47 protein-coding genes, 1 tRNA gene and 1 pseudogene are annotated in these 49,459 nt (G+C 67.5%); 21 read left to right on the plus strand and 28 right to left on the minus strand.

Going from position 1 to position 49,459, the window contains the following annotated elements:
- Positions 1-132: 132 nt before the first annotated feature.
- The 3 genes from AC5RV3_RS17385 to AC5RV3_RS17395 are packed head-to-tail and all read left to right on the plus strand — an operon-like array spanning position 133 to position 2,744.
- Positions 133-618: an SRPBCC domain-containing protein gene (locus tag AC5RV3_RS17385; RefSeq protein ID WP_494123152.1), complete on the plus strand. Its 486-nt coding sequence runs from the start codon at positions 133-135 to the stop codon at positions 616-618.
- Positions 615-2,051, plus strand: coding sequence for an FAD-binding oxidoreductase (locus AC5RV3_RS17390; protein ID WP_494123153.1), 1,437 nt, complete (start codon positions 615-617; stop codon positions 2,049-2,051). The genes AC5RV3_RS17385 and AC5RV3_RS17390 overlap by 4 nt, the downstream gene beginning before the upstream one ends.
- Before the next feature lie 60 nt (positions 2,052-2,111).
- A complete protein-coding gene (locus tag AC5RV3_RS17395) occupies positions 2,112-2,744 on the plus strand; it encodes a class I SAM-dependent methyltransferase (protein ID WP_494123154.1) in 633 nt (210 codons plus the stop codon).
- A 6-nt stretch (positions 2,745-2,750) separates the two neighbouring features.
- Here AC5RV3_RS17395 and AC5RV3_RS17400 read toward each other — a convergent pair whose 3' ends face one another.
- The 4 genes from AC5RV3_RS17400 to otsA form a co-directional block, all read right to left on the minus strand.
- Positions 2,751-4,085, minus strand: a complete 1,335-nt coding sequence (locus tag AC5RV3_RS17400) for a DUF4032 domain-containing protein (RefSeq protein ID WP_494123155.1) — start codon at positions 4,083-4,085, stop codon at positions 2,751-2,753.
- Between the two features lie 26 nt (positions 4,086-4,111).
- The gene (locus AC5RV3_RS17405) at positions 4,112-5,266 is read right to left on the minus strand and encodes an ABC transporter ATP-binding protein (RefSeq protein ID WP_494123156.1); all 1,155 of its coding nucleotides are present in this window, start codon (positions 5,264-5,266) and stop codon (positions 4,112-4,114) included.
- A 155-nt stretch (positions 5,267-5,421) separates the two neighbouring features.
- A complete protein-coding gene (otsB, locus tag AC5RV3_RS17410; protein WP_494123157.1) occupies positions 5,422-6,318 on the minus strand; it encodes a trehalose-phosphatase in 897 nt (298 codons plus the stop codon).
- Entirely contained in the window at positions 6,311-7,753 is a 1,443-nt protein-coding gene (gene otsA / locus AC5RV3_RS17415) for an alpha,alpha-trehalose-phosphate synthase (UDP-forming) (protein ID WP_494123188.1), read from the minus strand. The genes otsB and otsA overlap by 8 nt, the downstream gene beginning before the upstream one ends.
- A 209-nt stretch (positions 7,754-7,962) precedes the next feature.
- On the opposite strand from otsA, the gene AC5RV3_RS17420 reads away from it, so the two are divergent.
- Entirely contained in the window at positions 7,963-8,835 is an 873-nt protein-coding gene (locus AC5RV3_RS17420) for a DsbA family protein (RefSeq protein WP_494108375.1), read from the plus strand.
- A gap of 125 nt (positions 8,836-8,960) precedes the next feature.
- A tRNA-Thr gene (locus AC5RV3_RS17425) sits at positions 8,961-9,034 on the plus strand.
- Between the two features lie 461 nt (positions 9,035-9,495).
- On the opposite strand, the gene AC5RV3_RS17430 is transcribed toward AC5RV3_RS17425, so the two are convergent.
- Together AC5RV3_RS17430 and AC5RV3_RS17435 are read right to left on the minus strand one after the other, a co-directional pair.
- Positions 9,496-9,720, minus strand: coding sequence for a hypothetical protein (locus tag AC5RV3_RS17430; RefSeq protein ID WP_494123158.1), 225 nt, complete (start codon positions 9,718-9,720; stop codon positions 9,496-9,498).
- The gene (locus tag AC5RV3_RS17435; protein ID WP_494123159.1) at positions 9,717-11,408 is read right to left on the minus strand and encodes a glycosyltransferase family 2 protein; all 1,692 of its coding nucleotides are present in this window, start codon (positions 11,406-11,408) and stop codon (positions 9,717-9,719) included. Before AC5RV3_RS17435 ends, AC5RV3_RS17430 begins: the two co-directional genes overlap by 4 nt.
- Before the next feature lie 277 nt (positions 11,409-11,685).
- Between AC5RV3_RS17435 and AC5RV3_RS17440 the strand changes: the two genes are divergently transcribed.
- Positions 11,686-12,024, plus strand: a complete 339-nt coding sequence (locus tag AC5RV3_RS17440; RefSeq protein ID WP_494123160.1) for a lytic transglycosylase domain-containing protein — start codon at positions 11,686-11,688, stop codon at positions 12,022-12,024.
- Between the two features lie 400 nt (positions 12,025-12,424).
- Here the strand turns inward: AC5RV3_RS17440 and AC5RV3_RS17445 are convergent, their stop codons facing one another.
- The 3 genes from AC5RV3_RS17445 to AC5RV3_RS17455 all read right to left on the minus strand — a co-directional run bounded on the left by AC5RV3_RS17445 (position 12,425) and on the right by AC5RV3_RS17455 (position 14,261).
- On the minus strand, positions 12,425-12,964 hold the full coding sequence (locus tag AC5RV3_RS17445; RefSeq protein WP_494123161.1) for a hypothetical protein: 540 nt from the start codon (positions 12,962-12,964) through the stop codon (positions 12,425-12,427).
- 247 nt (positions 12,965-13,211) lie between these two features.
- Positions 13,212-13,448 (minus strand): hypothetical protein, encoded by a 237-nt coding sequence (locus AC5RV3_RS17450; RefSeq protein WP_494123162.1) that lies wholly within the window; start codon positions 13,446-13,448, stop codon positions 13,212-13,214.
- 177 nt (positions 13,449-13,625) lie between these two features.
- Positions 13,626-14,261, minus strand: a complete 636-nt coding sequence (locus tag AC5RV3_RS17455) for a nucleoside/nucleotide kinase family protein (RefSeq protein ID WP_494123163.1) — start codon at positions 14,259-14,261, stop codon at positions 13,626-13,628.
- A gap of 399 nt (positions 14,262-14,660) precedes the next feature.
- On the opposite strand from AC5RV3_RS17455, the gene AC5RV3_RS17460 reads away from it, so the two are divergent.
- The gene (locus AC5RV3_RS17460; RefSeq protein ID WP_494123164.1) at positions 14,661-14,966 is read left to right on the plus strand and encodes a hypothetical protein; all 306 of its coding nucleotides are present in this window, start codon (positions 14,661-14,663) and stop codon (positions 14,964-14,966) included.
- Positions 14,967-15,053: 87 nt separating this feature from the next.
- On the opposite strand, the gene AC5RV3_RS17465 is transcribed toward AC5RV3_RS17460, so the two are convergent.
- Entirely contained in the window at positions 15,054-15,242 is a 189-nt protein-coding gene (locus AC5RV3_RS17465; protein ID WP_494112883.1) for a hypothetical protein, read from the minus strand.
- Between the two features lie 850 nt (positions 15,243-16,092).
- Between AC5RV3_RS17465 and AC5RV3_RS17470 the strand changes: the two genes are divergently transcribed.
- Positions 16,093-17,118, plus strand: a complete 1,026-nt coding sequence (locus tag AC5RV3_RS17470) for a GmrSD restriction endonuclease domain-containing protein (RefSeq protein ID WP_494123165.1) — start codon at positions 16,093-16,095, stop codon at positions 17,116-17,118.
- 51 nt (positions 17,119-17,169) lie between these two features.
- Here AC5RV3_RS17470 and AC5RV3_RS17475 read toward each other — a convergent pair whose 3' ends face one another.
- Positions 17,170-18,774 carry a phospholipase D family protein gene (locus AC5RV3_RS17475; protein ID WP_494123166.1) on the minus strand — a complete coding sequence of 535 codons (1,605 nt, stop codon included), beginning with the start codon at positions 18,772-18,774 and terminating at the stop codon, positions 17,170-17,172.
- Between the two features lie 181 nt (positions 18,775-18,955).
- Entirely contained in the window at positions 18,956-19,558 is a 603-nt protein-coding gene (locus tag AC5RV3_RS17480) for an NADPH-dependent FMN reductase (protein ID WP_494123167.1), read from the minus strand.
- 315 nt (positions 19,559-19,873) lie between these two features.
- Between AC5RV3_RS17480 and AC5RV3_RS17485 the strand changes: the two genes are divergently transcribed.
- Both AC5RV3_RS17485 and AC5RV3_RS17490 read left to right on the plus strand, forming a co-directional pair.
- A complete protein-coding gene (locus AC5RV3_RS17485) occupies positions 19,874-20,392 on the plus strand; it encodes a hemerythrin domain-containing protein (RefSeq protein ID WP_494123168.1) in 519 nt (172 codons plus the stop codon).
- A 40-nt stretch (positions 20,393-20,432) separates the two neighbouring features.
- Positions 20,433-20,597, plus strand: a complete 165-nt coding sequence (locus AC5RV3_RS17490) for a hypothetical protein (protein ID WP_494123169.1) — start codon at positions 20,433-20,435, stop codon at positions 20,595-20,597.
- Between the two features lie 81 nt (positions 20,598-20,678).
- On the opposite strand, the gene AC5RV3_RS17495 is transcribed toward AC5RV3_RS17490, so the two are convergent.
- The 5 genes from AC5RV3_RS17495 to AC5RV3_RS17515 all read right to left on the minus strand — a co-directional run bounded on the left by AC5RV3_RS17495 (position 20,679) and on the right by AC5RV3_RS17515 (position 26,311).
- A complete protein-coding gene (locus tag AC5RV3_RS17495) occupies positions 20,679-21,956 on the minus strand; it encodes a CAP domain-containing protein (RefSeq protein WP_494123170.1) in 1,278 nt (425 codons plus the stop codon).
- A gap of 191 nt (positions 21,957-22,147) precedes the next feature.
- Positions 22,148-23,185 carry an LLM class flavin-dependent oxidoreductase gene (locus tag AC5RV3_RS17500; RefSeq protein ID WP_494123171.1) on the minus strand — a complete coding sequence of 346 codons (1,038 nt, stop codon included), beginning with the start codon at positions 23,183-23,185 and terminating at the stop codon, positions 22,148-22,150.
- Between the two features lie 82 nt (positions 23,186-23,267).
- Positions 23,268-24,686 carry a lipase maturation factor family protein gene (locus AC5RV3_RS17505; protein WP_494123172.1) on the minus strand — a complete coding sequence of 473 codons (1,419 nt, stop codon included), beginning with the start codon at positions 24,684-24,686 and terminating at the stop codon, positions 23,268-23,270.
- 121 nt (positions 24,687-24,807) lie between these two features.
- On the minus strand, positions 24,808-24,909 hold the full coding sequence (locus AC5RV3_RS17510) for an MFS transporter small subunit (RefSeq protein ID WP_493968694.1): 102 nt from the start codon (positions 24,907-24,909) through the stop codon (positions 24,808-24,810).
- A gap of 1 nt (position 24,910) precedes the next feature.
- Positions 24,911-26,311, minus strand: coding sequence for an OFA family MFS transporter (locus AC5RV3_RS17515; RefSeq protein WP_494108363.1), 1,401 nt, complete (start codon positions 26,309-26,311; stop codon positions 24,911-24,913).
- A gap of 158 nt (positions 26,312-26,469) precedes the next feature.
- On the opposite strand from AC5RV3_RS17515, the gene AC5RV3_RS17520 reads away from it, so the two are divergent.
- On the plus strand, positions 26,470-27,999 hold the full coding sequence (locus AC5RV3_RS17520) for a sialidase family protein (protein WP_494123173.1): 1,530 nt from the start codon (positions 26,470-26,472) through the stop codon (positions 27,997-27,999).
- Between the two features lie 139 nt (positions 28,000-28,138).
- The gene (locus AC5RV3_RS17525) at positions 28,139-29,752 is read left to right on the plus strand and encodes a threonine/serine exporter family protein (RefSeq protein ID WP_494123174.1); all 1,614 of its coding nucleotides are present in this window, start codon (positions 28,139-28,141) and stop codon (positions 29,750-29,752) included.
- Positions 29,753-29,859: 107 nt separating this feature from the next.
- Here AC5RV3_RS17525 and AC5RV3_RS17530 read toward each other — a convergent pair whose 3' ends face one another.
- Both AC5RV3_RS17530 and AC5RV3_RS17535 read right to left on the minus strand, forming a co-directional pair.
- Positions 29,860-30,747 carry a siderophore-interacting protein gene (locus AC5RV3_RS17530; protein WP_494123175.1) on the minus strand — a complete coding sequence of 296 codons (888 nt, stop codon included), beginning with the start codon at positions 30,745-30,747 and terminating at the stop codon, positions 29,860-29,862.
- Between the two features lie 316 nt (positions 30,748-31,063).
- On the minus strand, positions 31,064-31,819 hold the full coding sequence (locus AC5RV3_RS17535; protein WP_494112896.1) for a uracil-DNA glycosylase: 756 nt from the start codon (positions 31,817-31,819) through the stop codon (positions 31,064-31,066).
- Between the two features lie 295 nt (positions 31,820-32,114).
- Here AC5RV3_RS17535 and AC5RV3_RS17540 point away from each other — a divergent pair, with 295 nt between their 5' ends.
- The 3 genes from AC5RV3_RS17540 to AC5RV3_RS17550 all read left to right on the plus strand — a co-directional run bounded on the left by AC5RV3_RS17540 (position 32,115) and on the right by AC5RV3_RS17550 (position 33,598).
- Entirely contained in the window at positions 32,115-32,423 is a 309-nt protein-coding gene (locus AC5RV3_RS17540; RefSeq protein WP_127515197.1) for a DUF3263 domain-containing protein, read from the plus strand.
- A 60-nt stretch (positions 32,424-32,483) separates the two neighbouring features.
- Positions 32,484-33,134 carry a LytR C-terminal domain-containing protein gene (locus tag AC5RV3_RS17545; RefSeq protein WP_494123176.1) on the plus strand — a complete coding sequence of 217 codons (651 nt, stop codon included), beginning with the start codon at positions 32,484-32,486 and terminating at the stop codon, positions 33,132-33,134.
- Positions 33,135-33,391: 257 nt separating this feature from the next.
- The gene (locus AC5RV3_RS17550; protein WP_127515201.1) at positions 33,392-33,598 is read left to right on the plus strand and encodes a cold-shock protein; all 207 of its coding nucleotides are present in this window, start codon (positions 33,392-33,394) and stop codon (positions 33,596-33,598) included.
- 69 nt (positions 33,599-33,667) lie between these two features.
- Here the strand turns inward: AC5RV3_RS17550 and AC5RV3_RS17555 are convergent, their stop codons facing one another.
- The gene (locus tag AC5RV3_RS17555) at positions 33,668-34,195 is read right to left on the minus strand and encodes a TM2 domain-containing protein (protein WP_494123177.1); all 528 of its coding nucleotides are present in this window, start codon (positions 34,193-34,195) and stop codon (positions 33,668-33,670) included.
- 395 nt (positions 34,196-34,590) lie between these two features.
- Here AC5RV3_RS17555 and groL point away from each other — a divergent pair, with 395 nt between their 5' ends.
- Positions 34,591-36,219 (plus strand): chaperonin GroEL, encoded by a 1,629-nt coding sequence (gene groL, locus AC5RV3_RS17560; RefSeq protein WP_493987608.1) that lies wholly within the window; start codon positions 34,591-34,593, stop codon positions 36,217-36,219.
- 126 nt (positions 36,220-36,345) lie between these two features.
- On the opposite strand, the gene AC5RV3_RS17565 is transcribed toward groL, so the two are convergent.
- Positions 36,346-37,269 (minus strand): DUF4031 domain-containing protein, encoded by a 924-nt coding sequence (locus AC5RV3_RS17565; protein ID WP_494123178.1) that lies wholly within the window; start codon positions 37,267-37,269, stop codon positions 36,346-36,348.
- An 83-nt stretch (positions 37,270-37,352) separates the two neighbouring features.
- On the opposite strand from AC5RV3_RS17565, the gene AC5RV3_RS17570 reads away from it, so the two are divergent.
- Complete coding sequence (locus AC5RV3_RS17570) at positions 37,353-38,360, plus strand: RNase H family protein (RefSeq protein WP_494123179.1); 1,008 nt, start codon at positions 37,353-37,355, stop codon at positions 38,358-38,360.
- Between the two features lie 187 nt (positions 38,361-38,547).
- Here AC5RV3_RS17570 and AC5RV3_RS17575 read toward each other — a convergent pair whose 3' ends face one another.
- From AC5RV3_RS17575 to AC5RV3_RS17585, 3 genes are all read right to left on the minus strand, one after another.
- Positions 38,548-38,838 carry a WXG100 family type VII secretion target gene (locus AC5RV3_RS17575; protein ID WP_494123180.1) on the minus strand — a complete coding sequence of 97 codons (291 nt, stop codon included), beginning with the start codon at positions 38,836-38,838 and terminating at the stop codon, positions 38,548-38,550.
- 117 nt (positions 38,839-38,955) lie between these two features.
- On the minus strand, positions 38,956-40,413 hold the full coding sequence (locus AC5RV3_RS17580) for a sensor histidine kinase (protein WP_494123181.1): 1,458 nt from the start codon (positions 40,411-40,413) through the stop codon (positions 38,956-38,958).
- Positions 40,414-40,416: 3 nt separating this feature from the next.
- Positions 40,417-41,127 carry a response regulator transcription factor gene (locus tag AC5RV3_RS17585; protein WP_493979402.1) on the minus strand — a complete coding sequence of 237 codons (711 nt, stop codon included), beginning with the start codon at positions 41,125-41,127 and terminating at the stop codon, positions 40,417-40,419.
- Between the two features lie 177 nt (positions 41,128-41,304).
- Between AC5RV3_RS17585 and AC5RV3_RS17590 the strand changes: the two genes are divergently transcribed.
- Positions 41,305-41,568: a hypothetical protein gene (locus AC5RV3_RS17590; RefSeq protein ID WP_494123182.1), complete on the plus strand. Its 264-nt coding sequence runs from the start codon at positions 41,305-41,307 to the stop codon at positions 41,566-41,568.
- Between the two features lie 181 nt (positions 41,569-41,749).
- Here the strand turns inward: AC5RV3_RS17590 and AC5RV3_RS17595 are convergent, their stop codons facing one another.
- The 3 genes from AC5RV3_RS17595 to AC5RV3_RS17605 form a co-directional block, all read right to left on the minus strand.
- Positions 41,750-43,405, minus strand: a complete 1,656-nt coding sequence (locus AC5RV3_RS17595; RefSeq protein WP_494123183.1) for a DNA repair helicase XPB — start codon at positions 43,403-43,405, stop codon at positions 41,750-41,752.
- Entirely contained in the window at positions 43,406-45,955 is a 2,550-nt protein-coding gene (locus AC5RV3_RS17600) for a helicase-associated domain-containing protein (RefSeq protein WP_494123184.1), read from the minus strand.
- An 84-nt stretch (positions 45,956-46,039) separates the two neighbouring features.
- Positions 46,040-46,294 carry a hypothetical protein gene (locus AC5RV3_RS17605; RefSeq protein WP_494123185.1) on the minus strand — a complete coding sequence of 85 codons (255 nt, stop codon included), beginning with the start codon at positions 46,292-46,294 and terminating at the stop codon, positions 46,040-46,042.
- A gap of 229 nt (positions 46,295-46,523) precedes the next feature.
- On the opposite strand from AC5RV3_RS17605, the gene AC5RV3_RS17610 reads away from it, so the two are divergent.
- From AC5RV3_RS17610 to AC5RV3_RS17620, 3 genes are read left to right on the plus strand one after another with little or no spacing between them, the layout of a single operon-like run.
- Positions 46,524-46,907: a cold-shock protein gene (locus tag AC5RV3_RS17610; protein WP_493988228.1), complete on the plus strand. Its 384-nt coding sequence runs from the start codon at positions 46,524-46,526 to the stop codon at positions 46,905-46,907.
- 9 nt (positions 46,908-46,916) lie between these two features.
- Positions 46,917-47,714, plus strand: coding sequence for a DUF3027 domain-containing protein (locus AC5RV3_RS17615; RefSeq protein ID WP_494123186.1), 798 nt, complete (start codon positions 46,917-46,919; stop codon positions 47,712-47,714).
- Positions 47,715-47,762: 48 nt separating this feature from the next.
- The gene (locus AC5RV3_RS17620) at positions 47,763-49,028 is read left to right on the plus strand and encodes an MFS transporter (RefSeq protein ID WP_494123187.1); all 1,266 of its coding nucleotides are present in this window, start codon (positions 47,763-47,765) and stop codon (positions 49,026-49,028) included.
- Positions 49,029-49,109: 81 nt separating this feature from the next.
- On the opposite strand, the pseudogene AC5RV3_RS17625 reads toward AC5RV3_RS17620, so the two are convergent.
- Positions 49,110-49,459 (minus strand): annotated as a pseudogene (locus tag AC5RV3_RS17625) (hypothetical protein); the annotation flags it as partial.

Here is a 49,459-nt window from a genome sequence, read left to right on the forward strand (position 1 = left end):
GCACTCGGGAGGGTGTGGGAGAGTAGGTCGCCGCCGGACATTCTTTGAACACGGGAAGGCCCCGCCAACGATGGCGGGGCCTTCCCGCGTTTAACCACCAACCACCCCACCCAACCGGACTAGGCTGGGGCTATGAATTCGTCCTTGTTCTCCCATGCGCCGCGCGAGCCGGAACCATCCAAGAGCGGGGAACCGGTCCACTGCCGCGTCACCGTTCCGCGGGACAGCCGGGAGGCCTTCAGCGGTTTCACGGATCTCATTCATTTGTGGTGGCCGGTAGACAGCCAAAGCGTGGCCGGTGAGGGCAGCCACGTGGAGTTCGAAGACCACGTGCTGACAGAAACGACGCTGGACGATGAGGTCCATGTCTGGGGCGAGATTGTGGAATGGGCTCCCGGCAGCCACTTGCGCTGTACCTGGCACCCGGGCACGGGTCCCGGGTCCTCGGGCCTAGTCGACGTCGACTTCGTGGCCGCCGGCGATAACCGCACGGAGGTGCGGCTGACCCACTCCGGCTGGGAGGACATGCCCGAGCGCGGGCGGGAGCGGGCCGCCTATGCCGAGAGCTGGCCGCAGGTGCTCGGCCGCTACGTCCGGTTCATGGGAGGGACCGCGTGAGCAGCAAGCATCACGGAAGTGCCCCCGGCGGCATCGAGCGCGTGACTGACTCTTTTCTTGAGGACCTTCAGCGGGCGTTGCCCACAGGGTTGGTCAGCACGGAACCGGCGGATTTGGCTGCCTGTGCCACCGACCAAGGCCCGGTCCTCGACCATCAGCTGCCCATCGCCGTCGTCCGCGCGCAGAGCGTGGCGGACGTGCAGGCCGTGATGCGCGCCGCGCATGCGGCGGGAGTGCCGGTAGTGTGCCGCGGGGCCGGCACCGGGGTGTCCGGCGGCGCGCACGCGTCCAAAGGCTGCCTGGTGCTGAGCCTGGCGGCCATGAACCGGATCCTGGAGATCCATCCGGAGGACGAGATCGCCCGCGTGGAACCGGGCGTGATCAACGCCGACCTGAACGCCGCCGTCGCCGAGTATGGGCTGATGTACGCGCCGGACCCGGCCAGCTATCGCAGCTCGACGATTGGCGGGAACATTGCGACGAACGCCGGCGGGCTGCGCTGTGCCAAGTACGGGGTGACGCGCGAATCCGTGCTGGCGCTGGACGTTGTGCTCGCCGACGGGACGCTGATCCACACCGGCCACAGGACGTTCAAGGGCGTCGCCGGTTACGACCTGACCGGACTGTTCGTTGGCTCCGAGGGAACCTTGGGCGTGGTGGTCGGAGCGACGCTGCGGCTGCGCTATCTGCCTGCCGCCCTGGAGACGGTGGCAGCGTTCTTCCCCGACGTGGCAACTGCCGCGGCCGGGGTTTTGGCGGTGGGGCGGGCGCGGGTGCAGCCGGCGATCATGGAACTGGTGGACGGAAACACCCTGGCGCAGCTGGACCGGGAGCAAGGTTCCAACCTGCGCAGCCGCGGCGGGGCGCTGTTGCTGATCCAGACGGACGGCTATGCGGCCGAGGTGGAAGCCGGCATCATCCGCGGGGTCCTCACCGGGCTCGGCGGCGAGATCAAGGCGGCGGACACCGCCGAAGCGGTCCGGCTGATGGATCTGCGCCGGCACAGCCGCGGCGCCGAGGTGGACGATGATTACCGGGTGGGGGAGGACGTCGCGGTCCCCCGGTCCCAGCTGGTGCACTACATCAACGAACTGCAGAAAATCGCCGAGCGCCACCGCGTCGGACTCAAAGTGGTGGCACACGCCGGCGACGGCAACCTGCATCCGACCTTCTGGGTCGGACGCGGGGACGCGGCCAAGGTGGCAGCGCTCAACGAGGCGCTGGACGAATCCATCGACGTCGGGCTCGCGCTAGGCGGCACGATTACCGGCGAGCACGGCATCGGGCAGTTCAAGGTGCGGTGGCTGGGGCGGGAGCAGCGCGAAGAGGTGTTGGAACTGCAGCGCCGGCTGAGGGATGTGTTCGACCCGCGGGGGTTGCTCAATCCGGGCAAGGCGTTGCCGGCGCGGATCTCCGAGCCCACGTCGGCCTGAGCCGGTCCGGTCGCGCGACATGCGGGCCGGCCGCGCGCCCGCCACGCGTAGGCTGGTGGCATGAGGAAAGAGACGTTGTGGGAAGAAATGAAGCGCCGAAATCCGGGCCATTCGGCCTGGTACATCCAGCGCTTCGAGCAGATGCGCGCCGAAGGCACCGACCTGCACGGTGAGGCCCGGCTGGTGGACGCGATGGTGCCGCGCGGCAGCCGGATCCTCGACGCCGGCTGCGGACCGGGGCGGCTGGGCGGCGAACTGGCGCGCCGCGGACACACGGTGGTCGGCGTCGACATTGATCCCGAGCTGATCGAAGCGGCCCGCACGGACCATCCGGACTGCACCTGGCTGGTCGGCGACCTGGCGGAGCTGGACCTGCCCGCCCAGGGCATCGCCGAGCCGTTCGACGTGATTGTCAGCGCCGGCAACGTGCTGACCTTCCTCGCCCCGGGCACCTCGGGCGAGGTGCTGCGCAACCTGGCTGGCCACCTGGCTCCGGCGGGCCGGCTCGTGGCCGGGTTCGGCGCAGGCCGGGGTTACGACTTCGACGAGTTCTTCTCCGACGCCGCGGCGGCGGGCCTGACGGCCGACCTGCGGTTGACCACCTGGGACCTGCGGCCGTTCACCCCGTCGTCGGACTTCCTCGTGGCAATCTTCAGCAAGACCGGAGGGCAGCAGCAGCCCGGACCCGCCTGAGCGCAGTCAGCCTTCGTCGGTCTCGGCCGCGTCCAGGGCGGCGGCGGTTCGCGCATCCGGATTGAGCATGATGGCGGCCTCGTCGCGGCGGTGCCGCAGCACCGTATCGACGTACGACTGCACTGCCTCCGCCAGCGGCACGTTCCGGTCCTGCGCCTCGGAGATATACCAGCGGTGCTCAAGCACCTGGTGGACCACCTCGGCCGGTTCCAGCTTGCCCGCCAGCTCGCGCGGGATGGCCCGGACGATCGGTTCGAAGACATGACGGACCCAGCTGTGGGCGCTGATCTCCTCGCTCTGCTCCGGCTGGTTGTCCGCCCGGTAGGCATCCAGGTCGTTGAGCAGCCTGCGTGCCTGGTTCGCCTGCACATCGAGGCCCGTGAGCCGCAGCAGCCGGCGCTGGTGGTGTCCGGCGTCCACCACCTTGGGCTGGAGTTGGATGGTGGCTCCGTCGGCGGTGGTATTGATGGAGAACTCCTCCACATCGAACCCCAGGTCGTTTAGGCGGCGGATGCGGGCGTTAACCCGCCACCGCTCACCCAGGTCGAACGATTCCTGCGCCGTCAATTCCACCCACAGCTTGCGGTAGCTGTCCATGATCCGCTCGCTGGTCGCCACCGGATCCACTCTTTCCTCGAGCAGCCCGCCCTCGACGAGGTCCATCATCTCGCCGGCGATATTCACCCGGGCGATCTCGAGGTCGTGCTCGCGCTGGCCGTCCGAGAGCCGCTGGTGCAGTTCGCCGGTTTCGGCGTCCACCAGATAGGCAGCGAACGCTCCGGCATCCCGGCGGAAGAGCGTGTTGGACAGGGAGACATCGCCCCAGAAGAACCCCACCAGGTGAAGGCGCACCAGCAGCAGCGCCTGCGCGTCGATCAGGCGGGTCAGGGTCTCCCGCCGCAGCGTCTGGGAAAACAGGGCGCGGTACGGCAGCGAGAAACGAAGATGCCGGGTGACCAGCACCGGTTGCAGGGGAGTGCCGTCGGTGCGCAGCCGCCCGGTCATCACGGCCACCGGTTCCACACAGGGGATAGCCAGCCGCTGCAGCTTGCGCAGCATCTGGTATTCGTGCCGGGCGGCGTCTTCGCCGGTCTCCTTGATCGCCACCACGCCTGCGCCCAGCGGAGCGAACCGGACCACGTGCCGGGACAGCCCGCGGGGCAACGCGGCCAGGTTTTCCGGGGGCCAGTCTTCGAGGGCCATATGCCACGGCAGATCCAGCAGCCGCTCGTCGGTGGTAGCCGCGGTGATGCTCAGGGACGCTATCGACGCGGCCCCGCCGGACAGGGCCGTGTCCGCGGCCCCCTGGACGGGGCCGCCGGTGCCGGGATGGTCAGCCATGATGACTACATCCTAGGCTCGGAGACCTAGTCGGCCGTCTTGCCGGCTTCGATCGGAGTATTGAGGTCCGCCACCGACGCCGGCGGGGTGTCGGGGGCATGCTCGCCCAGCCGCAGCCCGTTCTGGGTGTCGAACAGGTGCACGTGACCCTCCTTGGGCCGCACATACGTGGTGCTGCCGGCCGGCGGCGGGGTGCGTCCGTCCACGCGGCCGGTGATGTCGTAGCGCTTTCCGTCCAGCTCGGTGTGCCCGTAGACGTATGCATCGGCGCCCAGTTCCTCGACGACGTCCACGAACACCGCGAGCCCCTGGCCGTCCTCGGCGCGCTCCAGGTCCTCCGGCCGGACTCCCAACGTCACGGTGTTTCCGTGCGCGGCGTCCAGCAGGTCGCGCGGCACCGGGTATGTCAGGCCGCCGAACTGCACACCGCCGTCGGTCACGGGAAGTTCGAGCAGGTTCATGGCCGGCGAGCCGATGAAGCCGGCCACGAAGACGTTTGCCGGCCGGTCGTAGAGGGCGCGCGGGGTGTCCACCTGCTGCAGGATGCCGTCCTTGAGCACCGCCACGCGGTCGCCCATGGTCATGGCTTCGACCTGGTCGTGGGTGACGTAGACGGTGGTGACGCCCAGCCGGCGGGTCAGCGAGGCGATCTGCGTGCGGGTCTGCACGCGCAGCTTGGCGTCCAGGTTGGACAGCGGTTCATCCATCAGGAACACCTGCGGGTTCCGCACGATCGCCCGGCCCATCGCCACGCGCTGGCGCTGGCCGCCGGAGAGCGCCTTGGGCTTGCGGTCCAGGTACTCCTCCAGGTCCAGCAGCTTGGCTGCCTCGCGGACCCGCTCGATGCGTTCTTCCTTGGACACGCCGGCGATCTTCAGGGCGAAACCCATGTTGTCGGCAACGGACATGTGCGGGTACAGCGCGTAGTTCTGGAACACCATGGCGATGTCGCGGTCTTTCGGCGGTACGTCGGTGACGTCGCGGTCGCCGATCAGGATCCGTCCCGAGTTGACGTCTTCCAGGCCGGCCAGCATCCGCAGCGAGGTGGACTTGCCGCAGCCCGACGGGCCTACGAGGACCAGGAACTCGCCGTCGGCGATCTCCAGCTTGAGGCTGTCCACCGCAGGCTTTTCGGTGCCCGGGTATAAGCGCGTGGCATTGTCGAACGTTACCGTTGCCATGTCGTTTCCCTTCACGGGCAGGTACGTGCCCGACGATCCGTAGTGATGGGTGCGTATTCAGTTTCCGAGCCCGCCGCACAACGGTGTGAGGCGGTTCACGCCCTCAGTATGCCACGGCTGTCAACGCGCCCCGGGCCGGCCGTGCGTACGCCGCGCTAGGCCGGCCGGGCAGCGGCCCGCAGCCCGGCCAGCAGGGCCAGCGCGGCGGCGAACGTCTGCGGCGAGTCCACCCGGTAGGCCGCGGCGGTGTCGCCTGGCCCCACCTTGACGCCGACGTCGGAGTCCCGCAGCACGGCGAAGGCGTGTTCGTCGGTGACGTCGTCGCCGGCGAAGAAGACCGCCGTCGCGCCGGTGAAAGAGCGCAGCAGTCCGAGGCCCTGGCCCTTGTCGGCACTCAGCACCGACGTCTCCAGCACGCGCTTGCCGTCGCTGATGTGCAGCCCGGGGACCTCCCGGAGCGCGGCGCGGGCCCGCTCCGTGGCCGCCGCCGCCACGTCGTCGGCGGCCGTGCGGGTATGGAGTACGACGCCGGCCGGCTTGGTTTCCAGCCGGGTGCCCGGGTGGGCGGCCACGACTTTTTCGACGACGGCGGTCGCCGCCGCCAGCGCCTGCTGCTGCACTTCGTCCAGCACCAGGGGAGGGCTGTCCGGTCCGGTGAAGACCTCCCCGCCGTGCGAGCCGATGAGCAGCGTCCGGTCGTCCGGGGAGGCGACGGAGCGCAGGCTCGCCAGCGCCCGGCCGGAGATGAAGGCCGTGGACGTCCCCGGCAGGGCAGCCAGCGCGGCCACGGCGGCTGCCGAGGCCGGCAGGGGACGGGCGTCCTCCGCCCGCGGCACGATCGGCGCCAGCACCCCGTCGAAGTCCAGTGCCACCAGCAGCGTCTCGGTGCGGGCGAGATGCTCCAGCGCCGCCCGCAGCTCCAGCGGCACCAGATCCCGGCCGGCACCGGCACCGGTGCCGGGGACACCGGCGTTAGGGGCACCGGCGTCGGGGGCGCCGGCGTCGGGGACTGCGGGCACGCGCGGCTGCCCCGCGTCGCGGCGCTCAGTCATCGGCCTGCGGCTGTTGGAGCGCCTTCAGGAACGCGCGCGACCAGTGCTCGACGTCGTTCTGCAGGATCTGCCGGCGCATGGCCCGCATCCGGCGGGTGGCCTCGGCCGGCGGGATGTTGATCGCCCGGACGATGGCATCCTTGAGCCCGTCGATGTCGTGCGGGTTGACCAGGATGGCCTGCTTGAGCTGGTCGGCGGCACCGGCGAATTCGCTGAGCACCAGCGCCCCGTCCACCCCCTTGCGGGAGGCAACGTACTCCTTGGCCACCAGGTTCATGCCGTCGCGCAGCGCGGTCACCAGCATCACGTCCGCGGCCAGGTAGAGCGCCACCATTTCCTCCACCGGGTAGCTGTGGTGCAGATAGCGGATGGCGGTGTTTTCCAGGGTGTCGAACGTGCCGTTGATCCGGCCCACCGAACCTTCGATTTCCTCGCGCAACAGCCGGTAGGATTCGACGCGCTCGCGGCTGGGCGAGGCCACCTGGATCAGCACGGCGTTCTGCACGTCCACCTTGCCGTCCTCCAACAGCTCGCCATACGCCTTGACCCGGTGCCTGATGCCCTTGGTGTAGTCCAGCCGGTCCACGCCCAGCAAGACGGTGTCCGGGTTGCCCAGCTCCTGCCGGATCTGCTCGGACCGGGCGATCACATCCGGCCTGTTGGCCAGCTCGCTGATATGGGCCACATCGATCGAGATCGGGAAGGCGCCGGCCCTGCAGAGGCGGGCACCGCCGTCGTTATCAACCACGTGCACCTGCTGCTGGCGCACATTGAGCCCGCTGAAGCGGCGCACGCAGCGCAGGAAGTTGCTGGTGTCGCTGGGGCGCTGGAAGCCCACCAGGTCCGCGCCGAGCAGGCCCTCAATCACCTGCCGGCGCCAGGGCAGCTGGGCGAAGATCTCCAGCGGGGGGAACGGGATGTGGTTGAAGAAACCGATCTTCAAATCCGGGCGCATCTCGCGCAGCAGCTTGGGAACCAGCTGCAACTGGTAGTCCTGCACCCAGATGGTTGCGCCTTCGGCGGCGATCTCCGCCGTGGCCTCGGCGAAGCGCCGGTTGACCGCTTTGTAGCACTCCCACCAGGCGCGGTGGAACTCCGGCGGAGCAATCACGTCATGGTAAAGCGGCCAGAGCGTGGCGTTGGAGAAGCCTTCGTAATACAGCTCTACGTCGTCGGCGCTCAGGGTCACCGGGACCAGGTGCATGTTGTCGTGGTCGAACGGGTCGACTTTCTCGTCCGGCACCCCCGGCCAGCCCACCCAAGCGCCGTCGCTCTTCGCCATCACCGGGGCCAGCGCCGTGACCAGCCCGCCGGGCGAGCGCCGCCAGGGGCCCTGGCCGTCGTCCTCGGGGGCGCGGTCCACCGGCAGGCGGTTGGAGACGACGATCAGGTCGTACTCCCCGTACTGAGGTCCTTCTGCTTCCAGACCGTTCATCTCTGCGGAATTCGCCAACTGACCTCTCCTTTGTGTATACCGTCCTGTTCATGACTTTATAAGGAATGGCAACCTGAGGCTTCTCCGGGGCGCACTGAAGCAGTAAACGTGAACGCGGCCACTCGTTCCGCCTGAACATTGAAGTTGCAACTAAACTAGATCTGTAGTGCCCTGCCTGGGCGAAGCAGACCAACAAGACGCGAGGATCCATGGCTACCCAACACAGCCCTAAGCCGACCAAGGCCGAGCGCACTGCTGCGGCCCGCGAGAAGGCCCGCCAGATACGCGAAGAGCAGCAGAAGCGCGAAAAGCGGAACTCGCTGCTGGTCAAGGGCGGGGTGGTCGTCGCTGTCCTGGTGATCATCGCTGTGATTGCAGGGGTTGTGATCACCAACCAGCGCGGGCAGGTAGCCGATACCGGTGCCGCGCCGGCCCACGGCAATGAGTTCGGCGGGTACACCATCACCCAGGACGGGCTGGCGGACACCGAGCCCATCCAGGTCGACGTGAACAACATCCCGGAACCGGCCGCCACCGAGGGCGATACCATCGTGCCGCCGGGGGTTGCTGCCGCACCTGAGGGCGAACCGGCCAACATCGTGGTGTACGTGGACATGGGTTGCCCGGTCTGCAAGGACTTCGAAGGGCAGTACGGCGGGTACCTGACCGACCTCACCTCCTCCGGCGAGGCAACGGTGGAGTACCGGGTGGCGACCTTCCTCGACCGCGTGTCCACCACCAACTACTCGTCCCGTGCGGCCAACGCCGTGGCCTGCGTGGCCGACTCCCACCCCGAGGCCTTTAACGGTTACCTGACCCAGCTCTTCGCGCAGCAGCCGACGGAAGGCGGGGCCGGACTGGACAACGCCACCCTGGCGAGCATCGCCGAGTCCGCGGGAGCAACCGACGTTGCCTCCTGCATTGACGACGGCGAATTCCGCCCCTGGACCGCGTTCGTGAACCAGACGTTCAACGAATACCAGGTTGGCGGCACCCCGGCGGTCTTCGTTGACGGCCAGAAGTGGACGAACTCCGGCAACTTCCAGGAGTTTGCCCAGGGCATCATCGACGCCCGCGCCTAAGCCATCCGCCGGGCTGGTCCCGGCCAGCATCCAGGCGGCGGTTGCTGCGGTTTCACGCAGGGCCGCCGCCTGGGCTAACCTTATCTAGCCGGTTTTGTCCGGCACGCTGGCTCTTAGGCCAGCACGCCTCCTTAGCTCAGTTGGCCAGAGCACCTGTCTTGTAAACAGGGGGTCGCCGGTTCGAATCCGGCAGGGGGCTCCGCGAACCCCTCTCTGACTAGTCAGAATGCGAGTCGAGAGGGGTTGCTTTGCGTCTGGATTAGCGAAATCCAAGAATATTTTAAGAATTGGTAACTGCTCCGGACCTTGCCCAAGGAGCGCGAGCACGGTGCAGTGGAGAGGCGTCGGTACAGGTCCGGACACATGGGCGGAAAGCAGCCAACAGGGCCGCTGACCGAGTGAAACAGGACCCCATGGCATCCAGCAACGATCCGACTCGCATTGCGCCTTCGTCCGCTGACCTGCCGAAGCAGCTCCTGACACGGGCCGAAGTTGCCCAGTGTTTGAAGATGGCACCAAAGACCCTCAAATATGGCATCAAACCAAGCCGACTCTGGACTTTGTCCATTGCCCGATACCTTCTGGGTAGGGTGCGTTCCCTCCCCTTTTTGCATATCTGAAGTATGGAAGAATCGTATTGCCAATGTTGCGTGAGCCTGCTTAGTGGGGTGCGTCAGGGTGGATGCTGCGGGTCTCGGAGCGCTGGTTCGTTCTGCGGATCCAGTCTGCGGGGTAGACCTTGGGTAGGATCTTGGCCACGGCCAGCGCGGCATACATGACGGTGTTTATGGCGACGAAGGCGGCCAGGACAGCAAACAGCTCGGAGTAAAGGATTGATTCGGGAAGCAGGATTCCGGCAGGCAGTATGAAATAGGCGCCAGTCATGATTGGGCCGCCTTCGCTGGCGCGGGGACGCTGCGCGTGACGTGCTTCCAAGTGGCCTTCCGACCCAGGGATATGTCGATGATCCCCTTGACGTAGACGATGTTCAAAAACATGTCGAAGCACAGTTCGGGCAACAGCGTGAGTGCCAGCGCGCGAGCCCGCCAGCCGCCCTTCCACACCGTGACCGTCCGTTCCAGGGCGAACAGGGCACCCATCCCGAGCCAGAATGGGAACAAGATCCACTCATCAATTGAGAGCGCCATCAGCGCGATGAGCAGCAGGTAGGAGCCCAGGGCGATGACGCCGTAGCCGATGCCCAGTTGCTGGGCCCAGTAACGAAGCGTCTGTGGAGTGACGCCGTAGGCGCCGATGTTCTCCAGGGCACCGCGCTGCCAGCGCAGGCGCTGTGCCCACAAGGTGCGCCAGCTCGGCATCAGTTCGGTGACGACGGTGCACTGCGCCGGGGAGATCGTCAGGGCGCCGAGGGACTTCAGTGCGATGGTCAGCTCGTTGTCTTCCGTCAGCGCCGCGGTGTCATAGACGTCACCTGGCTTTCCTGGAATCGACTGTCCGCGCTGCAGTGCCACCGCGCGCAGCGCAGCGGGACGAAAGAGGGAGGCGGTGCCGGTGAGCACGAACACCCGGCCGCGCCGGCGGCGCATCTCACGGGCGTAGCGGATGTACTCGTTGCGTTGGAACTGGCCAAGCAGCCCGTGCCCTTCCTCGCCGTAAAACAACCCGCCCACCGCCATCAGCGCGCGGTCGTCTGTAAAGCGTTGGACCGCGGCCGCCAGAAAGCCGTCGTCGAGTCTGGTGTCGGCGTCCATCACCATCACGACGTCGTTGTCGCCTTGGCCCGGCAGCAGCTTATTGAGCGCCTGGTTGAGCGCTCCGGCCTTCTTCTGCGTGTTGCCGACTGTTTCGAACACTTCGACCCCGGCTTCGGCGGCAAGGCGGACGGTAGAGTCGGTGCAGTTATCGGCGACGACGATAATTCTTTCCGGCTTGTGCGACTGCGCCAGCAGGGAAGCGATGGTTTCGGGGAGGGAAGCCTCCTCATTGTGCGCCGGGATCAATGCGGTCACCGTAACCGGGCCTGCGTAGACACCGCGGGTTGTGGCCATCACCGGCCTCGGAGCCAGGGGAGTTGCCCGGTGGTCGGTGGAGCGGCGCGATCTGGTCGACACGAGCCGCTCGAGCAGCGCTAGGCCGGTCACCAGCAGAAGCGCCAAGGCTGCGGCCGCCAGAATCACCCGCGCGGGAGGAACCTGCGTGTCGTAGAGGAAGCTCCATAACCCGAAAATCACGCCTTCGGAGGGGGGAGCGGGCGCTTCCGGACCGTTTGCGGCAACGGCGGACCAAAGCGTCGCAGCCGCGCCAGCCGCAGTCACCGCGATGACTGCGCCAACTCCTCGTTGGAACCGCCCCCGTCCCATACGCCCGCTCTCTGCTGAAATAAACGTCTCAGCTGAAGGATAGCGGGTACCGGTTGCGGGCCTGCGGAGTTGACCTTTGCGTTTGCTTAAGTTGTTATGTGACCCGCGGTGGTGGCAGGTGAACACGTCGGAGCACCCCCAGGCCGCAACCATCGATGACCGCAGTGCGGCATTCAGATGGACGCGGAGCAGGGCAGGTACCGTTAGCGCGATGTTGAGCGCGGCGGGTGGTCCGGACACATGGGCCGCCATGAGTTCCCTCCGTTCCCGCACCGCCGTCCCTGCTGCGCTTCTTGCGGCCGCCGTCGTTCTAGGGTCGGCCCCGGCCGCCTTGGCATCCGAAACCGCGGCTTAGGAGAAGCACGCGCAAGAGCGGGAGATCAAGATCAATCTGGGCACCCTGTTTGGGGCTCCCGCGGCCAAATAGGCGCCCCAGCGGACAGCGGAAGAAGGGGCAGCAGGCGCCGGCCGCGCCGGCGGAGCATCCCGCGGGCAGCGTCGCTGGTCGCGGCGATCGCCCGCTCGATGGGTGTCGACGAGGCGCTGGCCTTGGCGTTCGGCCGAGCAGGAAGGGGGCTTCGCTCCGGGTGCCGTTTCCTCCGCCGGGGCGCTGGGCGTCATGCAGGTGATGCCGTTCAACCAGGAGTGGGCCTCGCAGCTGGCCGGCCGGCCGCTGGACCTGGCCGACACGGAAGACAACATCACGGCCAGGGTGATTATCCGGCATCTGCTGGAGATCAGCCCGGATCTCGATACCGCGATCGGCTCCAACTACGAGGGCTTCCATGGCGTGACGTCGGACTACCCGCTACCCGAAACGGTTGTTTACACGGAATCGGTCAAGTCACGGATAGCGCAGTTCTCCTGACCCCTAGCGGCCAAACTGGGCATTGAGTGCATAGCAACGGCCACCTGAAAGGAGGCCACCTTGGCCCTTGGCAACAAACCCGATTCTGACCAGGCTAGCGTTATGTGATGAAAATCCCACTGCTTTGCTGGGCCGTTGACCGTTAGGCCAGTGCCTTGGTGAGGTGGCAAGGCCGTCTGCTTGTCGTGCAGCGCTATGCAGCCAAAGCAGCCAGCCAGCGCGGTCATATGGTTGGTGTCTTGGGTGGGCACCATCGTGCTACTTGGCATCTGGATCAGTCGACTCGTTGCGGCTGCGCCATGACGACGAATTACGGGCGGTCTCGGGAATGGGTCCGTGCACGGAGAGAGGACCAGGCTCGCAGCGGTTGCAATCTTGGTTGGCCCTGGCGCGACTTATCTCAGTGGGCGATCAGAAGTTTCACTGCAACGATAACGCTGGCGACGATGGCAAGAGCGATACCGCCCCACAGCGCACCTCCCTGGGCGGCCCTGCCGGTCAGCCTTTGGACGACAAGGCCGATGGAGGCAAGTCGGACCAGGATCAGCACAGCTGCCGCGGCAAGTCCAAGCCGATCGTCAAACCGCCCCACTGCAGAAAGGCTGACCATAACCGCTGGCATCAGCCCCGATGTCAGGATCGGGCCGGCATCCATGACTAATCGAAGCATTTCCGTTCGGGAGAGTTTGCCGCCCACTGCTGATGCACTGAAACCGTTCGCGAGGATGTGAGCGCAAAAGGTGGTCAGCGCTGTTCCTAGGATGTAGATGAGAGCTTCACCCGTGCGGACCGCGGACGGAGTGGAGGCGACAATGGCCGCCAGCACCAAGACATTGCCGTACACGTAGGCGGAGATTCGGCTTACTGCTCTTGGGCGATTCACCAGTCCGTCGGTCCGGCGGCGCAAACCCCGAATGAACAATGGTTCGCGGTTGGTCATGTCTATAGCCTATTCCGGTGCAAAGCCGCACTGTTTCCGGTCAGGACTGACTGCACGGCATAGGTGTTCCTGCCTGGCTTCCGCTCGTGCTGCTAGCCTTGATGGCTTACTACGAGGACCGACGACCCCTTGCGTCACGTCAGCTTCGAAAGCGCTGCTTGGTCCTTGTGTATCCTGTCCGTGGATGGAGGAGTGCTGACGCCGGACCGAAAGCGCTTCTCGCCTTTGATCATCCTGCGTTAGCGTCTCAACTGCGAATGACACGGATGCTGTAGTCGACACTGTCCAGCATGCTGCGGTTGCCGAACCTTTCGTCCTTGATCCAAACGACTCCCATTTCCGGGGCAGTCTCTTCCACCCAGCCGCGATAACGTGCGCCGTCGGGGCTAGTGGCTTCAATCTGGTCCCCGCGACGAAGAGCGGAGACGTCATTCAAGCGGGCAGAACCGGGAGTACGTTCGACCGGATCGGTCTCGGAAGTCATAGAAGTTTTCCTTTCTCTAGCTGTATGGGGACGCTGTTGCAAGGACGACCTCGGTGCTGTCCACCTCCTGCCCCTAGGTCGTTCTCCGCAAAATGAGTCCAGCCCACGGTTATCATGGCCATCCCTAGGGGCGTTCTGCGTTTTACATGAAATGGCTGAACGTGTCCGCGCCGAAACTCAGTGCCCGCAAAGCTGATTTTGGCCTTGGTCTGACCGCTCCGGCCCAAAGTTTTTTGCTCTGCTCCTGCCTGTGTTGGCTATGGCGATGGTCAGTCTGGAGAGTACCTCCGCCGGCGTACCATTGGAGGCCAGTTCGGTGAAGTGCGCGTATTCGGGAAGCGAACGGTAGGCGGCGCGGAACGAGTTGAGGTCATTGAGAGTTTCCTTGTCCGTTCCGCGTGCCAAGACTCGGCGATGCGCCTGTTCGGGGTCGATCACGAGGTGGATGATCAGATCAGGTTTTGGCAGCTTCCTTAGGAGGAAGGGAAGAAGGCGTCCTCGGGGGAGGCCCCGCGCCTGCCGCAACGCCAACTGGCAGTGCAGGTGACGGTCCATGATCACCAAGCCCGGATAGTTGCGGATCCGGGCATGGGAGATCAGCACATTGCCAGTGCGGATTATTGTCTCCACCGCATCCGCAAACCGCGGAGGGATCCGGACCCCGCACCGAGCGCTAAGCAGCGCTAACCTGCGCCGGCCGGCGTAGTTCCCGAGCAGGAGTGCGTCCTTGCCGTCTCGCCGTGCGGCAGTAACCATTGCCCGTCCGGCCGTTGTTTTTCCCGAGCCATCAATCCCCGTCAAAACAACCAGCAAGATACCTCCTTCTCCTCATAATTCGCTCCAACGGCACCCGGACCCGACGCATGCAACTTCGGCGAAGTCCGTCGTTCGGAAGGCGCCACAACACCCATACGTCCCGGGAGGTGGGGGACGCCTATCAACGCCGGAGTGCACCCATTACCCCAACGATTAGTGCCGCCGAGTCGTCCCCATCGGCACCTGATGCGCTGTTATCGCTGCTGCGGGTAGATACGGACGGTTCCTGCAGCGATGTCGTTTTCACCGTGGCGGTGACCGGGCCCGATCATTGTCGGCTCTCTGAATGATCCGATGATCTGGTTGGATGGTGCTTGGTGTGGGCCGCTGCTGGCCTACCAGCAGATTGGTATAGCCTTCTTCTGAGCTTGACCCTCCCGACAGATTGGACCAGTCGTGCAGACTGAACGAGTTCACGCACAGGCAGCGGAAGAGAAGACGGGCAAGCTTGCCTTGGGACTATCTCTCTTGGGCCTGGCACTCTTCCTGGCCGGCCTGCTGCTGCCGACGGCCTGGGCGCTCATGTGGGCGTCGTTGCTGCCGTTGCTGGCAGGCCTGATCGCCGGCCTCATGGCGCTATCGACTGGTTCAGGCAGAAAGCCGGGAGTATGGGCGATCATCATCGCAATGCTGCCGATTCTCGCGGCAGCCGTCTTTGGTGGGCTCGTCTGGATGGCGCTCTCCAGCGTTTCGTTCCTGTAGCGGGAGCCCGCACCCGCTGTGCGTGCGGGCGCCCTCTGATCATCAGGAACCAGCAGAGTGGTCGATAAGGGAGCCAGCGGGGCTGCGCTAGGCTGCCGCGGCGGATTTCAGCTCGGGGCAGGGCCATTCAACGAGCCGGACGAAGTTGCCGTCCTCGTCATAGCAGCAGTCCTCGCAGATCACGGGTGCGGGCAGTTCGTCGCAGGCATCGCAGCGGCCGCACGAGTTGGGATCCATGAAGTCGATTCCGATGCCGCGGGAATGTGTCTTGGCCATCTCGTCCTCCTTTTCTCCATCTGAGGTTGCTGCCAACCTAACACCGGCCTCTGACAGGATCGGAGATTTCAACCGGCGTTGTCCGGACCGGCCGGGAACCGGGGCAGCGAAGGCAAAAGGACTTACCCTTTGGTGCCGTTAGGAGTGAGGAGAGGCATCACGGTAACCCTCCGCCGTCGCCGGTTGACATGCAATTTGGGCGATCCGAGGCACTGTCGTGATCTGCCCTGGGCTGGCACCTCAACCCATTGTGTGCCCGCCAATCGGAGCCTACCCTAAAAGCCAAGGGTAGGAGTTGGCCATGGAAGTCACCCTTTTCGTTATCGACCTCGTACTCGCCTTTGCCCCTTTTATGGTGCTGGTGCTCGTGCCGAATCGACGGGAAGGCAGACCCATGGCCCCGCACCGTCGCTCCACTTCCGGCTTGGCAGCTTCCCGACGGGCCAGGAAGAAGGTAGTCCCGGAAGGGGCCGGGAATCCAGTCCTCCCAGCGCCGTCGGCTGTCGGTGCAGGAACCGCGGCCACAGTGCGGCTGCGGCCAACCCGGCGGCCCACCCGACCTAGATTCCGCCGAGGCCCAGGACGCCACGCCCGCGGACCGCGATGAACGGGAGCATGGCGCCGGTGTGCTGGAACACCTTCTATTGTGCTGGCCTTGTTTGCCTTCCCCTCCCGCTCCGGAGCCCCTGAACCCACGGAACCGATTCTTGTCGGCGGCCTCTTCCTCGACCGCGAACACTAATGATCCGTGAGCCAGCGATTCCTTTCCGCTCTCGTCACCTTCATATGCTCGGCGCTCCGGCGTGTCCGCCGGGACGGGATGAGGCGTCTGCCGTAGACATGAAGGGACATGGAGAAGAAAAAGCCCCTCGCATTAGCCGGCTTGGCGCTGGCCGTCCTGCTGTCCGCCTGCACCTCGCCCGCCGAAGCAGATCAGCCCCTGGCCGCCCCCACCATCGAGGTGACCGGCAGCCCCGAACCGACCTTGGTCCCCGAAACCACGGAACCGGCCAAGAAGACGGAGGAGCCCAAGGGCCCACAGTCCAAGGAACCGGCGGAGGAGGCTGCCGCCGCCGGCACCGCCCTGGAACAGCTGGAGGGCATCGCCATCAAGGGCCGCGCCCCGAAGACCGGATACTCGCGAGATCAGTTCGGTGACGGCTGGCTGGACCCGGACCGTAACGGCTGCGACGCGCGTAACGACATCCTCCAGCGCGATCTGGAATACACGATTCTCAAGGCCGGCGGCTGTGTGGTCACCTCAGGGGTGCTGGCCGATCCTTTCACGGCCACGACCATTGACTTCGTCCGCGGCAATAAGACCAGCACCGCCGTCCAGATTGACCACGTTGTCTCCCTCTCGGACGCCTGGCAGAAGGGTGCCCAGCAGCTGGCCAAGAACCAGCGTGAAGTCTTCGCCAACGACCCGCTTAACCTGCTTGCGGTCGACGGGCCCACCAACGGCTCCAAGTCCGACGGCGATGCCGCGACCTGGCTGCCTCCGAACAAGTCGTTCCGCTGCGAGTACGTGGCCCTGCAGACTGCCGTCAAAGCCAAGTATGGACTCTGGATGACCCAGGCAGAGCACGACGCCATCAAGAACATCCTCTCCAGTACCTGCCCGGACCAGCCGGTCCCGGCCGACGGGGGAGTGGACGTGCCCGTGGCCGCCGCGCCGGCGGCGCCCAAGCCGGCACCAGCGCCAGAGCAACAGCCTGTACCGGCACCTGTCCAGGAGGCGCCGGCCGGCGGGAACGTGTTCTACAAGAACTGCACCGCCGTGAAGGAAGCCGGTGCGGCCCCGATCCGGGCCGGCGACCCCGGCTGGGACACCAAATTCGACCGCGACGGCGATGGAGTCGGCTGCGAGAGCTGAGGCGGGCGGATTAAGGAAGGGCCCGACGCCCCCGTACCTTTGGGCGGGCGGTCAGTAGCGGCGCCGCAGTCTCAGCCGGAGGGGGCGGCCGTCGGGGTCGAAGAGGAGGCGGTAGGCCGGGGCGGCGAACCGGCGCTGCCAGGGCGACCCCTTTGCCGGGGTATGGCAGCGCAGCCGTCCCTGCGGCCGCGGCAGCAATCGGCCTGCACGGTACCAAGCGTCGAGCTCGTCGGCGCTTGAGCGGACGGCGCGGACCGCCTCGCGGGGATCGAGGAGGTCTGCGTTATTGCCGGGAACGCGTCCCAGATGTTCGCAGAGCAGCCGCAGGCGCAGGTCGCGGGCGAACGGGCGGGCGCCGTCACCGAGTTTGGCCGGGTCTGGCGGGTGCCTTGGGTCGCGCTGTTCGTCGAGCACGGCGGCCGTGAGTTCGGAATCGTGGCTCCAGGACCGCCGGTTCAGGTTGGCGCTGCCCACGGCGGCCCAGACGTCGTCGACCACACAGACTTTCGAGTGGACGTAGATCGGCCAGCCGCTCCCGTTTTCGATGTCCAGCATCAACAGCCGGTCGCCTCCGGCCTCGTGGACCATGCGCCAGGACAATCCCTGACCGAACAGCGCCGGGGGAACCTTGAGCCTGCCCTCCTGGTCCGGGAACCGGGGGCAGACGGCGATGACATGGAGGCCGGGATTGCGGCGCAGGGCTTCCGCGAAGACCCGGCCGACGTCGGCCGACCACAGATATTGGTCCTCCACGTACACCAACTGTCGTGCTCGTTGCAGCGCCTTCGCGTAATCGCGGGCCACGCTGCGCTCCCCAACGGGTGCGAACGGGTACCCCGCGGAGCGCTTGGGGTACGTGCGCAGCAACTGCACCTGGCAGCGGCCCGCGGCCGGCGGTGCCGGCCGCTCTGGAGGCAATCGGGAGGCCTTCTGCGGCAGGCCTCGCATCACGTCTGGCAGCCGGTGCCAGGGCAACCGCGTCATCGGTGCGGGATCGTTCCAGCGCTCTCGAAACACCTTTTCTACTTCGAGGACAACCGGTCCGCGCAGCAGCAGCTGGACGTCGTGCCACGCTGGAGTCGGTCCGTAGGCGCTGGCGAAGTTGCGGGGCTGCGGGTCCCCCTGATGGGTCTCGTCGTCGCCGCGGGAACGGGCCAAATCCATCCCGCCCACGAAGGCGACGTCCATGCCGGGATTGGCCGCGCGCCGGATCACCACGAATTTTTGGTGGTGGCTGCCGAAGCGGCGAACGCGGTGGTCGAGCAGCATCTCGGCGCCCGATGCGTTGACGTGGGTGGCCAACGCCCGGTTCTGTCTCAACGTGCCCACTATCCACGAGGGATGGGATCGCCAGAGCAACCCCCTGACCTGTGCTCCGCGCCGCGCGCTGCGGCTCAGCGCCTCCGCCACGGTCAGGTCGGCGGTGAGAATCTCTTCGGCGTCCATGCGCCACCCGGCAACGAGGATGAGGTCCCCTGGCCCTGTCGCATCCAACTCGGCGGCCAAGAGCGGGAAATACTCCCGGCCGTGCAGCAGCACGCGCACCTCGTTGCCGGCTGACCACGGGAGCAGCCGCGTAGCGTCGTTGCCCCGCTCGGCTCGCGACAGCAGCCATTGTTCGAGGCAAGGGTCCTTGGCTCCTCCGGCCGGTCTCATCCCAGCATCATGCCCGCCCGTCCGGCACCGGGCAATGCACAGTCCCCCGGGCCGGTCCGTGATACCCGACCCAGGCTCGGCTCAGCGGCTCCACTGCGTGCGATAAGTGCTCCGATCGACAGTGCCGCCCACGTTGTTGCCACAGTGGCCAGCGGACACGAACGCCTCTACGGTGGTGAAGTCATTTGCGGGATTCGGGGTCCTCGTCTCCGATGTGTCCGGCGGCGTTGGCGTCGAGGACGCGCTGGACGAAGGCGGAGTACTCCTCCATGTAGTGGCGCAGGAAGGCCTGCGTGGACTCGTCCCTGACGTCGCCGTCGGCGCCGTAAACGTCCGGATTGAAGCTGATGTAGGCCTCCGGTGCGTTGAGCTGCGGGGCGTCGAGGAAGCTGAGAACGCTGCGCATGTTCGACTGCATGACGGCGGTGCCGATGCCTCCCGGGGAAGCGCCGATGATGCCAGTCGGTTTGCGGGCGAAGGAGTTGGTCCCCCACGGGCGGGACCCCCAATCGATGGCGTTCTTCAAGGCGCCGGGGATGGACCGGTTGTATTCCGGCGAGATGAAAAGGATGCCGTCCGAGGCCTCCACCGCTTCCTTCAGCGCCCGGCCCTCGGCGGGGTAGTCCGCGTCGTAATCCGAGTTGTAGAGGGGGAGGTCCCGGATGGGGATCTCGTTGAATTCCAGATCCTCCGGGGCGAGCTTGATCAGCGCCTTCGAGAGGGTGCGATTGATGGAGCCACTGGCCAGGCTCCCGACAAAGTATCCGATCCGATAGTTGGGCACGACGATTTTTCCTTCCAGTCAGCCAGCCGGAACCGGCTTTCTTCCTGTGGCCGCAGGGACCCGGGCCCGGCTGATGTCAGGCCCCTCCCGTACTAGCACGGCGTGCCGTGCACCACCAGACCAGCCGACGGGAACAGGTCCAGCGATCGGAAAGAACTTCTGCACTTTTCCGGGGAGGAGTTCAGCTGAGCTGCGGCCCTCGGGGGAGGAATGCACGGGTGCTGGCCGGACCCTCGACAGCCCGGCTGCCCCCGTCGAGAATGGACAGACCCGGCCCGCCGGCAGGCGGGCACACCTCGATCGGAGGAGCACGCGGTGACCGAAAGCAATGTCGAGGCAGAGACCACGGCCGCGGCCGCCGTCGTTCGCCACCACACCGAGATGTTGGCCCGGCTGCAGGCAACGACGGCGGAGCTCACCCGGGGCATCGACACAGGAGACGAAGACACCGTCTACAACGCGCACGGCATCCTGCTGGAGTGGGGCGAACGGGAAATGTTGCCGCACAACGAGTTGGAAGAAGCCAAACTCTTCGGGCCGGCCGGTGCGACCGGAGAAGCTCGGCTTTTGGTGGAGTCGCTGCTGACTGACCACCAGGCGCTGGCCTCGCTGCTGGATGAACTGCGGGGCGCCGAGGAACTGGAGGCGGCCACGGTTGCCGCGTCGATGCGCAGCGTGTTCGCACTGCACATCGAGAAGGAGAACAGGCTGCTGGTGCCTTTCATCGCCCGGACTCCGGACTTGTCCCTGTCCACTGCGGTGGAAGGCCTGGTGGAACTCGTCGGCGAGGCACATGTGCATGCGCCGGACGAGAGCAAGCACGCCCACGGCTGAGGGCATGCAGGCAGTAAGCGTCACGGAAGGGAGCAATGTTGTGAGCGAAGACCGCCCGGAACTGGATCCGGACATCCCGCAGAATGAAGACGGCATCGTCATCGAACCCGGATCCGAGATCGACCGGGACCTTGAAGCCACGCTGCCGGCGGACAGGGACGGCGCAGGACCGGAAGGGGAGCAGCCCGAGGGCCGGGAAGACTAGCCCGGCAGGACCAGCCCCCGCGCTCGCCGGCCAGGAGCACGGCTGGACGCCGCCGGCCCTATGGCCTCCGGCGCTCGCGGGTCAGCTGCCGATGATCAGGGTCTGCCAGCCGCCGACGCCGATGACCGCCCGCGAGCCAAGCTTGTTGGTCAACACCGGGTAGTGGTACAGGTTGCCGCGGGTATCGCGTGCCAGCACACCTTGCTTTCCGTCGCCCAGATGGTCCCGGATCAAGGACAGGTGGGTCATCGCATTCCAGCCGGAGGAACCGATGATCCGCCTGGTCTCGGAGATGAATTTGCCGGCTCCGTTGGACCGGTACAGCTTGAGCTGGCCCGTGGTGGTTTTGGCGACCACGTCCATCTTGGCGTCGCCGTCGATGTCGGCCGTGAAGATCGGCAGGGACTTCCAGCCGGTGCCCAGTAGCGTGCGGCTGCCGTGCTTGAGCCCGGCCGGGTTCGGGTAATAGTAGAGCCGGCCGGTGTCTGTGTTGCGGGCCAGCAGAGCCGGGTAGGGGTCGGCCTGTTTCCACGCGGTGACGGTGACGTCGTAGCTGCCCCAGCCAGAAGCCCCGATGGTGGCTGCATTTTGCAACCCGCCGTCCGGCTTGCCGAAGTGCGCCGTCAGTTTGCCGGACTTCCACCGCACCACCACATCGAGCACGCCGTCGGCGTTCCAGTCGGCCACCTGCACCTGTGCCACACCCTTGAACCCGCCCGCGACATACCGGCGCTTGTAGAGGTCATGGCCCTTGGCCGAGTCGTAGGCGTAGAGGTTCCCCGTGGAGTCGACGGCTGCGACATCGCCGTGCTGGAAGCTGGCGCGGACCATGCCTGGATGGGGCGGCAGTGTCGCCCGGGTGGTCGCGTAGCCGGCGATGTTCGCGACGGCCACGTACATCCCGTACCAGTCCTTGTGCGTGGTCTTCATGTACCCGATGCCTATGTCGGTGGCATTGGGGCTGAGCAGGCCGGCCCGGTGGGCGGGGGAGTTCATCCACCAGTCCACCACCTGCCGGGCGTTGTTGTTGATCGCGATGTTCTCGGTGTACCAGTCGAAACCGCGCGGGATTTGCACGCTTCCGTAGCCCGGGCGATGGATTTTGCTCATGTCCAGCGTGTTCTTGTTGATCCGCGTGTTCAGTTCCTCGGACCACTGCTGGGCGACATTGCCGACGTTCTGGTTCCAGACCACCGGCGACAAGCCGTTCTGCTTGCGGTAATCGTTGGTCAGCCGCAGCACCTCGGCAACGAAGGGATCCTGGGCGGTACGGGTAACCGCCGCAGCCGGCGAAAGTCCGGCGAAAGCTAAGGCGAACAGCAGGACGGTGGCGATGAATGGTTTAACAAGAAGGCGCACATCATTCAGGGTACGGGTTGAACGTTAAATACACGATGGCGGGACCTCGGCAAAGGCCCCGCCCGCCCCAAAAAGCACTACCAAGACGAGTACGACGACGGTGGGAGGCTTTCCCGGGAAGCCTCCCGCCGCCGGCGAACGATAAGGCGTGCCGAACCGGTATCTCGCGCCTATTCGGCAGGCCGTGGCGCCTACTCCGCCAGTTGCTCCCGCACCAGCGGGGCCACCTTGGTGCCGTAGAGCTCGATGGAGTTCATCAGCTGCTCGTGCGGGAGGGTGCCCAGGCTGTACTTCATGTCCCAGCGGGACAGGCCCAGGCCCTTGACGACCTTCACGATCTTGGTGGCCACGGTCCCCGGGGAGCCGACGAACAGGGCGCCGTCCGGGCCAGCCTCGGCTTCGAACTGGCCGCGGGTCATCCGGCTCCAACCGCGCTCGCGGCCGATCCGTTCCTGCATGTCCGCATAAGGCAGCCACATCTCCTCACGTGCCTGCTCGTCCGTGTCCGCGATGTAGCCGGGGGAGTGCGCTCCGATGGGCAGAACCGGCTTTTCGAACTGGTCCAGCGCCCGCTGGTAGAGATCCGTAAACGGCGCGAAGTTCATCGGTGCCCCGCCGATGATGGCCAACATCAGCGGCAGGCCGTAGTGGGCCGCCCGGACCACAGACTGCGGGGTGCCGCCGACGGCGATCCAGGTTTTCAGGCTGCCGGACGCCGTGGGCGGGTAGATCCGCTTGTTGTCCAGCCGCGGCCGGGTGCGGCCGGCCCAGGTGACGGGCTCTTCCTTGAGCAGTTCGGTGAAGAGGTGGAGCTTCTCGTCGAAAAGGATGTCGTAGTCGGCCAGGTCCAGGCCGAACAGCGGGAAGGATTCCGTGAAGGAGCCGCGGCCCAGGATGACTTCGGCGCGGCCGTTCGAAGCGGCGTCCAGGGTGGAGAAGCGCTGGAACACCCGGACGGGGTCGTCGGAGCTGAGCACGGTCACGGCCGAGCCCAGGCGGATGCGGCTGGTCTGGCCGGCGATAGCGGCCAGCACCACGTCCGGCGCGGACACGGCGAAGTCCTCGCGGTGGTGTTCCCCGATGCCGATGAAGTCCAGGCCCACCTCGTCGGCCAGCTTGGCCTCGGCGATGACGTTCCGGATGACCTCATCGTGCGCCAGGAGCTGCCCGTCGGCTCCGGTGGTGACGTCCCCGAAGGTGTCCAGCCCGAGTTCGATTGTCTGTGCCACGCGGTGGCCGCCTTTCGTTGGTGTGGAGGCATAGATGCGTATGCATGTTGTGTCTACTGCGGCAACCGCGGCCAGGCCGGGGTTATTCCGCGGCGCGCGGGCGGGAGACCGGCGGCACCAGCTGCCCGGACTCGCGCCGGATCCACCACTGGCCGGTGCTGCGTTTTTCCGCCCAGGTGGAAAACCGGTAGTGGTAGAGCGTTGCCCGCACAAAGGCCGGTGGCACTCCGCCGAACGGATCATGCCGGAGCAGCTTCAGCGTGGCCTGGTCGGCTTCCAGTAGCCGCCGCAGCAGCGGGATGAACCAGTTTTCGCCGCGGGAGCCCAGCGCCAGGAACCACATCAACCAGTCCAGCCTCAGGTGGTACGGCGCGAATTGCCGCGGCATCCGCCGCGGGTCTCCGGGCTTGCCCTTGAACCCGTACTCGCGCCAGTGGACGCCGTCGGCGGACCCTTCCACGGCCACTTCGTAACGTTCCCGCGTGATGGACCCGAAGGCGCCGTAGGCGTTGGCCAAATGCCAGCTGTTGAAACTGGCGTTCATCAGCTGGTGCCGGCTGAACAGGTTCTTCAGCGGCCAGTAGCTCAGGTACACCAGCAGGGCGCAGACCGCGAGCACCACCACGGTGAACCACACCGGTTCCTGCTGGTACTCCGGCGTGAAGTCACCCACCGGCAGGACGGCCTGCACCGCGTCGTCGGACACCGCCGAGAAGGCGAGCAGGATGGTCAGGGTGTTCAACCAGGCGAAATTGCCGGACGCCACGAGCCACAGCTGCGTGATGATCACGACCGCGGCCGCCATGCTGCCCACCGGCTGCGGGAAGAACAGGAAGAACGGCACCACCAGCTGGGCGAAGTGGTTGCCGGCCACCTCCACCTTGTGCAGCGGCTTGGGCAGGTGGTGGAAAAACCAGCTGGCCGGGTTGGGCATCGGCTGGGTCTCGTGGTGGTAATACAGGGCGGTCAGGTCCCGCCAGACCGGGTCGCCGCGCATCTTGATCATGCCGGCGCCGAACTCCAGGCGGAACACCAGCCAGATGAACAGCCACAGCACCGGGGCCGGCGGCGCTACCCGGTCGGAGCCCAGGAAAGCGGCGAGGAAGCCGGCCTCCAGCAGCAGCGTCTCCCAGCCGAAGCCGTAGAACGTCTGGCCCACATTCACTATGGACATGTACAGGAACCACAGGGCCAGGAACGCGATCAGCGGCACCCACGGCGGTCCCAGCTGCGGCAGGCCGGCCACCAACAGGGCCGCGATGACGACGCCGGCCCATGCCACCGCGCGCAGCCGACGGTCCGTGTATCCCCAGCGGAAGAGGGTGAAGCCGCGCGGGGTTCTTCGCTCCAGCAACCGGGGCACGGGCAGCAGCCCGTGTTCGCCCAGCAGGGCCGGGAACTGGGCCAGGGCGGAGGCGAAGGCGATCAGGAACACCGCGGCGATGCCCCGCTGCAGCACCTGCCGCGCCAACTCGAACCCCTCGGCGCTGAACCAATCCATGGCATGTCCAACGCTACGGCCGGCCGGTCGGCTGTCAAGCAGCAGGCCCGGCTCGAAGGAGCCGGGCCTGCCGGGGGTAACTGCGCTTCGCGGGGGCGGCCGGCGAGGCGGAGTTGAGGGATCAGCCGAAGAGTGCGGAGACCTTCAGCAGGGTCTGGCTGACGCCGTAGAGCAGCGGCACGCCGACCAGCACCCAGCCGAGGGCTACTTGGGCTTTCTTCATGTCAGGCCTCCTTTCCGGCCATCGCGGCTTCGCCGGCATCCCTGGCCGGCGCCTCGTGGTACTTGCTGTCCACCGGCTTGACCATCAGGTTGGCAATGAAACCGATGACCAGCAGGCCCACCATGGTGAGCAGGGCCGGCTGGTAGGCCTGGGCCGTCAGCTCGCCCGGCTTGCCCTGGGCGTCCAGGAAGGCGTTCACGATCAACGGTCCGGCGATGCCGGCGGCGGACCATGCCGTGAGCAGCCGGCCGTGGATGGCGCCTACCTGGAAGGTGCCGAACAGGTCGCGCAGGTAAGCCGGAACGGTGGCAAAACCGCCGCCGTAGAAGCTGATGATGACGGCTGCCAGGAGCACGTACAGCCCGGTGGAGGTGTAGCCGAACAGGGCGAGCACCACATACAGGGCGGCGCCGACGCCCAGGTACAGCATGTAGTTGTTCTTGCGGCCCAGGTAGTCGGAGGTGGTGGACCAGACAAACCGGCCGCCCATGTTCGCGATCGAAAGCAGCCCCACGAACCCGGCGGCAACGCCGGCCGACACCAGTGAAACGCCGTCGGGCTGGCGGAAGAAGTCCTGGATCATCGGGGAGGCCTGCTCCAGGATGCCAATGCCTGCCGTGACGTTGCAGAACAGGGCGATCCAGACCAGCCAGAACTGACGGGTCTTGATGGCGTTTTTCGCCGACACATTTGCCGTGGTGACCAGGGCCTTGGCCTTGACCTTGGAGGCGTCGAAGCCTTCCGGCTTCCAGTCGGCCGCCGGAACCTTGATCGTGAAGGCACCGAACAGCATGTAGGCCAGGTACACCACGGCCAGGGTCAGGAACAGCTTGCCGACGGCGTCGCCGCTGGCTACCCAGCCCGGGGTCCCGTCGAAGCTGGGGTCGTAGAACTGCAGCAGCGCGGTGGAAACCGGGCTCGCGATCAGCGCGCCGCCGCCGAAGCCCATGATCGCCATGCCGGTGGCCAGGCCCGGGCGGTCCGGGAACCACTTAATCAGGGTGGATACCGGGGAGATGTAGCCAATGCCCAGGCCGATGCCGCCGATCACGCCGTAACCCAGGTAGACCAGCCAGAGCTGTTCGGTGAAGATGCCCAGCGAGCCGACCAGGAACCCGGAGCTCCAGAACAGGGCGGACGTGAACATCGCCATGCGCGGACCGTTGCGGTCCACCCAGGTGCCCATGACGGCCGCGGAGAGCCCGAGCATCACCATGGCGATGGAGAAGATGATGCCGATCTCGGTCAGGCTCACGTCGAAGTGGGCGACCAGGGCGTTCTTGTACACGCTGGTCGCGTAGGCCTGGCCGATACACAAATGCACGGCCAGCGCCGCCGGCGGAATCAGCCAGCGGTTAAAGCCCGGAGGGGCGATCGTATGCGATCGGTCCAACCAACTCATCGTTGGGCGTCCTTTCAAAAAGTGGGGTGCGGTGCGAGGCAGAACTGCAACGTGTGTTTCAGTTCACATCCTGACCGATGGTTGGGCCAGGCAACCGGATTCGACCGGCGTGTCGTGCAGCCCTGCCCTCCGGGCACCGCGAAAGGTACGGTGGAGGAATGGAACAGGTCCTCGCCGTTCGGGGCGTGGAGGGCTACCGCCAGTACCGGGCTCCGGCGCTCGCCGTGACTCCGGCAGGCAGCGCCGTGGTTGCCTATGCAGGCCTGGGCGGGCTGGGCCGGCGGCCCGCCGGGGACCTGCTGCTGCGCCGCAGTTTCGACGGCGGAGCGACCTGGGAACCGCAGCAGGTGGCGTGGGCGGACACGTCCGGGCACGCGGCCGGCCAACCGGGACTGTTCTCCGATACCGCAACCGGCCGGATTTTCCTGGCCTTTGTCGCCGGGGCCGGAGGCGGTGACGCAGGGCCGGTGCCCGCGGCCAACGGACGCCGCTTCGAACTCCTTTCCTCCGACGACGACGGCGGCACCTGGCAGCATCGGTCGGTCGCCCCGCGGCGGGCTTCGGACACGATCACGGCGCTGGCAGGTGCCGGGCCGGGCACCGGCCTGCATGCAGGCCGGTTTGCCGGGCGGTTGCTGGTGCAGTTCGCGGTGATGGCGGAGGGTGCGCGCACGAGGGCGGCCTCCTGCTACAGCGACGACCACGGGGACACGTGGACCATGGGGGAGCCGCTGCCGGGACAGGCCCCTGGCCCGGTGGCCGCGGAGGACGGCGGTAGTGCCGCCGTCTGCCTGGCCGACGGCCGGGTGCTGCTGCATACCTGGGCTGCGCCCCGGCGGTGGGCGGCGGTCTCGGACGACGGCGGGCACAGCTATGGGCCGCCGCAGCCGGTCGACGAGCTGCCGGATCCCGGGAGCGCAGGCTCCCTGGTCCGCTTCGACGGGCTGCCGGCCCTCGGCGGGTTGGCCGCACCGGCGAGCGACCGCTGGCTGCTGGCCGCCAACTGCCAGGACCCGCTGCTGCACCGCAACGTTGTGCTAAGCCTGTCGCGGGACAACGGTCACTCCTGGCCGCACAAACTCACGGTTCACGGCAGCGGTGCCACCGGGCCGGCCGCCGTGCGGCTGCCGGACGGCCGCATCGGAGTGCTGTACCAGCGGCACGGCGGCGGCGAGATCGTCTATGCCACGGCAGATCCGGGGCTGCTGCTGGCGGCTTGGCCGCGCGGGGCGGTCACACCCCGGGCCGACGGCCGCGCGGGAGGGCCGGGACCCGTGACCGGGCCGCTGCCGGTGCCCGGGGACTACCCGCTGCGCTTCGACATGGTGCTGCACGCGGTCCGTAGCACGGACGAGGGCCAGCCGGTGCCGGGCTACCGTGCCGGGGACGTGCTCGTCTTTGCCGGACGGGCAAAGATGCTGGGACCGCAGCACCTGAGGGTGCGGTTATCCGGTGGGTTCGACAACGCCGCAAATTTTCCGCCGCAGGACGTGGGTCCCGGCGGCGAAGCCCGCTACCTCCATCCTGTCCGCACGGTGACCCGCGCGGACGTCGCGGCCGGAGGCTTGACCGTTTCCTTCACCTGCACCGCGGTCCCGGGGGACAGCCCTGTCGGAGGCGCCCCGGTGGCGAGCCTGACGCGGAAGTTCAGCATCGACGTCGTCAGCGGTGAAATCCGCGAGGCGTGACGTGCGCCTCGGCACCGTGCCGGTGTCCTCCCGGCGAGGTGTGCAAGGATTTAACCCGGGATCAACGAGCGCCGCCGTGACGGTGGCGGTGACGCAGAACGGAGAGGGATTGCAGGACAAGGACCCAGACCAGGAATCCATGTCACCCACGACTCCGCAGGCGGGGATGCTGCCGATCATCAAGCCGAAGAACATTCCGGCTAGCGATGCCGGCTCCGGCGCCGGTTCGGTCGCAGGGCCCCAGGCCACCCACCCTCCCGTGCCGCGTCCGACGGACCGGCCGGTAGCCAAGCAGGTCAAGCCCGTTCCCACCGGCACCGCGCCGCTGCCCGCCTCCGCGGCAGCCTCGCGCTCCAACGCGGCAGCCCGCCGGATGCTGCGCAAGCTCGTGCAGGGGGAGGCACCGCCCACGGCGCCGATGAGCATCGTGGAGAGGCTGGCCGGCAGCCCCTATGCGAACCCGATGATCCAGACGGCCGGGATCGACGCCTCCGCGCGCATCACGCTGGACTTTGTCCTGGACGTGGCGGAAACCATGTTCCGCTACGGAGCCGGCGCGCTGGAGGTGGAAACCAGCATCATCGCCGTCACGGCGGCTTTCGGGCTGAGCGACATCGACGTGGACATCACCAACCAGTCCGTGTTGATCAACTATGCCAAGCCGGACACCGTGCCCATCACCGTGATGCGGGTCGTGCGGTCCTGGACCAACAACTACGCCGGCCTGTCCCTGGTGCACGAACTGGTCACCGACATCGTCAACGGCGGGGTGGGCCGCAGCGAAGCCAAGGAACGGCTGCAGGAGATTACCTCGCGTCCCAAGCCCTTCGCCCGGTGGATGGCCATCGCGGCCGGCGGCGTGTTCTCCGGCTTCATTATTGCCTTCCTCGGCGGCAGCATCTTCGCGGCCCTCGTGGGCGGCGTCTCCACCGTGCTGATGGGTTTGGTGGGGCGGAAGTTGAGCAAATGGCGGATGCCGGACTTCTTCATCACCGGCATCGGCGCCTGCCTAGCCACCGTGATGGCGCTGCTGTTCTGGGCGCTGCACGTGCCGATGAGCCCGTCGCTGGTGATCGCCGGCGGCATCCTGTTCCTCCTGCCGACCGGCCGGTTGGTCTCCGCCACCCAGGACGCCATCAATGGCTTCCCGGTCACCGCGTCGGGGCGTTATCTCTCGGCCTTCTTTACCTTCGCCGCGATTGCCGCCGGCGTCGCCGTGGGGCTGGTGGGCGGCTCGATGCTCGGCGTCAGCCTGCCCGAAGTCTTCGTGGAGGGCCAAGGCCAGTACCCCTACGTGGTCCGGGCGCTGCTGCTCGTCGTGGCAACCATTGCTCTCTGCATGACCGAGCAGACCAAACTGAACATGCTGCTGCCCACGGCCGCCGTCGGGCTGGTGGGGCTGTTGATCTACGACTTCGTGGTGTGGGCGGGAATCGGGGACCGGATCGGCCCGGCCGTCGGAGCCGTGGTGATCGGGTTCCTTGGGCGCATTGTGGGTCTGCGGATGGGCTCGCCGCAGCTGGTGGTGGCGGTCCCGGCGGTGCTGTTCCTGCTGCCCGGCCTGTCCGTGTTCCGGTCCATCTTCGAGCTGACCGTCAATACCGAGGCCCCGTTCAACGGCATCCTGGGGCTGTTCAGTGCGCTGACGGTGATTCTGGCGATCGCCGGCGGTACTGTGCTCGGCGACAACCTGGCCCGGCCGTTCACCAAGGGGCTGGGCTCGAACGAAAACCGGCGGGCCCGGCGCCGCTAAGGACGCCGGAACCGCGGCTGCAGGAGGGGCCTGGCGAACGCCTGGCCGGAGGGGCCGGGCGATCGCTTTGCCGGAGGGGCCTGGCGATAGCCTGGCGCCTGGTCGGATCAGGCCTGGTAGTTCTCCGGGAAGATCTGGCCAGCCTCCGTGCGCTTCTCCGCCTGGAAGGCGTCTTCGGCCCGGCCGTAGGCCCAATAGCCCGATATGGAAACCTGATCCCTGGACAACCCGTGGTCCTTGAACAGGACATCGCGCAGGGACTTCACCTCGCCGCGCTCGCCGTGGACGAACGCATCCACCCGGCCGTCGGGCCAGTCCAGGCCGGCTATGGCGTCGCGCAGCAGGGTTGCGGTCCCGGGCGTTTGGCCGCGCCGGAACAGCCAATGGATCTCCAGGTTCGCAGGGGCGTCCAGTTCCTGCACGTCCGCCTCGGAATCCACTTCCAGGAAGGCGTGGCCGCGGGCGTCCGGGGCCAGGGCCTCCATGGCGGCAGCGACTGCCGGCAGCGCCGCATCGTCGCCGGCCAAAAGGTACCAGTCGGCGTCGGGATCGGGCCGGTACGCGCCACCGGGCCCGTTGAACATCATCCAGTCGCCGGGCTGGGCCCGCGCGGCCCAGGGTCCGGCGAGGCCTTCGTCGCCGTGGACCACAAAGTCGACGACGACTTCGCGCGTGCCGCGGTCCACCCGGCGCACGGTGTAGGTGCGGGTGACGGGCAGCTTGTCGGCCGGAAGCGTTTCCTTCAGCTCCGCGACGTTGACCGGGAGTTCCACGTCCAACGACGGGTCCAAAAAGATGACCTTGATGTACTGGTCCGTGGCGTCCTTGGCCGCAAACCTTTCGGCGAACGAATCGAACCCGTCGCCGCCGGCGTAGACCCGGACCATGTGCTTGGAAATCCACTCGGTGCGCGTCACCTGGAGGTTGGTCTGCACCCTCGGCGGCCGAGCGCTCCGTTCCGCACGGGCGGGGGCTGCTGCCGGTTGTGTCTGCATCCTGCATTACTCCTGACGAAGGGAAACTGCTACTTAGGAGAACCTAATCCACCGGTACGGTAATCCCAATTTGCGGATGGGGAAGGTCACAAGCGCCGCTCAGGAACGCGCGCCGCCCAGGACGCGCGGCGCCTCACCGCGAACCGCTTGGCCTCAGCGGTCCGCGCACGGTTCCAGCTGTCCACGTTTGGCCGTAACTGTCCATGTCTTGGAAACCGTTGAGCCCTTGACCTGCGGCGACGCCGGACCCGCGCGCAAAACATGGACAAAACGTCCCGGCGCCGGCCAGTCGGAAGCCCACGTTGCCCAGCAGCGGCTAGCGCAGTTCCCAGTGCACGGGGTCTGCGCCCTGGGCGGCCAGCAGTTCGTTAACCCGGCTGAACGGCCGCGACCCGAAAAACCCGCGGGAGGCCGACAGGGGGCTGGGGTGCACGGTCTCGATCCGCGGCACCTGCTCCAAAACCGGAGCCAGTTGCTGGGCTTCGCGGCCCCAGAGCAGGGCCACCAGCGGTCCGCCGCGCTGGGCCAGCGCCCGGACCGCGAGTTCGGTGATTTGCTCCCACCCCTTGTTGCGGTGGGAGCCGGCCTTGCCGGCCTCCACAGTCAGCGCGCGGTTGAGCAACAACACGCCCTGGTCGCTCCAGGCGCTCAGGTCTCCGTGTTGCGGCGGCCGGATACCCAAATCCATCTGCAGCTCGCGGTAGATATTGGCCAGGCTGCGCGGCAGCGGCCTCACGTGCCGTTCGACGGCGAAGGCCAGTCCGATCGAGTGTCCCGGGGTGGGATAGGGGTCCTGGCCGACGATCAGCACCTTGACCTTGGACAGCGGCCGCTGGAACGCCCGCAACACGTTGGCCGGGGCAGGCAGCAGAGTCTTTCCGGCGGCGCGCTCGCCGTCCAGATAGGAGGCCAAATCCCAGAGCAGCGGTTCGGCCGGTGCGAGCACCTCGGCCCACTCGGGATGGATTACCGCGGAGAGTTCGCGGGGGGAGGCGAACGGATACGGTGCGCCAAAGTCCGCGGCGGGCGGCTGGGCAGGCAGCGGGAAGAGGGCACCGTCGTCGTAGTTCACGGTTCTATCTTTGCGGAAACCACCCGCCGGCAGGCAATCGGGCACCGCGGGCACTGCCGCCAGCGGGCAACCAGGCCACGGCGGGCACTGCCGGCAGCGCTAGTCAGTCACCGCGGGCACTGACGCCGACGGACCATCGGGCACTGCCGCCAGCGGGAAATCATGCAGGCGGGCACTGCCGGCCAGCAAACAATCCGGACCCGGACGGCCGGGTGAATGACACGCCTGTGATTCGCACTTATCATGGAGGCGATATTGATTGCTGTCAGCAAGTACTAGGAAGAGCAGGTGTGTTGTGGCAGGTTCGGCCGAGGCCAGTGCCTTTTCCCTCGAGGCCGAGGTTGACGACGCCAGCCCCCTGAGCGAACGCGACCAGCGGATGCTGGCCCTGGAGCGGCAGTGGTGGAAGTATGCCGGAGCCAAGGAACAGGCCATCCGCGAACTGTTCGACATGTCCGCCACGCACTACTACCAGATCCTGAATGCGCTGATCGACACCGAGGATGCGCTGGCACACGATCCGATGCTGGTGAAGAGATTGCGTAGACTACGTACGTCCCGCCAGCGCGCGCGCACTGCTCGCAGGCTGGGCACCGACGCCTAGATCCGGGACGGCCTGGTAGGCCGGTTCCGTTTCTCCACCACCAAGGATGCACTGTAAGCGATGACCAAGTACCCCCGGGATGAGTTCGACCTGGTCCCTGAAACTTCAGACCGCCACGGTGTGCACCGCGCCCGCATGGCGACGCCGAAGTCCAACGGCCTGGGCCTGATCGTCCTGGCCGCGGTACTTGCACTGGCGGTGGGGGCCTTGTCGTTCTTCGTGCTCCCGCTGCTGGGGGGCGGGGGATCTCCGACCCCGGTCGCCGCGCAGACCAGCACCGCAACTGCCTCTGCTTCACCGTCGGCAACGGCACAGCAAACCAAAACCCCGGACCCAACGGAAACAGCCACCCCGACGGCCACCGAAGAGGCGACCAGCGAGCCCACGGATGAGCCCACCGAGGAAGCAACCGAGGAACCCACGGAAGAGGCCGCCGCCGTCAACAAGCAGGACCCGGTGATGATCCTCAACGGCACCGGTGTGACCGGACTGGCCGGAACGGTATCGCAGAGGGTGCAGGCGGACGGTTGGTCGATCGCGGTCGTGGACAACTGGGGCGGCGCACCGCTGGCCGGTTCGGTGATCTTCTACAGCCCGGGCCAGGAAGCCAATGCGCGGGCGCTCGGTGAATTGCTGGGCATCGGTGCTTTGCAGGCAAACGGCAACGTCTCGCCGTACGTCACCGTGGCGCTCGGTCCCGGCTACCAATAAACGTCCCGGCTACCAATAAACACAGGCGTTCGGACCCCGCCACCTATAAACGCAGGCGCTGGGGCGCGGGCCGCCAAGAGGCCTTGGCGCTGGAACCGCAATACCCATGGGAAGCGCCCGCCCGTGCGGATTCGGTTACGCCTCAATAACTTAAGTGTGCCACAGCTCACTTTTCCGCCCCTGCTTGGTTTAGGGTGAAACCACTCTGCCGCCGAACCGTAGGCGGCAGGCTGGAACTACTGAGTATGGAGAACGCTATGGCGCTGGGAACCGTCAAATGGTTCAACGCGGAAAAGGGCTACGGCTTTATCACCGTGGACGAAGAAAATTCCGATGTTTTTGTCCACTGGTCCGCTATTCAAATGGATGGTTACCGTTCCCTGGATGAGGGGCAGCGCGTAGAGTTCCAGATCGGCCAGGGCCAGAAGGGTCCGCAGGCAGAAGAGGTCCGGGTCGCGCCGTAGCAGACCCACAACGACGACGGCGGCGGAGGCTGGGGTGCCTCCGCCGCCGGTTCGTGGCGCCGATGGGGCCTACTCCTTCAGCGGGACTCCGCGGGCATCGCGCTTGAACGGCTCCGCCCCGACCAGGATCATGATGCCCTCGACGAAGCCCCAGACGGCGCCGAAGCCAAACGTCAGGAAGGTGACCACAATCTGCACCACGCCGATGGCGACGTGGCCCAGATAGAACCGGTGCACGCCCAGGCCGCCCAGCAGGATGCCCAGCAGGCCGCCGATCAGCCGCGACTTCTGCTCGGGGTAGTAGTAGCCCTGGGGAGCCCCGTAATACTGCTGCTGGCCGTAGGGCTGCCCCGGCTGGCCGGGTTGGCCGGGCTGCGGGTACTGCTGTCCCGGGGTGCCGTAGGGTTGCCGGCCGAAGGGTTGCTGGCCGGGAGCGGGCTGCTGCTGCCCCGGAACCCCGTAACCGGGCTGCCCGGAAGGCTGCTGGCCGGAGGCGCCGTACGGCCGCTGACCGCCGAGCGGCCTCGTCGGGTTGGGGCCCGGTGCCAGGGGTTCGGTGGGGTTGCTGGTGTTCTTTTCGTCCGGTGATTCAGACATGGTTCTCCGACCTTTGCCCGGTGCGGGGCCGATAGTTTGCTTGCGCTGTCTTACCCGCCAATCTACGCGGGAGGTACCGGCCGTTTCCATGGGGGTCCACCCTGATTGTTGGACCGGGGGCGCTCAGGGGAATCGCGATCCGCGAAGCGGTCCGGCCGGCAGCCCCCAACAGCTTGCACTCGACACCTGCGAGTGCTAATTATTGAGTTAGCACTCTCGCGGGCTGACTGCTAAGAAAGCCCGTAGGGAGTGAAACCCGCCACCTCGGTGAGGTGAGCGGCGCGGCGTACAGAAACCGCCGTCGTCGTGAGCCGTCCGTCGCGGGCACCGCAGGTGGCCAGCAGCCGTGAAAAGCTGCGTCCAGTGTCTATTGTCCAGAAGGGACGTAAGCCGCTATGGCAAAGATCATTGCATTTGACGAAGAGGCCCGCCGCGGCCTCGAGCGCGGACTGAACATCCTCGCTGACGCCGTGAAGGTGACCCTCGGCCCGCGTGGCCGCAACGTCGTGCTCGAGAAGAAGTGGGGCGCCCCCACGATCACCAACGATGGTGTGTCCATCGCCAAGGAGATCGAGCTGGACGACCCGTACGAGAAGATCGGCGCCGAGCTGGTCAAGGAAGTCGCCAAGAAGACCGACGACGTCGCCGGTGACGGTACCACCACCGCGACCGTCCTGGCCCAGGCCCTGGTCAAGGAAGGCCTGCGCAACGTTGCTGCCGGCGCCGACCCGCTGAGCCTGAAGCGCGGCATCGAGAAGGCCGTTGACGCCGTCACCGCCGAGCTCATCGCTTCCGCCAAGGAAATCGAGACCAAGGAACAGATCGCCGCCACCGCGTCCATCTCCGCCGGAGATCCGCAGATCGGCGAGCTGATCGCCGAGGCCCTGGACAAGGTGGGCAAGGAAGGCGTCGTCACGGTCGAGGAGTCCAACACCTTCGGCCTGGAGCTGGAGCTCACCGAAGGCATGCGCTTCGACAAGGGCTACCTGTCCGCGTACTTCGTCACCGACGCCGAGCGCCAGGAGACGGTCCTCGAGGATCCGTACATCCTGATCGTCAACTCCAAGATCTCCAACGTGAAGGACCTGGTTGGCATCCTGGAGAAGGTCATGCAGTCCGGCAAGCCGCTGCTGATCATCGCCGAGGACGTCGAGGCCGAGGCCCTGGCCACCCTGATCGTGAACAAGATGCGCGGCACCTTCAAGTCCGTTGCCGTTAAGGCTCCGGGCTTCGGCGACCGCCGCAAGGCCATGCTGGCCGACATCGCCATCCTGACCGGCGGCCAGGTCATCGCCGAAGAGGTCGGCCTCAAGCTGGAGAACGCCACCCTGGACCTGCTGGGCCAGGCCCGCAAGGTGGTTGTCACCAAGGACGAGACCACCATCGTCGAAGGTGCCGGCGAAGCCGACGCCATCGCCGGCCGCGTCAACCAGATCCGCGCCGAGATCGAGAACTCCGATTCGGACTACGACCGCGAGAAGCTGCAGGAGCGCCTGGCCAAGCTGGCCGGCGGCGTTGCAGTCATCAAGGCCGGTGCCGCAACCGAGGTCGAGCTCAAGGAACGCAAGCACCGCATCGAGGACGCCGTCCGCAACGCGAAGGCTGCCGTTGAGGAAGGCATCGTCGCCGGTGGCGGCGTGGCCCTGATCCAGGCCGGCGCCAAGGCGTTCGCCAACCTCACCCTCGAAGGCGACGAAGCAACCGGCGCCAACATCGTCAAGGTTGCCATCGACGCTCCGCTGAAGCAGATCGCCCTCAACGCCGGCCTGGAGCCGGGCGTCGTGGCCGACAAGGTGCGCGGGCTGGCCGACGGCCACGGCCTGAACGCTGCCACCGGTGTCTACGAGGACCTGCTGGCTGCGGGCGTGAACGATCCGGTCAAGGTCACCCGCTCTGCCCTGCAGAACGCGGCGTCCATCGCCGGCCTGTTCCTGACCACCGAAGCCGTTGTCGCCGACAAGCCGGAGAAGGCCGCTCCGGCCATGCCGGGCGGCGACGAGATGGGCGGCATGGGCGGCTTCTAAGCTTCCCCGCCACCACCTCGGCCTCACAAGAGGCCACGGTTCAGCGAGGCGCGGTTCCCGTCACGGGAGCCGCGCCTCGCGGCCTTAACCCCTCGGCCTTAACCCCTCGGCCTTAACCCCTCGGCCTTAACCCCTCTCCGGGCGAAGCCAGGCCGGCCCCTCGTGCCGCCAGGCTTCCAGCTCCGCGGAGAGGTTCTGCCTTGCACGCTCCAGCCACTTCTCCCGGGCCGCGGGTGTCCGGTACAGCGGATCCAGCGCCAGCAGACGGCGGACCACGGCGGTGCGCCCGGCGGCGAAGTCGGCGTCGGGCACGTGCGCATAGTCTTTGCGGACGTCCCGGACATAGCTGCGGTACTCCGCCGGTGGCGCGCCGAGGACGGACAGATCGGCGTCGCACAGCAGGGCGCCAGGCCCATCCTGCGGGCCGGGCGAGTGACTGGCTGTGAGCAGGACCAGCCGGACCACTTCGGCCGTCTCGTCACCGCTGCAGCCGGCCGCCGACAGGCAGGCACCCGCCAGGTCTGCCGATTCCTGTTCATCCACGCCGGGCCGGCCGTTGTAGACGGCGTCGTGGAACCAGGCCGCCAACCACACCGCCCGCGGCCGGGGACCGGACGCGGCGGCGGATGCGAGCTGCTCCAGCGCCTCCAGGACGGCCAGCAGGTGGCCGGGGCCATGGTAGTGGCGGTGGGGTTCTGCCCAGCGGTCCAGCAGGTCGCGGCCGAGGTCCTGCTGCCCGGGCAGCAGCTCGTTCCACCGGCGCAGCAGTACCCGGCGCAGTTTTTCCGGGCGTTGACGGGCCGGGACGCGCAGCCCGCTCGCCTGCAGCCGGCGGGTCAGGTCGCCGGCGCTGACCTCGACGGCACCCAGCTGGACCAGCTCGCCGTAGCGGCTGGCCGGCACGTCGTAGTGATCCCGGTCGAAGGCCCGCTCGCGGATACCGGCGGCCGCCGCGAAGCGGTGCAGTTCGGCCAGCGAGGTGTCAGAGACCAGGTGGGAAAAGTGGGTGCCGTGCGCCGGCCAGAGCGGAGGATCGATGAGTATTGCCACGTGCCCAGCCTAGGGCCAGGAATGTTTGCCATGTGCCCCGCCCAGGGCCAGGAACGGTGGCAGGATCTGAAAAGATGGAGCTCATGACTATCACTGCTGCCGCCGATGGCTCCGCGCTCGGCAATCCCGGTCCGGCCGGCTGGGCCTGGTACATCGACGACACCGCGTGGGCTGCCGGCGGCTGGCCGCACGGCACCAACAACCAGGGCGAGCTGATGGCCGTGCTGGACCTGTTCCGGGCCACGGCGCACCTGCCGCAGGAACACCTGCGCGTGTTGTGCGACAGCCAGTACGTGATCAACTGCGTGACCAAGTGGATGCCGGGCTGGAAGCGGCGCGGCTGGAAAAAGGCCGACGGCAAGCCGGTGCTGAACGTCGACTTGCTCAAGGACATCGACGCCGCGATCAAGGGGCGCAGCTACGAGTTTGAGTGGGTGAAGGGCCACGCCGGACACAAGCTGAATGAAGCCGCCGACGAACGCGCCCGCGCGGTGGCCCTCGCCTTCCAGAACGGCACCGGCGCACCGGCCGGCCCGGGCTTTCCCGGCGGACCGGGAACCTCCGGCAGCGCCGTCTTCGAATCGGCGCCGGCTGCTGCCGCCCGCCGAGGAAACACACCGACGGCCCGGGCGGCAGTGGAGCCGGGTTCCCCCGGGAACGGAGCGGGGCGGCCGGCGGCTGCAGTCGTGCCGGAGCCGGACCTGTTCTCCGAGCTGGAAGACTTCGCGGATGCCGCCGCAGAAGGGGACGCCGCGGAAGAGCTGGTGGTGCGGCTGGAGCAGGAGCTGCTCAGTCCCGCCGTCCGGGCGGACTACGGGCGCCTGGCCGTGCTGCTGCACCCCGACTTCGCCGAGATCGGCGAAGCCGGCCGGATGTGGACGCGGGACGCCATGATCAGCGAACTCCAGGAAAGCCCTGAGCTGGACGCCTCGATGGAGGTCTTCGCCGTCGAACGGCTCGGCGAAGACAGCATCCTGCTGACGTACCGCAGCATCCGCCGCGACGCGTCGGCACTGCGCAGTTCGCTCTGGCTGCGCGATGGCGGACGGTGGCGCCTGCGCTTCCACCAGGGCACACCCGAGCAGGACTGAACGGCCGGCCGCACACGGTGCCCGCACACCCGGTGGCCGCGCGCCGGCACCGGCCGCCGCGCGCCGCACCGCCGCGCACCGCACCGCCGCGCACCGGCACCGCGGCCGTCGCGCGCCGGCTCCCGCCCGCACACTCAGGTGCACTGCCCACCCTGCGGCCGTGCACGCGCGCCTAGCCGGACGATGGTCAGGCCAGGAACATCCGGGCGTTGGCCTCCTCAGCCTGCGAGTACTGCTGCGAGGCGTGGGACAACGCCGCGTTGATGCTGGCCAGGGATTCTTCCACCTTCAGCTGCGTGGCCCGCCAGTCCGTGATCAGCTGCTGGAAGTTCGCCGCCGCCGAACCCGTCCACAGCGACTCCAATTCGCGCAACCCGGACTGCATGGTGTTCACCTCCGCCTGCAGCCGTCCGATGGTGCCCTGCACGGCAATGCTCTTGGCGGCAAGAGCCTCGCTGTCTACCTGGAATACGGCCATGGTGTCCTCCGCTCGTGATGAATCTATCCGACACGGTTCAGGCTAGGCAGCGGCCAAAGGTGCCGCGAGGCCCAAGCCGCCGGCTGTGGAAAACCCCGGCGGGGAATGCCCCTGCGGTCACTCGAGGTTGAAGGCGCCGTCCTCGTCCGAGGGCGGATGATACGGGATCCGGATGGACATGGTTGCCCCGCCGCCCGGGGTCTCGGTCAACCTGACGGTGCCGTCATGCTGGGCCACCAGGGCCGCAACGATGGCCAGGCCCAGCCCGGTGCCTCCGGTCCCGCGATGCCGGGAGGTGTCCGCGCGGTAGAAACGTTCGAACACGCGGGACGCCTCTTCCTCGGAGATGCCCGGTCCGTGGTCGCGGATCTCCAGGACAGAATCCAACCGGTCGTCGATCACCGGCTGAACGCCGACGGCGATCTCCAGCGGTGAGCCTTCAGGCGTGTAGCGCAGGGCGTTGGTGACCAAGTTGGCCACGACCTGGCGCAGCCGGGCCTCGTCGCCCACGATCGGCGCAGGCCGCGGCGCCCCGCCGTCGAGCCCCACGACGGTGATGGCGCGGTCCGGGGCGCTGGCGCGGGCATCCAAAGCCGCATCGTTGCCGAGCATGAGGAGATCCAGCGGCTTGGTTTCGAGCGGACGCTGTTCATCCACCCGTGCCAGGGTCAGCAGGTCCTCCACGAGTTGGCCCATGCGCTTGGCTTCGCTCTCGATCCGGCCCATGGCGGCACCGACGTCGTCCGGCGTCTGCAGCGCTCCGTGCCGGTACAGCTCGGAGAAGCCGCGGATGGTGACCAGCGGGGTGCGCAGTTCGTGCGAGGCATCTTGGACGAAGCGCCGCATTCGCTGTTCGGACGCGGTCCGGGACGCGAAGGCGGTTTCAATGTGGGCGAGCATGGCGTTCAGCGAGCTGGAGAGCCGGCCCACTTCGGTCGCCGGGTTCAGCACGTCGACGCGGCGCGAGAGGTCCCCGGCGGCAATGGCCGCGGCCGTTTTCTCCACCCGGGCCAACGGCCGGAAGGACCGGGTGACGGCCAACCACACTATGCCGATGGCGGCGACCGTGGCCGAGACGGCGATGAGAAGCGTGCTCGCCGCGACCTTGTCGAAGGTGCTGTTCACCTCGTTGTAGCTCACTGCCACGGCGACCGAGCCGGAATCGTTCTGGAGGGGCGTGACCCACACGCGCCAGCCCTGGCTGTCCCGTTCGGTGCCGGGCACGTGGAAACCCCGGCCCTCGAGTGCTTGGGCCCTGTCCGGAGTGATGTCCTTCAGATCCGGGCGGTCACCGGCGGGGTTGGTGTCAATCGTGAGCTCGCCGTCCCGGGTGAACAAGGCGCCGTAATACCTCGACGAGTAGGACATCCCGCTGGGGGCGGTCGCTTCACGGACCAGGAAGGATGAGATGGACTGGCGGTTCTTAAGCAGGTCCTCGTCGAGTTGCCTCACCAGCGTGTCGTGAAGCTGGGTCAGGATCAGTGCCGAGGTCAGGGTAAGGGTGGCGACCATGAGCACGCCCATGATCAGCACCAGCTGCGACCGCAGGGATGCTGACTTCCATCGATCCAGCATGGATCAGCGGCGGTCGGCCGTGCGCAGCAGGTACCCCACGCCGCGCTTGGTCTGGATCAGCGGCGGAGTGTCCGGATTCGTGTCGATCTTCCGGCGCAGGTAGGAAATGTAGGACTCGACGATTGAGGCGTCGCCGTTGAAGTCGTATTCCCAGACGTGGTCCAGGATCTGCGCCTTGGAGAGCACCCGGTTGGGGTTCAGCATCAGGTAGCGCAACAACTTGAACTCGGTAGGGGAGAGGTCGATGACGTCGCCGCCCCGGCGCACCTCGTGCGCGTCGTCGTCGAGCTCCAGGTCGTCCACCTGGATGATCGCGTCGTCTTCCAGCAGCGGCCGGGTGCGGCGGAGCACGGCGCGGATTCGGGCCACCACTTCGTCCAAGCTGAAGGGCTTGGTCACGTAGTCGTCGCCGCCGACCGTCAGGCCGGTGACCTTGTCTTCGGTCTCGTCGCGCGCGGTGAGGAAGACTACCGGGAAATGACGGCCGGAGGCCCGGAGCTTGCGGGTGACGGTGAAGCCGTCCATGTCCGGAAGCATCACGTCCAGCACCGCCAGATCGGGTGAATGTTCTTCGGCGGCGTCCAGGGCCTCGCGGCCGTTGGCGGCAGCCACAACCTCGAATCCTGCGAACCGCAGCGAGGTCGACAGCAGTTCCCGGATGTTCGGCTCGTCGTCGACGACCAACAGTTTGGCTTCGGGCTCAGGCTTTTTCACCCTTCCAGTGTGCGCCCGGTTTCTGGGAGTTTGCTGAATGAATGCTGCGCGCGGAGGGCGGCCCTGATGACCCATTCCGGGCCAGGGCAAATGGGGCGTTTGCCCGATGCTGCCCCACCTGTCGGAGGCGGATTCTTGAGTGGTCGGCGAAAGTCCGGCAAAGCCGAAAGGGAAATCATGCAGTCAGCAGTAATGGCCAGCGAATCCGAAGCAGCCAATATCTACGAAACGGTCGAGGAGTTCGAGGGCTCCCGAACCTTGGACCTCCGGCAGCTGCTCCACGACACGGCAAGCGCGTTGAGCGCGGCGGCGGCCAGCGCACGCCGCAGCCTTGCCCGCCGCCGCATGGACCGGCGCCGCTGGGCGGTTGATTACCAGCGCCTGGAGGAGGTCCGCGAAGAGGCCTTCCTCCAGCTGTATCGAAACGGCGGCCTGCGCTGAGGCTGGCGGCAACCCCCGGAGGGGCATGATCATCAGGCGTTACAGCCCTTGATGAGCTCCCCTTCGGGGCGCCGGCAGCGGTCGGTGACGCCGATTTCGATGTCCAGGCGCCTCACCGGTCACGGCGCCGCCCGCCACCACGGTCGCGGTGCCGCGAGGGTCCCCGGGGCGCGGGGCCGACCTACGGCTGCAGCACGTCGTTGGCGTCCTTGATGGTGTAGGCGTAGCCCTGCTCGGCCAGGAAGCGCTGGCGTTTGGCCGCGAAGTCCTGGTCCAGCGTGTCCCGCGCGACCAGGGTGTAGAACCGGGCGGACCGGCCGTCCGCCTTGGGGCGCAGGAGCCGGCCCAGCCGCTGGGCTTCTTCCTGCCGTGAGCCGAAGGAGCCGGACACCTGGATGGCCACGGTGGCTTCGGGCAGGTCGATGGAGAAGTTGGCTACCTTGGAGACCACCAGCGTCTGCAGTTCACCGCGGCGGAAAGCGTCGAACAGCCGCTGCCGTTCCTTCACCGACGTCTCGCCCTTGATCACGGGCGCGTCCAGGTGCGCGGCAATCTCGTCGAGCTGGTCGATGTACTGACCGATCACCAGCAGCTGCTCGCCCCGGTGCTCCCGCACCAGGGCATCGACCACCGGGGTCTTGGTCGGGGACGTTGCGCACAGCCGGTACTTGTCGCCGTCGTCGGCCATGGCGTACGCCACCCGCTCGTCCCGCGGCAGGTCCACCCGGACCTCGACGCAGTCGGCGGGCGCGATGTAGCCCTGCGCCTCGATGTCCTTCCACGGCGCGTCGTAGCGCTTCGGGCCGATCAGCGAGAACACCTCGCCCTCGCGGCCGTCCTCGCGCACCAACGTGGCGGTCAGCCCCAGCCGCCGCCGCGCCTGCAGGTCCGCGGTCATCCGGAACATCGGGGCCGGCAGCAGATGCACCTCGTCGTAGATGATCAGGCCCCAGTCGTTGGCATCCAGGAGCTCCAGGTGCGGATACAGTCCGCCGCGGCGCATGGTCAGCACCTGGTAGGTGGCGATGGTGACCGGCCGGACTTCCTTGACCGAGCCGGAGTATTCGCCCACCTCCTCCGCGGTCAGGGAGGTGCGGCGGACCAGCTCATCCTTCCACTGCCGCGCGGAGACGGTGTTGGTCACGAGCACCAGGGTGGTGGTGGAGCTGGTGGCCATCGCGGCCGCGCCGACCAGCGTTTTGCCGGCCCCGCAGGGCAGGACGACGACGCCGGAACCGCCGGCCCAGAAATTCTCCACGGCCAGGCGCTGGTACGGCCGCAGCTGCCAGCCGCCCGGCTCCGCGGATTCGGCCAGCGCAATCGGATGCGGCGTGCCGTCGACGTAGCCGGCCAGGTCCTCCGCGGGCCAGCCCAGCTTGAGCAGCAGTTGCTTGAGCTGGCCGCGCTGCGAGGAGTGCACCACGGTGGTCTCGGCGTCGATCCGCGGACCCAGCAGCGGCTGGATCTTCTTGGCGTGCATGACCTCCTCGAGCACCGGGTAGTCGGTGGTGCGCAGCACCAGGCCATGCTGCGGGTCCTTCTCCAGCCGCAGCCGCCCGTACCGGGACATGGTGTCCTCAATGTCCACCAGCAGCGCGTGCGGCACCGGGAAGCGCGAGTAGTTCAGCAGCGTGTCCAGCACCTGTTCGGCGTCCAGCCCGGCGGCGCGGGCGTTCCACAGCCCCAGCGGAGTGATCCGGTAGGAATGCATGTGCTCGGGTGCGCGCTCCAGTTCGGCGAATGCGGCGATGGCGTGCCGGGCCTCGGTGGCCTGTTCGTGGTCCACCTCCAGCAGGATCGTCTTGTCGCTTTGGACGATCAGGGGTCCGTTAACCATTCAGCTGCCCTCCACTAGTTCAATGTCCATCACGCGGTGGATGGAGACGGTGCGCTCGCTGTCACGGTCGGGGTCGAAGACGCGCACCCGCCCGCCGCTGACGGACAGCGGGAGCATCACCTGGCGCCGGTGGTTGCCGTCCGGGTCCACGATGCCGATCCGGACCTTTTGTTTCAACCGGACCGCGGTGCGCAGCGTTTCCAGCGCCAGCAGCGGCCCGGCCTCGGCGGCCGGGCGGGACGGAACGCCGCTGCTCCGCAGCATCGCCAGCTGGGCATCGGCATCTTCGGCGGTGAGCTCCCAGGGGTTCGTCCTGACAGGGAACGACGACGGCGGGCGGCCGGCCTGCGCAGCTGCGGAACCTTCCGCCGGGGTGCCCTCCGCAGCAGCACGCCCGCCGGTGCCCGGGCCGCCAAAGCCCGTGCCGCCGGTGCCCGGGCCGCCGCCCAGCACTACGCCGTCGTCGGCCTCCGGAGCCGGCGCATAACCGAGCTGGCGCAGGGAGGCGAGCAGATCGCGGGCTCCGGTACGCGACACCAGCACCGTAGGGGCCAGCCGGCGCAGGCCCAGCCGGGCCGCGCGCGGGTCGGCAAGCAGGTCCGTCAAAGCATCTTCGTCGTCGCTGCGCAGGAAGCTGGCGGCCGCCCCGACCCGCAGCGCACCGTGCCGGGAAGCGGTGTCCTCCACCAGATACTCCAGCGGCTGCGGCACGCCGGTGGCCGAATGCCGGACCAGGAAGCCGAGGATCCCGGCGGCGCCCCGGCCGGCGTCGAGGGCGCGCCGGATGCTGTCGGCCGAGAACCGGTAGATGGCCGCCGGACCCTGGCCCTCGGCATCGGACAGCAAGGACAGCTCCGCGGCGATATCCGGGGCCAGATACCCGGGAGCAACGGCCGTCAGGTCCGCCTGCAGCATGAACTTGTCCAGCGGTTCCGGCAGCTGCTCGGCCAGCAGCGCGGCGGCCTCGGCCAGCCGGCCCTGCGCCGTCGCCCGCCCCAGCCCGGTCAGCGCGCCGGAGCCCACGAGGCCCAGCCGCGCGGCCTCGGCCAGGACGCCAGGAACCAGCCGCTTGAACCGGCGCTGCTGCCGGGGCCGCCGCCAGACCAGGTAGGCGGTAACGTCCTCAGGCGAGGGCGCCGGCGTGCTGCCGCCGGAAGAACCAGCCCCGCAAAGCTTCTCCAGCGCCTCGAGCACGTGGCGCCGGACTGCCGGGGCGTCGGGCCGGGACGCTTCGGCGGCCAGCGCATTAATGGCGGTGTCCGACGGCGTCCGCCCGCCCACGAGCGAGGGTGCCCGGTCCAGCTGCAGCCAGGACGAGACCAGCAGCTGCCATTGGTCCCGGCGCTCCAGGGAACCGAAACTGGCGTTCGCATGGATCACCCAGCGGGAGGTATCTACGTCCAGGACGACCAGTCCGGCGGCGGCGGACAGCTCCAGCAGCCAGCTGGTCACGCCCGGTTCGATCCGCAGCGCCTCGGCCAGCCGCCGGACTTCGCGCACGCCCACACCGCCGGCCCGCAGGGTGGCCACCGGCCCCCGGCGTATCTGTTCCAACAGCTCGGCCACGAGCCGCAGCGTCTCGGCCGTGGCAGAGAACGCCGCGTTGTCACGCAGGGAATTCCGGACCTGCCGGGCGGCAATGGCCGGCGGCCGCGTATGCCAGGGATCTGCCACGGCGCCGCCGCGCACCGCCAGACCCGCCGCCCGGGGGAGTTCCACGTGCGACGCGTCGATGGGCACCAGGAGGGCATGGGCTGCCAGCCAGTCGATCGGTGAGGCGGCGTCGCGCGGGCCCGTTCCGGCCAGCCGGTGCGGCACCGCCCCGAGCGGGGAGCGGCGGAACTTCCCGAGCAGCTCGTCCGTATGTTCCGGCGCCTTGGCCATTAGCGCCGGCCAGGTCCGCGGGTCGGCGAGCCAGCCCTCAAGCACGGCGGCTGCCGGGACGCCCGCGGACGGCGCGCCGGGGCCTTCGTCCGTGCCCGGCTCCGGAAAATCGGCGGGGAGGACATAACCGGCCTCCCGCAGCAGCCGCACCGAACCGACCAGATGGTCGGCGGCCACGGGGCTGGCGGCGGCCAGGGCTGCGTAGCTGCGGCCGAGGCCGGACGGGTACGGTCCCAGTGCTTCGGCCAGGCTCGACACCGGAAGGTAGGCCGGGGAAGGAGAGGTGGCACCGCCGTCGTCGTGGGAGGGCGGTTCCGCGGACAGCAGCAGGGCGAGGCCATGCAGCCGCGCCAGGCAGGAGTCCAGTTCGTGAAGCGTCGCGGTGCCGTCCGGCGGCACGAGCAGCGGCCGCAGGGAACTTGCGTCGGCGGCGCGCCCGGCATCCACATCGGTGCTGAACACTACGGCTTCGAGCACCTCCAGCTCGGGTCGGGACAGCTGTTCCAGCACCCGCTGCAGGCTGATCCGGGTGCACGCGCGCGCCGCCAGGGCGGAAAAGTCCGGCACGGCCGGCAGGCACAGGTCCGGACGGGCGCTGAACAGCTGCCGCAGCTCTGTGTCGCTGCGGGCGGCCAACTGGCCAGCCAAAGCGCGGATGGAGGACACCGGATTAACGTTACCCCGCGCCTCTGCGGCCCATCGGTGCCGGGGCGGGACGGTCTAGGGAGCGGTTGCTGCCGCTAGCTTCCCCTAGCTGCGGCGGCGGCGCCGGACGCTGCCGGCCACCAGCAGCACCACCAGCACGAAGGCGATGGGAAAGCAGAACCAGGCCAGTCCCAGGAAGCCCGTCCACACCTCGGTGCCGGCCATGGCGCCGGCCAGAATCACGCCCAGGCTGCCCAGCCCAACCAACAGCACGACGACGGCGGCAACGACCAGCGCTTGGTGCAAGGCACCGGACTCGGCGGGTCGGGACGCATTCTGGGCGGGGACGGTTCCGGGCATGACACCAGATTACAGCGGCCTGCCGCGGCCCGATTCCCGACGCTCACGCCACGAGCGGAAAGCTGTGGGCAACGGGTTCGGCCGTCGGCGGAACACGATAACCTAGAGACAGACTTTCCCCGATTCGGCGCGGTCGCGTGTGCGGCTGCTGTGCTACCGGCGGGGCCCATGGTAAGAACGCAGCAGCGTGCGGTACCGCTGCATCATGAAGCAGAACGAGGTAAGCAAAGTGCCCATCGGCAAAGTCAAGTGGTTTGACACGGATAAAGGGTTTGGATTCCTGGCCAGCGAAGACGGACAGGAAGTGTTCCTGCACGCGTCGGCGCTGCCGGCCGGCGTCAAGGACGTCAAGCCAGGCACCCGGATGGAATTCGGCATAGCCGATGGCCGGCGTGGCCCGTCCGCACTCTCGGCGCGCATCCTCGATGCGGCTCCCTCGGTGGTCCGGGCAACGCGCAAGCCGGCCGAGGACATGGCCGTGATCACCGAAGATCTGATCAAGCTGCTGGACGAGATTTCCAACGGCCTGCGCAAGGGCCGCTACCCGGAGCGCTCCCACGCGTCGAAGGTCGCAGCGGTGCTCCGCCGCGTGGCCGACGACCTGGACGCGTAGGCGGCCTTGATGACTGAAAACGTGACCGACGCCGGCGCTGAAACGGTTGACGAGGAGCACGCGGCCGCCGGCGAGCCGCAGGCCGAGGCCGCGCCCCGGCGTCGTCCCGCGAAGCGCGCTCCCAAACTGGACCCTGTGCTGGCCGCCGCGGTGGACCGTGCGCGCGACGGTGTGCTGGAGATCGCCCCGTCCGAGCAAATTGGCGCACACGTCGGCAGCTTTGCCGACGGCGACCGCCTGGTCACGCATCGGTTCGAGGCACAACTGGCAGGCTACGTGGGCTGGCAGTGGTACGCCACGTTGGCCCGGGTGCCGCGCGGCAAGGAAGCCACGGTCTGCGAAGTGGGCCTGCTTCCCTCGGAGAAGTCGCTGCTGGCTCCGGAGTGGGTGCCGTGGGCCGACCGGGTTCGGCCTGAAGAAGCCGCGGCCGCGGCGGAAGCAGAGGCGGCGGATGCGGCAGCGGCGGCGGAACGCACCGAGCCAGCTGCTGCGGGAGATGCGGCAGAGGCGGCGGAACGCACCGAGGAAGCCGCTGCTGGAGATGCGGCAGCGGCGACGGACACCGAGGCAGCCGCTGCGGCAGATGCGGCAGCGGCGACGGACACCGAGGCAGCTGCTCCAGCCGATGCGCCAGACGACGCCGGTGCAGCCCCTGATACGGGTGCGCCAGACGACGCCGAGGCAGCCGCGGACGGGATGGCTGCAGCTGCGGACCCGAGCCCGGCCACCGAGGACGTAGCCAACGGGAGCCCGGCCGAGACGTCCGACATCACCGCGAGCGAGGACGGCGCCGAAGCAACGTCCTGACGCGACCCATCGACGAGGCAGGTATGCAGCCGGAAAGGGCGGTAAAGCGTGTTTCGTTCACTGAGGTTGTTCAACTACCGGATCTGGTTCATTGGAGCGTTGGTCTCCAATATCGGCACGTGGATGCAGCGTACGGCGCAGGACTGGCTGGTCTACGACATCCTGACCGAGCAGGACGCCGCTGCCATGGGCATCGTGATGGCTCTGCAGATGGGACCGCAACTGGTCATGGCTCCCTGGGCCGGGCTGGTTGCCGACCGGTTTGACCGGCAAAAGCTGCTGATGGCCACCCAGATTTCGATGGCCGTGCTGGGTCTAGCGTTGGGGTTGATGGTGATCGCCGACGTCGCCCAGCTGTGGCACGTCTACGCCTTCGCCCTGGCACTAGGGATGGTGACGGCGGTGGACGCGCCGGCACGGCAGACTTTCGTCTCGGATGTGGTGCGCGACGATTACCTGCCGAATGCTGTGGCGCTTAACAGCACCTCGTTCAACCTGGCCAGGATGGTCGGGCCGGCCATTGCCGGTGTGCTCACCGTCGCCATCGGCCCCGGACCGGTGTTCCTCATCAACACCGCCACCTTCGCTGCGATGATCGCGGCGCTGCTCGCTATCCGACGCCAGGAGCTTCACCTGCGGGAGAAGGCCGCCAAGGGGCGCGGACAGATCCTTGAAGGCTTCCGGTATGTGAAGCAGCGGCCCGACCTGGTGGTGGTGCTGGCCGCCATCTTCATCATCGGTACCTTCGGCCTGAACTTTTCCGTCTTTGTCGCCTCGATGGCCCGCACGGAATTCAACGGGCACGCCGGTGATTTCGGCTTACTTTCCTCGGTGATGGCAGCGGGTTCGGTCACCGGCTCGCTGCTTAGCGCGCGGCGTGACCGGCCCCGCCTGCGCTATATCTTCGGCGCGTCGGTGGCCTTCGGCATCGCATGCACCGTGGCAGGGCTGGCCCCGACGGTCTGGCTCTTCGGGCTGGCGCTGGTGCCGGTCGGCGCTGCGGCCATCACGATCATGACCAGCGCCAATGCCTACGTGCAGACCACGACTGCTCCCATGATGCGTGGGCGCGTCATGTCCTTGTATATGGCCATCCTGATGGGCGGCACCCCGATCGGTGCGCCGCTGGTCGGCTTGGTGGCCAACAGCTTCGGCCCGCGCTGGGGGCTGGGCGTGGCCGCGCTGTCGGGCGTGGCCGCCGCCGCCATCGGGATCGTATGGGCCTGGCGGGCGCACCACATGCGCCTGCGCTTCGACCGCTCTGCCGTGCGGAAACTGAGCATCACCTACGGCGTGCCGGACCGGCCCGCCTAAGATCTGCCGAGACGGCAGGCAACCTGCCTGCGGCAGTTTCTGCTGGCGCCCCCGATATCTTCTGCTCGTGCCGCGGGAAGCTCAGAATGGTGGCGGCGCATTCGGATCGGCGTCCCCGTCGTCGGGCAGCTCGATGCCGCCGAGAGTACGTTTAGGCGTTTGGTCACCGCGGTCTATGGTGCCGCTGGCGACGTCTTCTCCCGGGCCGTCGGTGTTGTATCCGCTTCCGCTGCCGCCGTTGGCGGCGGTTTCCGTTTCCTTCGGTCGGGGCAGGAGGGTGTCCCAGCCCTCGTCCGGATGGGTGGTCTTGCGGTGGCCGGTGCGCGTGGTCCATGTGATCTCGCCGTGTGGCCCGGCAGCGGCGCGGACGTGCCCGCCGGTCTTCGCCGCATGGTGCGCGCTGCACAGGCACTGCAGGTTTTCCAGCACGG

Source organism: Arthrobacter sp. Y3221114 (genome assembly GCF_059092625.1).

Excerpts from the sequence above, each read along its gene's own strand:
- AC5RV3_RS17605 (WP_494123185.1), bottom strand. The coding sequence starts at position 46,294 with ATGCCCGGAACCGTCCCCGCCCAGAATGCGTCCCGACCCGCCGAGTCC.
- AC5RV3_RS17420 (WP_494108375.1), top strand. The coding sequence starts at position 7,963 with ATGGCTACCCAACACAGCCCTAAGCCGACCAAGGCCGAGCGCACTGCT.
- AC5RV3_RS17530 (WP_494123175.1), bottom strand. The coding sequence starts at position 30,747 with ATGCAGACACAACCGGCAGCAGCCCCCGCCCGTGCGGAACGGAGCGCT.
- AC5RV3_RS17550 (WP_127515201.1), top strand. The coding sequence starts at position 33,392 with ATGGCGCTGGGAACCGTCAAATGGTTCAACGCGGAAAAGGGCTACGGC.
- AC5RV3_RS17395 (WP_494123154.1), top strand. The coding sequence starts at position 2,112 with ATGAGGAAAGAGACGTTGTGGGAAGAAATGAAGCGCCGAAATCCGGGC.
- AC5RV3_RS17445 (WP_494123161.1), bottom strand. The coding sequence starts at position 12,964 with ATGACCAACCGCGAACCATTGTTCATTCGGGGTTTGCGCCGCCGGACC.
- AC5RV3_RS17580 (WP_494123181.1), bottom strand. The coding sequence starts at position 40,413 with ATGCTGGATCGATGGAAGTCAGCATCCCTGCGGTCGCAGCTGGTGCTG.
- AC5RV3_RS17435 (WP_494123159.1), bottom strand. The coding sequence starts at position 11,408 with ATGGCGGCCCATGTGTCCGGACCACCCGCCGCGCTCAACATCGCGCTA.
- AC5RV3_RS17385 (WP_494123152.1), top strand. The coding sequence starts at position 133 with ATGAATTCGTCCTTGTTCTCCCATGCGCCGCGCGAGCCGGAACCATCC.
- AC5RV3_RS17575 (WP_494123180.1), bottom strand. The coding sequence starts at position 38,838 with ATGGCCGTATTCCAGGTAGACAGCGAGGCTCTTGCCGCCAAGAGCATT.
- AC5RV3_RS17520 (WP_494123173.1), top strand. The coding sequence starts at position 26,470 with ATGGAACAGGTCCTCGCCGTTCGGGGCGTGGAGGGCTACCGCCAGTAC.
- AC5RV3_RS17450 (WP_494123162.1), bottom strand. The coding sequence starts at position 13,448 with ATGACTTCCGAGACCGATCCGGTCGAACGTACTCCCGGTTCTGCCCGC.
- AC5RV3_RS17615 (WP_494123186.1), top strand. The coding sequence starts at position 46,917 with ATGACTGAAAACGTGACCGACGCCGGCGCTGAAACGGTTGACGAGGAG.
- AC5RV3_RS17510 (WP_493968694.1), bottom strand. The coding sequence starts at position 24,909 with ATGAAGAAAGCCCAAGTAGCCCTCGGCTGGGTGCTGGTCGGCGTGCCG.
- AC5RV3_RS17595 (WP_494123183.1), bottom strand. The coding sequence starts at position 43,405 with ATGGTTAACGGACCCCTGATCGTCCAAAGCGACAAGACGATCCTGCTG.
- otsB (WP_494123157.1), bottom strand. The coding sequence starts at position 6,318 with ATGACTGAGCGCCGCGACGCGGGGCAGCCGCGCGTGCCCGCAGTCCCC.
- AC5RV3_RS17465 (WP_494112883.1), bottom strand. The coding sequence starts at position 15,242 with ATGGCCAAGACACATTCCCGCGGCATCGGAATCGACTTCATGGATCCC.
- AC5RV3_RS17430 (WP_494123158.1), bottom strand. The coding sequence starts at position 9,720 with ATGACTGGCGCCTATTTCATACTGCCTGCCGGAATCCTGCTTCCCGAA.
- AC5RV3_RS17470 (WP_494123165.1), top strand. The coding sequence starts at position 16,093 with ATGGAGAAGAAAAAGCCCCTCGCATTAGCCGGCTTGGCGCTGGCCGTC.
- otsA (WP_494123188.1), bottom strand. The coding sequence starts at position 7,753 with ATGAACGGTCTGGAAGCAGAAGGACCTCAGTACGGGGAGTACGACCTG.
- AC5RV3_RS17570 (WP_494123179.1), top strand. The coding sequence starts at position 37,353 with ATGACTATCACTGCTGCCGCCGATGGCTCCGCGCTCGGCAATCCCGGT.
- AC5RV3_RS17555 (WP_494123177.1), bottom strand. The coding sequence starts at position 34,195 with ATGTCTGAATCACCGGACGAAAAGAACACCAGCAACCCCACCGAACCC.
- AC5RV3_RS17405 (WP_494123156.1), bottom strand. The coding sequence starts at position 5,266 with ATGGCAACGGTAACGTTCGACAATGCCACGCGCTTATACCCGGGCACC.
- AC5RV3_RS17505 (WP_494123172.1), bottom strand. The coding sequence starts at position 24,686 with ATGGATTGGTTCAGCGCCGAGGGGTTCGAGTTGGCGCGGCAGGTGCTG.
- AC5RV3_RS17590 (WP_494123182.1), top strand. The coding sequence starts at position 41,305 with ATGCAGTCAGCAGTAATGGCCAGCGAATCCGAAGCAGCCAATATCTAC.
- AC5RV3_RS17525 (WP_494123174.1), top strand. The coding sequence starts at position 28,139 with ATGTCACCCACGACTCCGCAGGCGGGGATGCTGCCGATCATCAAGCCG.
- AC5RV3_RS17545 (WP_494123176.1), top strand. The coding sequence starts at position 32,484 with ATGACCAAGTACCCCCGGGATGAGTTCGACCTGGTCCCTGAAACTTCA.
- AC5RV3_RS17515 (WP_494108363.1), bottom strand. The coding sequence starts at position 26,311 with ATGAGTTGGTTGGACCGATCGCATACGATCGCCCCTCCGGGCTTTAAC.
- groL (WP_493987608.1), top strand. The coding sequence starts at position 34,591 with ATGGCAAAGATCATTGCATTTGACGAAGAGGCCCGCCGCGGCCTCGAG.
- AC5RV3_RS17475 (WP_494123166.1), bottom strand. The coding sequence starts at position 18,774 with ATGAGACCGGCCGGAGGAGCCAAGGACCCTTGCCTCGAACAATGGCTG.
- AC5RV3_RS17400 (WP_494123155.1), bottom strand. The coding sequence starts at position 4,085 with ATGGCTGACCATCCCGGCACCGGCGGCCCCGTCCAGGGGGCCGCGGAC.